The following is a 54,376-nucleotide window of genomic DNA, read 5'->3' as shown; positions in this document are numbered from 1 at the left end:
TCAGCTCCCGCCAACGCCGCCGCCAGATCGGGCCGCACGCTGGCCCCCGCCACGACGTAATCGTCATCCGGAATGGACGAGCCCAGACCTGTTCCCGCCTCGACCGTCACGGTCGCGCCGAGATCGGCCAGCTTCCTGACCGTTTCCGGGGTTACGGCGCAGCGCGTCTCGCCTTCATGGCGTTCACGGGTCACGGCGATGGCGACGGCCAAGCGAATCCTCCCAATCCCCAGGGTCCGAAAGCGACGTTAGGCCGAAGCTGGAAGCGGCGTCAAAGCCCCACAAGCAAAAGGCCCGCCGGACGAACCGGCGGGCCTTCAGGACACCTCTGTTTCCAGAGAGCCGAAACTCAGTGCGACGACTTGGAACGCAGCATGAAGAAACCCGCGACCGACAGCACGACACCGCTAATGAAGGCGGGAATGAAACCGGCGCCGACGGCGAACCACACCGTCAGGAAAAGAATCAGCACGGCCGTGGCCAACGACAACCACTTGGTCAGGCCCATGAACAGCGTCCAGGTGCCCGCTTGCTCCGTGATGTTCATTTCCCCGTGGACGTGGGGGGCGGTCGCTTCAGCGTGCTGGTCGGCCATGGGGCATCCAAAAAAGAGTCGAGATTTCGACGGCCCTTATAGCGAGGCCTGCGCACGGCTCAAGCCCGCGCCTCATCCCAGCGCCTCGAACCGATCGATCAGGCCTTCCAGCCGCTTGGTGCCGATGGTCCAGAAGGCCGGGTCGCGCGGGTTCAGGCCGAACGGCTTCAGCGCCTCGACATAGGTCCGCGCCCCGCCGCCCGACAGCAGGTCGCGATACAGGGGCGTAAAGGCCGCCGGATCCTTGGCCCGCGTCTCCATCAGCGCCGCGACCAGCAGATCGCCGAACGCATAGGCGTAAACATAGAAAGGCGCGTGGACGAAGTGGCTGACATAGGCCCACCAGTCCTCATAGCCGGTCAGGTCGACGGACGGGCCGAGGCTGGCGCCCAACTCCTCCATCCAGATTTCGCGGATGCGCTCGACCGGCACCTCGCCCGCCGCCCGCTCGTCATGGAAGCGCGTCTCGAAGCGGTGGAAGGCGATCTGGCGGACCACCGTGTTCAGCCCGTCCTCGATCCGGCCCGCCAGCAGGGCGCGCTGTTCGTCCGGCGTCGCCTCGGCCAGCAAGCGGTCGAAGGTCAGCCCCTCGGCGAAGATCGACGCCGTCTCGGCCAGCGTCAGCGGCGTGTCGGCCAGCAGCGATCCCTGCCCCGCCGCCAGCGTCTGGTGCACCCCGTGGCCCAGTTCATGCGCCAGGGTCAGCACGTCGCGCCGCTCGCCCATCCAGTTCAGGAAGACATAGGGGTGCCGATCCGCCGTCACCGGGTGCGCATAGGCGCCGGACTGCTTGCCCGCCCGCGCCCGCGCGTCGATCCACGGCCGGTCGAAGAACCAGCCCGCCCGCTCGGCGAAGTCTCCGCCCAGATCAGCGAAGCTGGACAGCACCACCGCGCGTCCGCCCGCCCAGTCATAGGCGCGCGACGCCGCCGCCTCGATCGGCGCGTTGCGGTCCCAGTGGGCCAGCCGATCCTTGCCCATCGCCTTGGCCTTCAGCGCGTAGTAGCGGTGCGCCAGACGCGGATAGGCTTCGGCTACCGCCTCGGCCATGGCGTCCACGCTCTCGCCGTCGACTTCATTGCCCAGGTGGCGGCTGTCGGCGGGGCGTTTGAAACCGCGCTTGCGATCCTCCAGCGCCTTTTCGGCGGCCACGGTGTTCAGCACCATGGCCATGGTCCGGGCGATACCGGAAAAGGCCGTCGACAGGCCCTCGCCCGCCGCCTGACGTTTGGCGCCGTCCGCGTCGCTGAGACGGTTCAGCCCCTCGGCCAGGGTCAGCTCCTCATCCCCCACGGGTGCGCGCAGCACGGCCAGGGTCTCGTCGAACAGGCGCGGCCACTGGGCTTGAATCGGGCCGCGCTCGGCGATGAAGGTTTCAAGCTCGGCCGACAGTTCATGCGGCTTCATCGCCCGCACCCGGCGCAGCCACGGCGCCCAGCGCGCGGCGGGCGCATGGGCCGCCAGCGCCGCCTCCACCGCCGCCTCGTCCAGCGCATTGATCTCCAGCGTCAGCCAGACGGTCGGGGTGGCGATGACGGTCAGCTTCTCGCGCACATCGGCCTCGAACCCCTGCGCCGCCGCGTCCTCGCGGTTGGTCGAGGCGGCGAGGAAGGCGTAGGCGCCCAGCGCCCCCATCACGTCCGCCGCCTGCTCATAAAGCCCGATCGCCTCATCCAGCGCCCGGCCCAGTTCGGCGCCCGACAGCGCGGCCAACCGCCCCTGAAACCCGTTCATCCGCTCCACCAGCCCCCTGGCCCGCTCCAGATCGGCGGCGATGCGCGCATCCTCGCGCGAGGCGTAGAGGTCGGACAGATCCCACAGCGGGGCGTCGGCGAATTCGGTCGTTTTGACGGGCGCGTTCATGCCCTTGGTTGTGGGGAGGCAAACGGCGCGATGCAAGCCGCCCTTCTTTCAGCAGGTCAGCCTCAAGCCAGGACGATGAAAAGCGCCTTCCCTTCGCCCGCAAAATCGAGCACTGTTCAAATATGACCCATACCGCCCTCGACCCCACCGGCCGCGCCTCGCTGGAAGGCGCGCGCGGGCTCGCCGCCATCCGCATCGGGATCGGCCTGATCCAGGGGCTGGTTCTCTATCTGCTGTATCGGTCGGCGTCGGACGCCACGGCCCTGGCCTGGCCCGCGACCCAGCCTTCGCTGTTCGCCGCCCTGGTGCTGGCGGCGACGTTCGCGCCGATCATGCTGCTGGCGGGCGTCGGGCGGATGGGATGGAAGACGCTGGCGCTGTGGGGCGCGGTGGCGGCGGCGGTTCTGGCGCTGCTGGGTTGGCACGACGCGGCCCAGCAGGCGAGCGACTACTTCCGCCCGCCCTATCTGCGCTTCCCGGTCGTGGCCTTCGCGGCGGCGGCTCTGTTCATCGCCCATCACCTGATTGTCCCTGCGGTCGAAGGGCGACGCTGGATCGCCGACTACGACGACTATTTCGACACCGCGTGGAAGGCGGGCGTGCAGTTGGTGCTGTCGCTGGGCTTCACCGGCGCCTTCTGGCTGCTGCTGTTCCTGGGCGCGGCCCTGTTCCGCGTCATCGGCCTCAACTTCCTGAGCGAGCTGCTGGGCAAGGAGTGGTTCTCCATCCCCGTCACCTGCCTGGTCTTCGCCGTGGCGGTGCAGCTGACCGACGTGCGCGGCGGCCTGATCCGGGGCGTGCGGACGGTGGCGCTGATGCTGCTGTCGTGGCTGCTGCTGGTCATCACCGTCCTGGTGGCGGGCTTCCTGGCCGCCCTGCCCTTCACCGGACTGGACGGGCTGTGGAAGACGGGCAGCGCCACGGCCCTGGTGCTGTCGGCCACCGCCGCCCTGATCGTGCTGATCAACACGGCCTACCAGGACGGGCGCGAGGACAATTTGCCGCCCGCCGCCCTGCGCGCGGCGGTGCGGATCGCCTCGGTGCTGCTGACGCCGCTGATCCTGATCGCGCTCTGGGGTCTGTCCTTGCGCATCGGCCAGCACGGCCTGACGCCCGACCGCATCATCGCCGCGGCCTGCGCCCTGGTCGGCGTTCTGTACGCCGCCGGATACGGCTGGGCCGCCCTGTCGCCCCTGTGGCGCAAGACCGCCTGGATGAAGCCGCTGGAGCGCACCAACGTCCTGGCCGCAGTCCTGACGGTGCTGGTCATCCTCGCCCTGTTCAGCCCCCTAGCCGATCCAGCCCGCCTGTCCGTCAACGACCAGATGGCCCGGCTGAAGCGCGGCGCCGTCAGCGCGGCCCAGTTCGACTACGCCTTCCTGCGCTTCGGCGCGGGCAAGACGGGACGCGCGGCCCTGGCCGAGCTGGCGAAATCCTCCGACGCCGAGATCGCCCGTCGCGCCAAGGCGGCCCAGGCCGTGACCTCGCGCTATGACATAGAGGAAGCCGTCCTGCCCCCGCGTGCGCCGAACATCGCCCCATGGCCGGCGGACAAGCCCCTGCCCGCCGCCTTCCTGGCCCCGGCGCCGTCCGGCGATCCGCGCTACGCCTGCAACAGCGATTACAACTGCCTCGCCGCACAGCGCGACCTGAACGGCGACGGCCGCGACGAAATCCTGTTGGCGACCACTTACAGGATCGCCCTGTTCGCTCAGGGCGCCGACGGCCGCTGGGTCCATCAGGGCGACTATCAGGTTCCGCATTGTCCCGGTCCCGGCGGCCGCGATCTGCGCGAGGCGCTCAAGCATCCCGATCTCAAGGCCGTCGCTTCGCCCTGGCCGAACTTGAGCATGGGCGCCGTGACCGGGCAGTTGCAACCGGAAGCCGTCTGCCCACCACCCGTCGCCGTTAACCCCTGACTCAGGTCTCCGAAACCCGATCTTCATTCCCTCCGTTCTAGGGTTGTGTCGAAACGAGCCAGTCCCGAACCAATGAGGACGGCCGTTCGATGGTGATGTTGAAGGGTGTGCTCCAATGGCCAAGACCGTTCTGGTCGTCGACGATGATCCCACGCAGCGCCGCCTGATTCAGGCGGTTCTGGACCGTGAAGGCTATGCGGTCGTCCACGCCGGAAGCGGGGGCGAGGCCATCGACCGTCTGACCAAGGGCGGCGGCGCCGACGTGGTTCTGCTGGACCTCGTCATGCCGGGTCTGTCGGGCATGGAGGCCCTGGCCGAGATACGCACGGCGGGCGTGGCCACGCCGGTCATCGTGCTGACGGCCAACGGCGGCATAGAGACGGTGGTCAAGGCCATGCAGGCCGGAGCCCAGGACTTCTTCGTCAAGCCTGTCGGGCCCGACCGCCTTCTGGTCGGCGTCCGCAACGCCCTGCAGATGACCCAGCTGACCGCCGAGATCGGCCGCCTGAAGAAACGCGCTGCGGGCCGCTCCTCGTTCGACGACATGGTCGGCGACAGCGAGCCCATGCGCATGGTCAAGGCCCTGGGCCAGCGCGCGGCCAAGTCCTCCATCCCCGTGCTGATCACCGGCGAAAGCGGCGTCGGCAAGGAAGTGATCGCCCGCGCCCTGCACGGCGCCTCGGACCGGGCGGGCAAGCCCTTCGTCGCCGTCAACTGCGGCGCCCTGCCCGCCAATCTGGTCGAATCCATCCTGTTCGGCCACGAGAAGGGCGCCTTCACCGGCGCGCACGAAAAACACGCAGGCAAGTTCGTCGAGGCGAACGGCGGCACCCTGTTCCTGGACGAGATCGGCGAACTGCCGCTGGACATGCAGGTCAAGCTGCTGCGCGCCCTTCAGGAAGGCGAGGTCGATCCGGTCGGCGGCAAACGCCCGGTCAAGGTCGACGTCCGCATCGTCTCGGCCACCAACCGCGACCCGGCCCAGCAGGTCAAGGAAGGCGCCTTCCGCGAAGACCTCTTCTACCGCCTGAACGTCTTCCCGATCGAGGCCCCGGCCCTGCGCGAACGGCGCGAGGACATCCCGGCCCTGGTCGAGCACTTCATCGCCCGCTTCAACCTTGAGGAAGGCAAGCGCGTCATCGGCTGCTCGCCCGAGACCTTGGCCCTGCTGCAGGGCCACGACTGGCCCGGCAACGTCCGCCAGCTGGAGAACGCCGTCTATCGCGCCCTGGTCCTGGCCGACTCGCCCCTGTTGCAGCCGCACGACTTCCCGGCCATCTCGGGCGTCGCCGTGCCGCTGGACGCCGTGGCCGCCGCGCCGAGCGGCCCGGACGCCCCCGCCTCGGCTTCCGCGTCCGTCTCGACCGACGACGACGGCCAGCACGACAGCCCCGTCCGCATCACCGATGACCGCGGCCACGTCCGCACGCTGGAACAGATCGAACGCGACCTGATCCAGCACGCGATCGAGGTCTATTCCGGCCATATGTCGGAAATCGCCCGCCGCCTGGGCATCGGCCGCTCCACCCTCTACCGCAAGGTTCGCGAACAGGGCCTGGAGGAACAGCTCAAGGAAGCCGGCTGAAGAAGGCCCGGACGCGGCCCGAAACAGGGCCCGTCGTTTCCGTTCGGGGTTTCAAAGGCGAACTTTACGGGCCACACCCTCCCTGCGTTCTGTTCACGAAAGGGAGCCGTCCCTCTTGTTTCGCTACCTCGCCGTCGCCTTGACCCTGGCGTCCGTCGCCGCCCTGACCGCCGCCTGCTCCAACCCTGAGGCCCCGACCAAGGCCGAAGCCGCCGCGTTCAAGGTCGCCCTGCCGCCCGAGTGCGAGAACCATCCCCTGCTGGCCGCCATGCCGACGGCCCAGACCATCGCCGGCAAGCCGCTGACCGAGATCGACTGCCAGGCCTTCTCGGTCTCCATGACCTATGGGGAGCCGGGGACCAGCACAGAAATCCTGCTGATCGATTCCAAGGCGTCGGTTCCCGAGGAAAGCGGTCCCCTGTCCGGCCTCATCGCCGGCGCTCAGGAGACCGCCTACAAGAGCGCCGTCGCCGCCGTCGAGATAACCAGGGGCGGACGCGAGCTGGCCCTGTCCTCCCCGACAGCCCTCGCCTCGATCGGCGGCGAGAACTACCTGTCCGTCGTCATGGACGGCCCGACCGGCGAAGTCGCCGTCATCGGCATCGAGTCCATGGATTCAGGCGGCGACGTCGATTCTCTGATCAGCGTGTTGAAGGACCGCTACGGCCTGACCATCCACATCGAACAGGACCACCTGTCCGGCGCGGCGGCCGCTCGCGCGGCCTATCAGCCCTATCTGTCGGCCATGCGCCTGAACGCCCTGCCCTAGCCAGCGAAAAGAGCGGCGGAGTTCGCCTCCGCCGCCCTTCATCTTCATGCCCTGGCTCAGTTCCGGCTGACCGTCAGGCTGTAGCCGCCTTCCGATCCCCGACGCGCGGTGGCGCGAGGCTGGAACGGGGTGATGACGTAGGTCGTGTCCTTGGAGGCCTTCAGCTCAGCCGTCTGACCGTCGACCTCGCCCCGGAATACGGCCGCGCCGCCCTGGTCGGCTGCGTCGCTGATGTTGAAATACAGGTTGGCGTTCGACGGCTTGAAGGCGACCTTCAGCGTCTGGCCCGACGCCACGGGCACGGCGTACACCGGCGCCGCATAGCCCTTCACCGTCCCCTCCTTCGTCACCGAGCCGACCCGGTCGAATGTCAGCACCTCCAGCGCCGAGCCTTCCTCGCGGACGAAGGCGCGCGCCGCCGCTTCATCAACGGCGGGCAGCGCCTGGGCGGCGTCCGGCGCCGGGCTGACCGCCTGGGGCGCCGCCGCGGGGCCGCCGCTGAGATCCGGCGTCGCGTCCGAAGCCGCCTCGGGCGCCGCGCCCGGCCGGTCTCCGCACGCAGCCAGCGCCAGGCTCAAGCTCAGAAGGCCGCCGGTCAGGGCGGCGGAGACGAAGCGTTTCATCAGTCTTCCCTCTCAAAGGGTTTGGAAATCCGCAGGCGCAACGCTCGGCCAAGCTGGACGGTTGCAGGCCTCATTCGCCCTCATCGGGCGCGGCCTCTCCACGACGCCGTCCGAATCGACGCAGCTCGCCCTTGGCCTTGGCCGTGATCTCTTTCAGCTTGCGGCCCTGCATGGCCGACAGGGCCTGACCCGGCGCGCCCTTTTCCGGGTCGGCGAAGGCGCGGCCGTGTTCGCGAATCCGCTCCCCGACCGAATCGAGAAACTCCCCTTCCCATTCGGACAGGGAAACGCCCGCCTTCTCTGCCGAGCGGCGGGCGCGTTTCAGAGCGTTGAGCGCGGATCGTTTCGCCGCCTCCTTCTGCTGCTCCCAGGGGCTCAGAGAAGGTTTGGTTTTAAGGGCGCCGCCCCCCTTCAGCCTGTTGGAGCGTGAAGGGCCGTCGCCGGAGGGCTTGAAGGGCGTGCGCTTCAGGCCCGCCTCCCTCAGATCTCGCCGAGAGCAGAGAGGTAGAGGTCCAGAATCGCTTCTTCTTCCTGACGCTTGGCCTTGTCCTGCTTGCGCAGGCGCAAAACCTTGCGCAGCACCTTGACGTCATAGCCTTCGCCCTTGGCCTCGGCGAAGACCTCCTTCATGTCGACCATGACGGCCTGCTTGTCCTCTTCGAGGCGCTCCAGGCGCTCGATGATCGAGCGAAGGCGGCCCTGGGCCGTGGCGGTCAGGACGTCGGGGCTGGCGTCGAAGGAAGCGTCGTCCATGACTGAACTCCAGAACTCAAAATCAGGCTGCGCCCTCAAACAGGCCGAAGGCCGTCAGGGCAAGAGAAAACCACGCCTTCAAGCAGGCCGAAGGCCGTTAGGGCGAAGAAGTAGAATCACTAATCACGCACAGGCGCCCGGCTCAACGCCGGACGCGAAAAAGCCGCGGACAACGCCCGCGGCCCTGTGGATAGTCATCCCATCCACCGACGCTCGGCGCGCGCCTGACCTATCGACAGGCCGGGCGCGCCGATCGCGCGTGATCAGCCTTGCTTGGCTTTGAAGCGCGGGTCGGTCTTGTTGATGACATACAGAACGCCCTTGCGACGAACGATCTTGCAGTCGCGGTGGCGACCCTTCAGCGACTTCAGCGAGCTACGGACCTTCATGGTCGGATGTCCCGGTTGGAGGCCCGTGAGGGCGAGTAAAACAAAAGAGCCGCGGGCGAACCTGCGGCGGAGGCGGTCGTATAGAGAGGCCTTCGCCTTTCGTCAACATTCCGCGCGGGGAATCCGCTGGAGGCCTGGCCTCCGAGTCGAACGGAGGATCTCCGGACTTGCACGTCCGGCGCGTCGCCCCTCCGCCACCAGGCCCTACTCAGGGAACGCTGCAATGTAAATTCGGCGGATTAACCGCCTGCTTTCAAGAATGGTTAACGCCGTTTTCACCCTTATCACGGAAACTGATCCAGCCTTCGCGCGCTTGTGATTGGTCGTGGAATTCGGGGGCGTTAGCCTGTGACTATGCGTATCGCTTATCGTCTTCTGTTGTTGGGTTCGGTCGCCGCCTGCACCCCCATGGTTCCCACGCCGCCGCAGCCCCAGCCTGCGCCACCGCCCGTGGTCGAGCCTGCCCCCGCCACGCCGGCCCCCACGCCCCCGCCCGCCCAGACGGACCTCAGCGAGGCCTATGACCACGCCAGCTTCGACGCCTGGAAGCAGAGCTTCCTGGAGCGCCACGGCGGCGCCCGCAAATGGGAGTACGCCCGCGAGCTGGAGAGCGTGACGCCGAACCCCAGCATCATCCGCCTGGACCGCAACCAGCCGGAATTCTCGCGCCCCGCCGGGGTCTATATCCAGAACGCCACCACGCCCGCGCGAATCGCCATGGCGCGCCAGCGCGTCGACCGCGTGCCGTGGGACGTGACCCAGAAGTACGGCGTGCCGACCGAAATCCTGCTGGGCGTCTGGGCGCAGGAAAGCGCTTTCGGTCAGGTTCAGGGCGACTTCGACGTCATCCGCTCGCTGGCGACCCTGGCCTATGACGGCCGCCGCCGCGACTGGGCCGAGGAACAGCTGAAGCACGCCCTCGACATCGTCGTGACGGGCAAGCGCGACCGCGCGGGGCTGAAAGGCAGTTGGGCCGGGGCCATGGGCCAGACCCAGTTCATGCCGGATAACTATCTGCGGTTGGGCGTCGATCAGAACGGCGACGGCAAGGTCGACATCTGGGGCTCGGACGCCGACGCCCTGGCTTCGGCGGCGAATCTGCTGGCCCAGGCGGGCTGGAAGCGCGGCCAGGGCTGGGCCTATGAAGTCACCCTGCCCTCCAACTTCGACTACAGCCAGGCCGAGGGGCCGAAGCACCCCTGGTCCTACTGGGCCTCGCGCGGCGTGCGCCTGGCCGACGGCTCGTCCCCCAACAGCGCCGAGGCGGCCGAGGGCGCGGCCATCCTGTTGCCGCAGGGCGCCAAGGGCCCGGCCTTCCTGGCCCTGCCCAACCACTACGTCATCCGCCGCTACAACAACTCGGTCAGCTATGCGCTGGCCATCGGCATGATCGCCGACGGCGTATCGGGCAAGCCCCCGCTGAAGGCCTCCTGGCCCAACGACGGCCCCCTGACGCGGGACCAGCGCGTCGGCGCCCAGCAGGCCCTGACGCGCATGGGCTTCGACACCCAGGGCGTCGACGGCGTCATCGGCTCCAACACCCGCGCCGCCCTGCGCCGCTGGCAGCAGGCCAACGGGCGGACGGCGGACGGCTATCTGACGGACGTGCTGGCGGAAGAGCTGATCCGTCGGGCGCGCTGAGCTTTTCCCTCTCCTGTTGGGAGAGGGCTTGAGCCTCCAAGAGCGTAGCGATTGGTGAAGGCGACCCGTAGGGCGGCGCGAAGCAGCCAAAGGGTGAGGGTTCGCGGGTGAAGTCGGCCGCAAGGCCGTTGTGCGACGGCTTACGCCGACGGACAGGACAAACCCCTCACCCTTTCGCGCCAGAACGACGGCTGCGCCGCCGTGCGCTCAAGCCCTCTCCCGCCGGGAGAGGGTTTCCTACCCCTTCATCCGCCAGGTCGCGCCCTGCGGGCCGTCCATGACGACGACGTTCAGTTCATTCAGCCGGTCGCGGATGCGGTCGGCCTCGGCCCAGTTCTTGGCCGTGCGGGCGGCGGCGCGCTGTTCCAGCAGGCCCTCGACCTCGGCCTTCAGGCCTTCATCGACGCCCGAGAACCATTCCGCCGGATCGGCCTGAAGCACGCCCAGGATCGAGGCCGCCGCGATCAGCCGCCCCTTGGCCTCGGCCACCGCCGCCTCATCGCCCGCCGTCATGCCGCGCTCGATGTCGCTGGACAGGGCGAACAGGACCGCCATGGCGCCCGGCGTGTTCAGGTCGTCCTCGATGGACTTCATGAACTCCACCGGCGGCTCCACGTCCGCCGCCTCGACCCCGGCCGCGCGATGCAGGGCGCCGTAGAGGCGGTCCAGGTTCTTGCGGCTCTGCTCCAGCAGGGTCTGGTTCCAGTCAAGCGGCTGACGATAGTGGGCGCTCAGCAGGGCCCACCGCACCACCTCGCCCGGCATGGCCTGCACCAGATCGTGCAGCAGTAGGACGTTGCCGATCGACTTGGACATCTTCTCGGCGTCCACGGTCAGGAAGCCGTTGTGCATCCAGTAGCGGGCGTACTCGTCATGCGCGTCATCGCCATGGGCGTGGCCGTGGGCGCAGACGCCCTGCGCGATTTCATTCTCATGGTGCGGGAAGACCAGATCGATGCCGCCGCCGTGGATGTCGATGGGCAGACCCAGCGTCTCCTCGATCATGGCCGAGCATTCGATGTGCCAGCCGGGACGCCCTTCGCCCCATGGCGACGGCCATGACGGCTCGTCCGCCTTGGACGGCTTCCACAGGACGAAGTCGTGCGGGTTCTTCTTGTAGGGGGCCACCTCGACGCGGGCGCCGGCGATCATGTCGTCCAGATTGCGCCCCGACAGCGCGCCGTAGGACGGATAGGACGACACGTCGAACAGCACATGACCCTCGGCGGCATAGGCGCAGCCAGCGTCGATGATGGCCTGAATCTGCTTGGTGATCGCCTCGATATAGTCGGTGACGTGCGGCGCGATGTCGGGCGGCGAGACGTTCAACAGGCCCATGTCGGCCAGATAGGCGGCCTCATAGCGCGCGGTGATCTCGCCGATGGCGACGCCTTCTTTGGCCGCCTTGGCGTTGATCTTGTCGTCCACGTCGGTGACGTTGCGGGCGTAGACCACCTTGTCCGCGCCATAGGTGCGGCGCAGCAGGCGCACCAGCACGTCGAACACCACCGGCGGACGGGCGTTGCCGATATGGGCGTAGTCATAGACCGTCGGGCCGCAGACATAGAGGCTCACCCGGTTCGGATCGCGCGGCTCGAACAGGCGCTTTTCACGGCGCAGGGTGTCATGGATATGCAGGGCCATAGATCAGGTCTTTTGCGAGTTTTCTTGCGGGACGGACGACGTGTCCCATATAGCGGCCTGATAGACAGTCAGGGCCGCGCGCCCAAGTCCATATAAATTAGTATTCTGAACAGGCGCTCTCGCCGCCGCCGGATCGTTTCATGAGCACCACCCCCGCCAAGCCCGTCCTCGTCGCCAATGAGGCGCCGCAGCGTCCCAGCCGCGAACAGGCTCTGGAGGCCGTGCGCACCCTGATCGCCTGGGCCGGCGACAACCCCGACCGCCCAGGCCTGCTGGACACGCCCAAGCGCGTGGTCGACGCCTATGGCGAATGGTTCGACGGCTATGACGCCGATGCGGGCAAGGAGCTGTCGCGCACCTTCGAGGACGTGACCGGCTACGACGACATGGTCATCCTGCGCGACATCGAGGTCGAGAGCCACTGCGAGCACCACCTGGCGCCCTTCCTGGGCAAGGCCTACGTCGCCTATCTGCCGGGCGAGAAGGTGGTGGGCATCTCCAAGCTGGCGCGCGTGGTCGAAATCTTCGCCCGCCGTCTCCAGAACCAGGAGACGCTGACCAACGACATCATCGACGCCATCGAATCGCACCTGCAGCCCAGGGGCGTGGCCGTGCTGGTCGATGCGGCGCACCAGTGCATGACGACGCGCGGCGTGCATCACCGCCACGTCTCGACCATCACCACCCGCTTCACCGGCGCCTTCAAGGACGACCCGGCCCTGGCCGAACGATTCCTCAAGCTGGCCAAGGGTTGAGCCGAAGAACGCTGGCGTTGGTCGTCAGGGATTGAATTGATCGCGGAGAAGGCGGCCTCTGACCGAATTCGCAATCTTATTCCCCTGCATGGTCATTTCCTCGCATTCGACGGCTTTACAAGGCCGCCCTGGGACGCCAAGAGACGAGTCTGAATTTCAGTGCGGTCCGCCGGAGGGTGCGGGCCTTGATGGAGACGACTGCGTATGGGCGCGAAACTTTCCTCGAGCGGCGGCGGCGGCGGCGGCAGACTTGCCCAACAGAACGCGGACATCAACGTCACGCCGTTCGTGGACATCATGCTGGTTCTGCTGATCATCTTCATGGTCGCGGCGCCGATGGCCACCGTCTCGATCAAGCTGGACCTGCCGCCGGCCACGCCGCCGGCGCCGGACGCCGAGAAGCCGAAGGAGCCGGTGTACATCACCATCCAGGAATCCGGCTCGCTCTACATCGCCGAGAAGGAAACCTCGATCGCCACCCTGCCGGCTGACGTCTGCTCCGCCCAGGGCGCCGTGGCCAACTGCCGCGACGAGCGCGTTTTCGTCCGCGCCCAGCCGGAAGTGAAATACAATCAGTTCATGGAAGTCATGAACAAGCTTCAGGAGAACGGCTTCTTCAAGGTCGGCCTGCTGAACGAAGACATCGAATAGGATCGTTTCGATCCCATCGGATCAAGGGTCGCCTCGGCGGCCCTTTTTCTTTGCCCGGCAGTCATTCGACCGCTTGCATCGCCCTCCCGTTCTCGCCTCAATGCGGACCTCGAAAGAGGGGGAGTTTATCGCCATGCGTCGCCGCACGTTCCTGTCCGCCTTGCCCGCGGGCGCTCTGATGGCGGGAACCGCCAGCGCACAACAAGCGACCGGAGCCCCGGCCCCACACGCGGCGCCTCCCGCCCGCTCCACGCCCCGGCCGGATCCTTACGCCGGCGTCGGCATCGGCGACCGCATCACCGGGCCGAAGTTCGTGGGCCGTTCAACCGTCTGGGGCGCGAACGGCGCCGCCGCCACGGCCCACCCCGCCGCCACGATGATCGGTCTGGACACCCTGCGGCGCGGCGGCTCGGCTATCGACGCCGCCATCGCCATCAACGCCGCCCTGGGCTTCCTGGAGCCGACCGCCAACGGCATAGGCGGCGACGCCTTCGGCCTGATGTGGGATCCGGCGCAGAAGAAGGTCGTCGGCTTCAACGGCTCGGGGAACAGCCCGCGCGGCCTGTCGCTGGCCACCGCCCGTTCAAAGGCCGGGGCTGACGGCTATCTGCCCCGCTACGGCGCGGTGACGGTCAACGTTCCCGGCGCGGTCGACGCCTGGTGGAGCGCACACCAGCGCTACGGCAAACTGCCGTGGAAGGATGTCCTGCTGCCCGTCGCCGAACTGTGCGAACAGGGCGTGCCCGTGCCGCAGGTCGTGGCCTACTACCTCGAACGCAACATGGCCGGCTTCGACCGCAGCGCCGCAACGATCGAGGAAAACGACAACCGAAAGAAGGTCTGGCTGACCCGCGGCCGGACGCCGAAGACGGGCGAAATCTTCGCCAATCCGGACCTAGGCCGCACCTACCGCCTGATCGCCGAGGGCGGCCGCGACGCCTTCTATGACGGGATGATCGCCGATCATATCGAACGCTACTTCAAGCGCATCGGCGGCTGGATGACCCGCGCCGATCTGGCCGCCCACCGCACCGAATGGGTCGAGCCGCTGATGACCACCTATCGCGGGGTCGAGGTCTATTCGCTGGGGCCGAACACGCAAGGCCTGTCGACCAACCAGATCCTCAACATCTGCGAACAGTTCGATCTGAAGGCCATGGGCTTCCAGTCCGCCGCCTCGATCCACGTCCAGGCCGAGGCCAAGCGGCTGGCGTTCGAGGACCGCGCCCGCTACTTCGCCGACGAGCGCTTCGCCAAGGCCCCGACCGCCTGGCTGAACTCCAAGGAATACGCCGCCAAACGGGCCAAGCTGATCAACCCGAGCCGCGTCATGGACCGCGTCTTCCCCGGCGATGCGCCGACGCAGGGCGACACCACCTACTTCAGCGTCGCCGACAGCGACGGCATGATGGTCAGCTGGATCCAGTCCAACTATCGCGGCATGGGCGGGGGTCTGGTGGCCGACGGCCCGGACGGCCGGACGCTGGGCTTCATGTTCCAGAACCGCGGCGAGCTGTTCGCCCTGAGCGACGGCCACCCCAACGTCTATGCGCCGGGCAAGCGCCCCTTCCACACCATCATCCCCGGCTTCGCCTGCAAGGACGGCGAGCCGTGGCTGGCCTATGGCGTCATGGGCGGCGGGATGCAGCCGCAGGGACAGGCCCAGATCATCATCAACATGGTCGACTACGGCCTCGACCCGCAGGAAGCCGGCGACAGCCCGCGCTGGCAGCACTACGGCTCGTCCGAACCGACCGGCCAACCGGCCGAGGGCGTGGGCAAGCTGCACCTCGAATCCGGCGTGCCCGAAGCGACCAAGCAGCAACTGACGGCCATGGGCTGGGATCTGGGGCCGCCCGACGGCGGCTTCGGCGGCTATCAGAACGTGATGAAGCAGATCAACGAACAGGGCCGCTGGACCTACGGCGCCGCCACCGAAATGCGCAAGGACGGCAACGCCCTCGCCTATTGATCCGGCGCACATCGTTACCCCCGCTCATCCCGGCGTCCGCCGGGATGAACGGGGTGAGGGAAGCGACCAACCTCTGATGTGAATTCACCCCCTCTGACCGCCCCCGCAAAGCCTTGACCTGACGCGGCGTCAACCGGCTAGAGTTCGTTTCCAAACAGGACGGACCTATGACCGATTTCGTGACTCGCGACTTCACCGCCCCGGCCGCCGACGGCTATCCGCTGTCGATGCGGCTGGTGTCGGCCGCCCAGCCTCGGATCGCCGTGCTGGTTTCGTCCGGCACGGGCTTTCCCAAGGGTTTTTACGAGCGGTTCGCCCGCCATCTGGCGGGCCGAGGCGCGGCGGTGCTGACCTATGACTTCCGGGGCATCGCCGGGTCGCGGCCGGATGAGCTGAAGGGCTCGACCATCGACTATCCCGACTGGGGACGGCTGGACATGCCCGCCGCCCTGGACGCCCTGATCGAAGCGGCGCCGGGCCTGCGCGTCGTCCATGTCGGCCACAGCGTCGGCGGCCATTTCCTCGGCTTCATGCCCAATCACCACCGGATCGAGCGGCACGCCTTCGTCTCGGTCGGGACCGGCTGGTGGGGCGGGCACCACCGCAGCTACAATCCGATGGAGCTGTTTTTCTGGCTGGGCTTCGGGCCGTTCAGCCTGATGCGCCACGGCTATATCAAGGGCGGCGGCCTGTGGGCCGGGACCGACCTGCCGCGCGGCGTCTTCACCACCTGGCGGCGCTGGTGCATGAAGCGCGCGTACTTCTCCAAGGAGTTGGAGACCAGCCTGCGGCCGCATCATTATGAGGCCGTGACCGCGCCGATTCTGTCCTGGATTTTCACTGACGATCCCATCGCCACGCCCAGCACGGCGCGCGATCTGTTGAGCGTCTATCCCAACGCCCGCTCGAACATGAGCGTCCATGCGCCCGGCGACTTTGGGGCGCGGCGCATCGGCCACGAAGGCGCCTTCCGCAAGGGGATGGAGCCGTTGTGGGATCGGATTTTCCACTGGTTGGACAATGGCGACGCCTGAGCGGGCGCCTATATCCCAGGCTCATCGTCCCTCCGGAGCCTCCCCCATGCCCTATTCCGATCAGCCGACCGTGACCGCCTCGGGCGTTGAGATTCCCCGGCTCGGTTTCGGCACCTGGCAACTGGAGGCCGACGACGCCCGCCGCATGGTGCGCGAAGCCCTGCGCATCGGCTATCGCCACATCGACACCGCCTGGATCTACAAGAACGAAAAGGCGGTCGGCGACGGCATCGCCGACGCCGTGGCCGAGGGGATCGTCACGCGCGACGACATCTTCGTCACCACCAAGATCTGGGTCGATCACTTCCATCACGACGCCCTGCTGCGTCAGGCCGAAGAGTCCGCGCTCAGCCTGGGCCTGACGCCGGACCTGCTGCTGCTGCACTGGCCCAAGCCGACGCCGGCGCTGGCGGAAACCATCGGCGCCCTGAACGAGGCGCGCGATCAGGGCTTCACCAAGAACATCGGCCTGTCCAACTTCCCCTCGGCCCTGTTCCGCGAGGCCGCCGCCCTGTCGCGCGCGCCCCTGATCACCAATCAGGTCGAATACCACCCCTATCTGTCGCAAAAGACGCTGATCGAGACGGCGCGCGAACTGGGCTCGTCCATCACCGCCTGGTCGCCGCTGGCCCAGGGCAAGATCGCCGACGACGCCGTGATCGGCGAGATCGCCAAGGCCCACGGCAAGACCAACGGCCAGATCACCCTGCGCTGGATCATCCAGCAGGGCGTCATCGCCATTCCGCGCACGGCCAAAGAAAGCCGCGCGGCCGAGAACTTCGACATCTTCGACTTTGAGCTGTCGGCCGACGAAATGGCGCGGATCAGCGCCCTGGCCCGCCCCGACGGCCGCATCGGCGACTGGCTGGACGAGGCCTTCCAATGGGATCAGGATGCCTGATCCGACACGGTTCTAGGGCGCATGCGCCGAGGAGGACGCCATGGGTTCGGTTCTGGGCTTTCCGGGGATTGATCCGATGGACGCCGTCGTCGGCGCGCGCATCCGCCGCTGGCGCGACCAGCGCGGCGTGGCCTTCGACGACCTGGCCGCCGCCATCGACCTGACGCCCGAGGCTCTGCGCCGGGTCGAGGCGGGACGCGAGCACTTGGACGCCGCCCAGTTGGACGCCGCCACCCGCGCCCTGCGCCTGCCGGTGTGGGCGCTGGTGTCCGACGCTCCGGCCTATTGATGACGGCGCGGCTCTATCGCGGACTGTTCGCCGTGGTCGGCTGGGGCGCCCTGGCCCTGCAATACGGCCTGCTGCTGCGGAACAATCCCGGCTCCGGCGCAGGCGAGCTGACGCTGAACTTCTTCAGCTTCTTCACCATCCTGACCAATCTGCTGGCGGCGCTGGCCCTGACGGGGCCGGCGCTGGCGCCCGACAGTCCTCTGGGCCGATGGAGCCGCAGCGAGGGCGTGCGGGCCGCCGTCGCTATGTACATCGTCGTGGTCGGCGTCGTTTATCATCTGCTGCTGGCCCAGACCTGGAACCCTCAGGGCTGGCAGAAGGTCGCAGACACTCTGCTGCACACCGTCATGCCCCTGGCCTTCGTCGGCGACTGGCTGCTGTTCACGGCCAAGGGGCGGCTGCGCTGGATCGACGCGGTCAAATGGCTGGCCTTTCCGCTGCTCTACGGCGGCTGGACCCTGGCGCACGGGGCGATGACGGGCTGGTGGCCCTATTGGTTCGTCAATGTCAGCGAACTGGGCCTGGCGCGGGCGGCGGCGAACTTCGCGGGCCTGCTGGTCTTCTTCCTGCTGCTGGGGCTGGTCGTCGTGGCGATCGATCGCGCGTTCGGACGGCGTGACAGACGGCTCGCGTCCGCCTAAGCGTCAGCGCATGGCCTACAAGTCCCTGCGCGATTTCATTGCGACCCTCGAAGCCGACGGCGAACTGGTTCGCGTGTCCGAGCCCGTCTCCACCCATCTGGAGATGACCGAGATCCAGACCCGGCTGCTGAGGAACGGCGGCCCGGCGGTCCTGTTCGAAAAGCCGGTCATGCCGGACGGCTCGATCAGCCCCATCCCTTGCCTCGCCAACCTGTTCGGCACGGTGAAGCGGGTCGCCATGGGCGTGACGCTGGAGGGCAAGCAACGCACCACGGCGGGCGAGCTGCGCGAGGTCGGCGAACTGTTGGCCTTCCTGCGCAATCCGACGCCGCCGCGCGGGCTCGGCGACGCCATGGAGATGCTGCCTCTGGCCCAGACCGTCATGTCCATGCGGCCCAAGACGGTGAAGAAGGCCCCGGTGCAGGAGGTGGTGCTGAAGGGCGATCAGATCGACCTGACCGCCCTGCCCATTCAGGGCTGCTGGCCCGGCGAGCCCGCGCCCCTGATCACCTGGGGTCTGGTCGTGACCAAGGGGCCGTCGGACGACCGCGAGGACGACTTCAACCTCGGCATCTACCGGATGCAGGTGCTGGGCAAGGACAAGGCCATCATGCGCTGGCTGGCCCATCGCGGCGGCGCCCAGCACTACGCCCGGCACAAGAAGGCGGGCAAGCGCGAGCCCCTGCCCTGCGCCGTCGTTCTGGGCGCCGATCCGGGGACCATCCTCGCCGCCGTGACCCCGGTGCCGGAAACCCTGTCGGAATATCAGTTCGCCGGCCTGATGCGCGGCTCCAAGGCCGAACTGGTCCCGTGCAAGACCGTGCCGCTGATGGCGCCGGCCAACGCCGAGATCGTGCTGGAAGGCCACGTCCTGCTGGACGAGTTCGAGGACGAAGGCCCCTACGGCGACCACACCGGCTACTACAACTCGGTCGAGAAGTTCCCGGTCTTTCAGGTCAGCGCCATCACCATGCGCAAAGACCCCATCTATCTGACCACCTTCACCGGCCGTCCGCCGGATGAGCCGTCGGTTCTGGGCGAGGCCCTGAACGAGGTCTTCATCCCCCTGATCCGCCAGCAGTTTCCCGAGATCACCGACTTCTGGCTGCCGCCCGAGGGGTGCAGCTACCGCATCGCCGTGGTGTCGATGAAGAAGGCCTATCCCGGCCACGCCAAGCGCGTGATGATGGGCTGCTGGAGCTATCTGCGCCAGTTCATGTACACCAAGTGGATCATCGTCGTGGACGACGACATCAACGCCCGCGACTGGAAGGACGTCATGTGGGCCGTCTCGACCAAGATGGACCCGGCGCGCGACATCACCGTCATCGAGAACACCCCTATCGACTATCTGGACTTCGCCTCGCCCGAAAGCGGCCTGGGCTCCAAGATCGGTCTGGACGCCACCGACAAGTGGGAGCCCGAGACCAAGCGCGAATGGGGTGAGGAAATCCGCATGGAGCAGGACGTCATCGACCGTGTTTCCGAGAAGTGGGCCTCGCTGGGCCTGCCGGGCGACGGGGCGCCGATCTGGAAGGCCTGACGCGGTTCCTGTGAGCAGTTTGCAAAAACTCGTCTCGCGAGAGAACCCAAATGGCTGATCGGCGTTCAGTTTCCCGGCCGAAGGAACGGCGACGCTTGAGGCGCGCTGATCGGCTTAGGGGAATCCATATGATTTCACGCACCAGCGCCGGCGTCGCCACGCTCGCACTCGCCGCCGCGCTCAGCCTTTCGGCGTGCGGCGACAGCAAGGGCAACGCCGAGAATCCGGCGCCTAAATCGGTCGCCCAGGCGGCGGGCAACGAGGCCACCCAGGAGAAGATGAACCTCTACATCGACGCCTTCAACGCGCTGATCGACGACCACTGGGGCGTGTCGAAATACTTCGGCGACTATCAGAAGCTGGACATCCCGAACGCCTCGGCCACGGCGAATCTCTACTTCCCCGAGAACATCTCCCACCTGGAGCGAGCGATCGCGAAGCTGAAGGAAGGCCGGGCGCTGAACGGCGGCAATCAGGGCAAGAAGGCCGATGAGGCGGCCGACAAGCTGATCCCGCAACTGGAGGCCCTGCTGGCCCAGTGGCAGGCGCTCGACCCCTATTTCGAATCCCGCGCCTATCGCGACGACGGCCTGGCCAAGGCCAAGGCGGCCCACGCCGCCCAGACCCAGGCCTATCAGGGCAGCGTCGCCAGCATCGAACAACTGGACGTCGCCCTGACCGAATACCAGCGCGCCAGCAACGCCGCCAAGATGGAGGCCATGCGCAAGGGAGGCCACGCCGCCGAGGCCAGCCTGCTGGACGCCATGCAGAAGGCGGACCTGTTCACCAATGCGGTGATGGAGGACAACAAGGCCGAAGCGGACGCCCAGCTGCCGGCGATGGAAGCGGCCATCGCCAAGCTGCGCGAGGAACAGGCCAAGATGCCGGCGGACAACAGCAACAAGTCCTACCTGTCCAGCATCGCCGACAATCTCAGCGGCATGGTCGGCGCCTATCGCGACTTCAAGCAGTCCAACTCGGACAGCTACCGCGAGTCCGTCGTGGATCGCTACAACAGCGCCATCGGCAACATGAACCGCGTGGAACTGCCCGCGTGATCCTGGCCCCGGCGCTTCGGCGCCGGGGTCTCTCCGCGCCGGCTGGCTCTGGCGATCAGCGCCTGATCCGTCTAGCTTCGCCGTTCGATGCGAAGCTAGGGGGCGACGTTGAGCGCATTCGAATTCTTCTTCAGCTTTTACGGCCTCTTGCTCGGCCTATCGGTGGCGGAGCTGGTCGGCGGCTTCGCGCGGGTGCTGCATGAACGCGAGCGCATCCGTTTCGGCTGGCTGACGCCGGCGCTTGCCCTGTTCGTGGCCATCGACATCGCCACCTTCTGGAACCAGGCCTGGGTTATCTTTCGTGGGGCGCCGTTCAACACCTTCCTGCTGCTGGTCAGTCTGAGCATCGCCGCGACCTTCTATGTGGCCGCCAGCGTCACCTTCCCCCGCATCTCGGCCGAAGGGGCGCATGAGCGGGTCGATCTGGACGACCACTTCTGGGCGCATCGCAAGCTGGTGTTCGGCTGCATCCTGGGCGCCAACCTGATCGTGGCGGTCATGGTCGTCATCCTGAGTCAGGCGGATGCCGGTTTCGCCAAGATCGCCAGTTCGGCCTCCCTGTGGACTGGGGTCGCCGTCTTCGTGGTCGGGACGGCGACCGCGGCCTTTGCGCCCTGGCGTCGCGTGGCGGTGGGCGCCCTGATCGTGGTCCTGCTCTACAGCCTGTGGCAGATGTTCCGGTCGGCGGCGGCCCTGGCGGCGGCGGGCGGCTGGTCGCTCGTGACCGGCGCGGGCTAAGGCTTGCCAGACGATGACGATGCGCCCACGAAGAGCCATGCGCCCTGATTATCTTGTTGCGGCGGCCGTAGCCGCCCTTGTCGCCTGCGTGAGCCCCGCCATGTCCCAGACCCCGACCTCAGTCTCCAATGTCGCCCCCTGGGATCAGGCCTTCCTGCCGCCCGCGCCCACGTGGAACGGCGCGTCCAGGGCCCTGCTACGAGGCGCCGCCGATCCCTGGGTCACGGCGTTCGAGGCCGATGCGGCGCATGACTTCTCGCCCAACTACGCCGACACGCGCGCCTGGTTCGACCGGCTGGACGCCGCCAGCGACCTGATCCGCATCGAACAGTTCGGCACCTCGCCGGAAGGCCGCCCGATCTACGCCGTGATCGCGTCAAAGGACGGCGCGACCTTCGATCCGTCCAAGCCCGTCCTGCTGGCCCAAGCCGGCATCCACCCGGGCGAGATCGACGGCAAGGACGCGGGCATGATGCTGCTGCGCGACATGGCCTTCTACGGCAAGGACGGCCTGCTGGACCGCGCCAACCTGATCCTGATCCCGATCCTCAGCGTCGACGGACACGAGCGCGCGGGCGCCTATTCGCGCCCCAACCAGCGCGGGCCGCGCATCCAGGGCTGGCGCCACACGGCGACCAACCAGAACCTGAACCGCGATTTCATGAAGCTGGATCAGGCCGAAATGCAGGCCGTCATGGGCCTGATCCACAAATACCAGCCGGACCTCTACGTCGACATCCACGTCACCGACGGCATCGATTATCAATACGACGTCACCTTCGGCTACAACGGCGAGGACGGCGTCTGGAGCCGCAGCCCGGCCATCGCCTCATGGCTGGACGCCGCCTTCAAGCCCGCCATGTATGAGGCGCTGGAGGCTCAAGGCCACATCCCCGGAGAACTGGTCTTCGCCATCGACGACCGCGATCCGAAGAAGGGGCTGAACGACGGCGGTCTGGGCGAGCGCTTCTCCAACGGCTGGGGCTCGGCGGCCCACGTCCCGACCATACTGATCGAGAACCACAGCCTGAAGCCGCACGAACAGCGGGTGCTGGGAACCTATGTCTTCCTCGAACAGGCGCTAAAGCTGCTGGCCGAAAAGTCCGGCGACCTGCGCGCCGCCATCGCCGCCGACCGCGCCCTGCGTCCCGCCGAACTGCCCGCCAATTTCGACAGCGACGAGACGCCCTCGCACACCCGCCCCTTCAAGGGCATCCGCTATGAGACGTTCGACAGCATCGCGTCGGGCCGCCCTGAAATTCGCTGGCTGGGTCAGCCGGACGCCGAACTGTGGCCCATGCCCTTCTACGGCTCGCACCCGACGCTGACGCTGAAGCGGCCGACCGCCTATTGGGTGCCGTCCTATCGTCATGACGTGATCGAGCGCCTGCGCATCCACGGCGTGCGGATGGAGACGCTGGACGCCCCGCGCACCGTCGCCGTCGACATGCTGCGCCTCCTTGATCCCAAGGTGTCGGGCCGCACCAACGAAGGCCATGTGCCGATCTCGGTCAGCGACGTCCGGCCCGAAGCCCACGACTGGACCTTCCCCATCGGCTCCGTCCGCGTGCCGACCGATCAGCCGATGGGCGACGTCGCCATCCTGCTGCTGGAACCGCAGTCGAACGAGAGCTTCTTCGCCTGGGGGATGTTCCCCGAGGTGCTGAACCGCGTCGAATACATCGAGGCCTACGCCATCGCCCCGCTGGCCGAAAAGATGCTGGCCGCCGATCCGGCCCTGAAGGCCGCGTTCGAAGCCAAGCTGGCCGCCGACCCCGCCTTCGCCGCCGACGGCGACGCGCGTCTGGCCTGGTTCTATGAGCGCACGCCCTTCTACGACCAGCGCTATCGCCTCTATCCCGTGGGGCGCGAGAATTGAGCCTGATCCCGACCATTCAGGCCGCCGCCCTGTGGGGCGGTCTGCTGATCCTGCTGCTGTTCGTCCTGTCGGGCGTGGTGGTGCGGCGGCGGCGTCAGCATCTGGTCGAGTTCGGCGACGGCGGCGTGCGCGAGCTGGTCTGCGCCACCCGCGCCTTCTCCAATGCCGCCGAATACATCCCGGCCGGAATGTGCGGCCTGATCCTGCTGGCCTTCCTCGGCGCCCCGGCCCTGCTGATCCATGCCGTCGGCGGGATGCTGTTCGCCGGACGGGTGATCCATGCGCTGGGCCTGCTGTTCCAGGAGGGGCCGTCGCTGGGCCGCTCGGTCGGCATGATCCTGACCTGGCTGGCGCTGCTGGTGGCGGCGCTGAGCCTAATCGCCTGGTCCATCCTATAGGCAAAAACCCAACCCTCTCCCGGCGGGAGAGGGCTTGAGCTTCGGAGAGCCGAGGGCGATCCACCAAGCGAAAGGGTGAGGGGCTTGTCCCGTCAGTCGGCGTAAGCCGCCGCGCCACGGCCTTGCGGCCGACCTCACCCGCGAACCCTCACCCTTTGGCTGCTACGCGCCGCCCTTCGGGTCGCCTTAGCCAATCGCTACGCTCTTGGAGGCTCAAGCCCTCTCCCATCAGGAGAGGGTGACAACGGTTGCGCGCCCTGTTTCCCTCCGCCATATCGGGGCATGTCCGATAAGACGCCCTCCCCCGACATCCTGAACGATCTGATCTCCGCCGCGCTGAAGGCCGGCGCCGATGCGGCCGAGGCCGTGTCCGCCCATCGCGCTTCCCTGTCCGTCGGCGTGCGCAACGGCGCGCTGGAAGACGTCGAGCGCGAAGAGGCTCGCGATCTGGGCCTGCGCGTCTTCATCGGGCGGCGTCAGGCGACGGTGTCCGCCTCCGACCTGTCCGACGCCACCCGCGCCCGTCTGGTCGAGCGCGCCGTGGCGATGGCGAAGCTGGCGCCGGAAGACCCCTATGCCTCGCTTGCGCCGCAGGACCGTCTGGCCGCCGCGCCGCACGCGGACCTCGATCTGTACGATCCCGCCGAACGCTCGGCCGAGGCGCTTGAAGCCGCCGCCGCCGAGGCCGAGGCCGCCGCCCTCGCCGTATCGGGCGTGTCCAAATCCGAGGGCGGCCACGCCTCCTGGTCGGCCAGCGAATGGCGCCTCGTCACCTCGCACGGCTTCGACGGGCGCCATCGCGGCAGCGCCTTCTCGCTGGGCGTCGGCGTCATCGCCGAGAAGGACGGCGCCATGGAGCGCGGCGGCGAAAGCCGCGCCGTGCGCCACCTGTCCGACCTGCCGGACGCCGCCTCCATCGGCCTGAAGGCGGGCGAGCGCGCCGTCGCCCGCGTCGGCCCGCGCAAGATCGCCTCGACCACCGCCCCCGTCATCTTCGAGAACCGCGTGGCGACACAGGTGCTGTCGCCGCTGCTAGGCGCCATTTCCGGCCCGTCGATCGCGCGCGGCAGCTCCTTCCTAAAGGACAAGCTGAACCAGGCCGTCCTGCCGACCGGCGTCGACCTGATCGACGACCCGTTCCGCCCGCGCAGCCTCGGCTCCACCCCCTTCGATGACGAGGGCGTGGCCGTCGAACGGCGCGAGATCGTCAGCAACGGCGTCCTGACCAACTGGCTGCTGAACACGGCCTCGGCGGCCCAGTTGGGCCTGCAGACCACCGGCCATGCCTCACGCGGGCTGGCGGGACCGTCCGGCGTCTCGACCCACAACCTGCACCTGACGCCGGGCGAAGGCGATCTGGAGGCCCTGATGGCCCAGGCCGGGACGGGCCTTTTGATCACCTCCATGTTCGGCCCCTCGCTGAACGGCAACACCGGCGACTGGTCGGCCGGGGTGTCGGGCTTCTGGTTCGAGAACGGCCAGCGCGCCTATCCGGTCAGCGAAGTCACCGTGGCGGGCAATCTGATCGACCTCTACGCCCGCCTGCAGCGCGCCGGGGATCTGGAGTTCCGCGGCGCGTTCAACAGCCCCTCCCTGCTGTTCGACAAGGTGGCGATCGCGGGCAAATGAGCGACTACCGCGCCGACCTCGCCCTGATCCGCGACGCGGCGCTGGCCGCCGGTCGGCTGGCGCTCGAACACCGCGAGGCCGGGCTGAAGGTCTGGTCCAAGGACGGCGGCTCGCCCGTCACCAGCGCCGATCTGGCGGTGGACCAGCTGCTGCGCGATGCGCTGCTGACCGCCCGGCCCGACTACGGCTGGCTGTCCGAGGAGACGGCCGACAGCACGGAACGCCTGTCGAAGAAACGCATCTTCGTCGTCGATCCGATCGACGGCACCGTCGCCTTCATGAAGAACAAGCCGTGGTGGTGCGTGCCCATCGCCGTGGTCGAGGACGGCCGCCCCGTCGCCGCCGTCATCCACGCCCCGATGATGGACGAGATGTTCGAGGCCACGCTGGGCGGCGGCGCCCGCCTGCAGGGACGGCCCATCAGCGCCTCCGACACCGACGACCTGGAAGACGCCGAGCTTCTGGCCGACGCCCGGCTGATGGAGGCGCGCGAATGGGACGAGCCCTGGCCGCCGATGCGCTTTTCCAAGCGCAACGCCCTGGCCTATCGCATGGCGCTTGTGGCGGCGGGGGCCTTCGATGCGGCCATCGCCATCAGCCCCAAATGGGACTGGGACGTCTGCGCCGGCGCCCTGATCGCCGAAGAGGCCGGGGCCAGGGTCAGCGACCATATGGGCCGCGCTTGGCGCTTTAATCGCCCCGATCCGCGCCAAACCAGCCTGATATGCGCCGCGCCGGCCCTTCACCCGTTGATCGTGAGGCGCACAGCGCCTATCCCGCTGGCCATCTGACATTCCTCCCGCAATGGACCCCCTCTCCATGGCCGACTCTCACGACCCCCAACTGCTTCACCTCGTCATCGGCGGCGAAATGCGCCACCCGGCCGAGCCCGTCTTTCGCGACCTGTCCCAGGTCGAGTTCGTCGGCGCCTTCGGCAACTACGAAGAAGCCAAGAAGGCCTGGAAGGCCCGCGCCCAGGCGACCGTCGACAACGCCCACATGCGCTACTTCATCCTGCACGCGCACAAGCTGATCGATCCGCGCACCGACGCCTGACCCACCGTTCACGGCGCAGTTACGCCGCTGTTCAGGAACCGCAGGGGCGGCTGATGCGCTTTCTCATCAGTCGCCTTTGTCATGAACAGGATTCGCCATGCTGCCGACCCTCATCGTCCTGCTTCTGGTGGTCGTCGCCGTGGCGGCGATCGTGTGGGTCGTGCGCAAGGGGCCGCCGCACGTCGCCCGCCCCGGCGAGGATCAGGACACCGCCTGGAACGACCCCTTCACCCCTTCTGATCGGGACCGCAGACCTTGACGCTATTCGGCCAGACGCTGGACGGCCAGCAGATCTTCGGCGTGGTCTCCCTGATCGCCGTCCTGGCGCTATGGCTGATCGTCCTGGCCCGCCAACGCGATCACGTGCGTCAGATCAAGCGATGGAAGAAGGAACAGGCGGCGCGCAACGCCCCGCCGCCCGCCGCCGGACGCGGCCCCTGGGGCTGACCCCTATTCGCGCTTCAACAGGCGGTCGACGACCAGCTTGCCCCACCATCCGGCCTTGAACTCGGCGCGGATCGCCTTGGGGTCATAGGCGTCGCTTTCGACCCAGTCCTCGAAGCTGACGCCCGTGGGTTCGACCTCGGCGACGTATTTCTCCAGCGTATAGTCCAGCACGCCGGTCAGCCCCTCGCGGCTGTGCAGGGTGCGCTTGCCCAGTTCCTCCATCGCCGCCGAGATCGGCTCGCCCAGGTGGAAGTGGCGATAGAAGACCGCCATCATCCCCGCCCGGTCCGCGCCCGACTTGCAGTGGATCAGGGCCGGATACTCCATCGTCTGGAACAGCGCCTTGGCCCGGCGCACACGGTCCTTGCCCGGCGGATCGCGCGAATCCAGCGGCGCGTCGATCAGCGTCAGGCCCAGCCGTTCGCAGGCGTCCTTCTCCAGCCAGTAATAGGCTTCGTCCCTCTGGCCGCGCAGATTGACGACGGTGCGGACGCCCTGCCGCTTCCACCAGGCCAGCTGGCGCGGCGACGGCTGATTGGTCCGCACCAGGTCCGGTCCCAGCCAGTGGGCGTTGGTGAACGCCGTGCGCAGAAAGGCGTGATCCTTCCAGAAATAGGACCAGCGCGCCTTGAAACGGCCGAACGGCGTAGTCAGATCGTAGCGCCCCATGACGGCGAGATAGCGCCGTTTGCATCCGGCGTCACCCGTCCCAAGGCCGTCTCTCTCGCGCGCGGCCGCTTGACTTGACGCCTCAGCCGTTCGACCGAAGGCCGATGACCGTTCCCGCCCCTCATGACGACGCCCGCGAGCCGCTGCGGCCCCTGCTCGCCCGCATCTGGCGCGAGTATCTGTCGCGGCACAAGCCGGCCTTCTTCGCCTCCATGCTGCTGGCGGGCGTGTCAGGCGGCCTGACGGCCCTGCTGCTGAAGTTCCTGGAACCGGCCATCGACCTGCTGTTCGGCCAGCATCAGGGGCCCGTGACCATCTGGAAGACCGTCACCATCCCGGCGGACAAGGTGCTGATCGCCATTCCCCTGTTCATCATCGTCGTGGCGGTGATCCGTTCGCTGAGCATGGCGGGCCAGGCGGCGCTGGTGAACCGGCTGGGCCACGGCATCGTCGGCGACATCCAGAAGCAGCTGTTCTCGGGCATGATCCGGGCCGACCTGTCGCGCCTGCGCAGCCAGCATTCGGGGACGTTCGTCTCCTCCGTCCTGTTCGACGCCAACCTGGTGCGCGAGGCCTTCACCTCGGGCGTGGTCAACTACACCCAGAACGCCCTGATGCTGCTGGGCGTCATCGTCGCCATGGGCTTCATCGACCTGCCGCTGACGCTGATCGTCCTGCTGGGCGTGCCGGTCGTCAGCTGGATCATCCGCCGCTTCGGCAAGAAGTCGCGCAAAGCCGCGCGCGGCGCCATGGTCGAGACCGAGGCCCTGTCCAGCGCCCTGATGGAGAATCTGGACGGCGTCCGCGTCATCAAGATCGAAAACCGCGAGGCGGCCGAAGAGGCCCGCGTCTCCACCGTCATCGACCGCCGCCAGCGCCACGTCATCAAGGGCGCCGACAGCCGCGCCTTCTCCGGCCCGGCCAGCGACATCGTCGCCTACGGCGTCGTCGCCGCCGTCATGGCCTATGCCGGATGGAGCGCCAGCCAGGGCGAGATGACGGTCGGTGCCTTCGCCTCTTTCATCGGCATGTTGCTGCTGGCCGGTCAGGCCCTGCGCCAGGTGACGAACCTGACGACGGTGTTGAGCGAGGGCTTCACCGCCGCCCGCCGCCTGTTCGCCGCCCTGGACATCGAGCCCGAGATCCGCGAGGCCAGCGACGCCGCCCAGGTCGCGCCCGGCCCCGTCACCGTCGCCCTGGAGCAGGTCTCCTTCGCCTATCGCGCCGACGAGGACGGGTCCGCCCCGACCCTGTCGGACGTCAGCCTGCACGTCGCGCCGGGCGAGACCATCGCCCTGGTCGGCCCCTCGGGCGGCGGCAAGTCGACCATCCTCAGCCTGTTGCCGCGCTTCTACGACGTGACGGCGGGCCAGGTGACGCTGAACGGCCGCGACATCCGCGAGCTGAGCCTGTCGTCCTTGCGCGACCACATCGCCCTGGTGACGCAGGAGCCCTTCCTGTTCGACGACACCATCGCCGCCAACATCGCCTATGGCCGCCCCGGCGCGACCGCCAAGGACATCGTCGAGGCCGCCCGCGCCGCCGCCGCCCACGACTTCGTCGCCGCCCTGCCCGACGGCTACGCCACCCGCGTGGGCGAGGCCGGCGCCCGCCTGTCCGGCGGCCAGCGCCAGCGCCTCGCCATCGCCCGCGCCTTCCTGAAGGACGCGCCCATCCTGCTGCTGGACGAAGCGACCAGCGCGCTGGACACCGAGAGCGAGGCCCTGGTTCAGGCCGCGCTGGAGCGGCTGATGGACGGCCGCGCCACCCTGATGATCGCCCACCGCCTGTCGACGGTGAAGAACGCCGACCGCATCTACGTCATCGACGGCGGCCGCGTCGTCGAGGAAGGAACCCACGACGCCCTGGTGGCGCGCGGCGGCCTCTATGCCCGCCTGGCCCGTCAGCAGTCGCTGGACAGCGATCCGATCGCCTTGTCCCCGCTGGCTGAACTGCCCGACGAGACCGGCGCATGAGACCCCTACGCAATCCGATCATCCAGAACACCGCCGCCTGGCTTTTGTCCGAGTGGATGCGGTTCTGTTACGCCACCACCCGCTGGACGCATGAGAACGAACAGGCGGCCGAAGAGGTCTGGGCCGACGGCGGCGGCGTCCTGTGCGCTTTCTGGCACTCGCGCCTCGCCCTGGCGCCGGTCTGCTGGCCGATGACGCGGGCACAGCCGGTCAAGGGTCTGGTCTCCCTCAGCCCTGACGGTGAATTTTTCACCAAGGCCGTCGGCCGCCTGGGCATTCCCGCCGTGCGCGGCTCCTCGGCCAACAAGGACAAGGCCAAACAGTCCAAGGGCGGCGCACAGGCCCTGCGCGACGGCCTGAAGCAGCTGAAGGTCGGCGGTCTGGCCATCACGCCGGACGGCCCGCGCGGCCCGGCGCGCCAGATGGCCGAGGGCCTGCCGCTGATGGCCAAGATGTCCGGCGCGCCGGTTCTGTTCATCGGCCTGTCGTGCAAACCCGCGATCCGGTTGAACAGCTGGGACAGAGCGATCCTGCCCCTGCCGTTCGGGAAAGGCGCCATCGTCTGGGACAAGGCCTGGTATCCTGAAGACGTCGACCTGGCCGAGGTCGCCGCCGACTGGACCGCGCGCCTGACCGCCGTCGAGGCGCGGGCCGACGCCCTCACCGGGCTGGAGCGCGTCTGACCGTGGCCTTCAGCCCCGCCCTGATCGCCTATCAGTTGCTGACCCGCCTGCTGGAGCCGCTGGCCCCGCGCCTGCTGGACGCCCGCGTCAACAAGGGCAAGGAAGACCCCGCCCGCGTCGACGAACGGCTGGGCCTGCCCGGCATGGCGCGCCCCGACGGGCCTCTGGTCTGGATCCACGGCGTCAGCGTCGGCGAGGCCCTGTCCATCCTTCCGCTGGCCGAGCGCATCCGCAAGGACCGCCCCGACGTGACGGTGCTGGTCACTACCGGCACCCTGACCTCGGCCCAGGTGCTGGCGACGCGCCTGCCGCGCGGCGTGATCCATCAATTCGCCCCTGTGGACGCCCCCTCGGCGGTCGCGGCCTTCCTCGACCACTGGCGGCCCAATGTCGGCGTCTTCGTCGAGAGCGAGCTGTGGCCCAACCTCCTGACCACCGCCCGCAAACGCGGCGTGCCGCTGGCTCTGGTCAGCGCCCGCATCACCGACAAGACGGCGCAAGGGTGGAAGAAGGCCCCCGGCATGGCCCGCGCCCTGATGAACGGCTTCCAGCACGTCTGGCCTCAGGATCAGGACAGCGCCGACCGGCTGAGCGCGCTGGGCGCCCGCGTCGACGGTCAGGTGAATCTGAAGCTGTCCGGCGAGCCCCTGCCCTATGACAAGGGCGAGTTCGCCCGCCTGTCGGCCCTGATCGACGACCGCCCCGTCGTCGTCGCCGCCAGCACCCATGAGCATGAGGAAATGGCCATCGTCGGCGCGCTGGATCATCTGGCCGACCGCCTGTTCCTGATCGTCGTGCCGCGCCATCCGGAACGGGCCGACGCCATCGCCGAAGCCCTGAGCCACGACGGCTACGGCTTCGCGCGCCGCAGCCAGGGCCAGCCGATCTGCGACCAGACCGACATCTACCTGGCCGACACCCTGGGCGAGCTGGGCCTGTTCCTGCGGCTGGCCGATGTGGTGGTCATGGGCGGCTCCTTCGCCCCGGCGCTGGGCGGCGGCGCCGTCGGCGGCCACAACCCGCTGGAGCCCGCGCGCCTGGCCAAGCCCATCGTCACCGGCCCGGACGCCAGCAACTGGCAGGCCGTGACCCGGATGCTGAAACAGGCGGGCGGCCTCGTCTCCGTCCTGTCGCCCGCCGAACTGCCCTCGGTCGTCGGCCCCATGCTGGCCGATCCCGAGGCCGCCCGCGACATGGGCGAACGCGCCCGCCGCTCTGCAGAGGCCGCCGCCGCCGGGCTGGACCGCCTGTGGCTGGCGCTTCAGACCCACCTGCCCGCCGCCCCTTCGCGCAGGCGCCCATGAAACTGAACACCCCCCGCTGGTGGTATAGCCGCGACCGCCGCCACGCCCCGATGACGCGGATGATGCTGAAGCCCGCCTCATGGCTGTGGGCGGGCGTCACGGCGCGCAAGATCGCCCGCGCCACGCCGGTCGATCCGGGCGCGGCGGTCATCTCCATCGGCAATCTGACCGTCGGCGGCTCGGGCAAGACCCCTGTCGCGCGCGAGACGCTGCGCCTGCTGCGCGCCCAAGGCGTAGAGGCCGCCGCCCTGTCGCGCGGCTATGGCGGCAGGCTGGAAGGCCCCGTCCGCGTCGACCTGAACCAACACGCCGCCGCCGACGTCGGCGACGAACCCTTGATGCTGGCGCAGGACGCCCCCGCCTGGATCGCCCGCGACCGCGTGGCGGGGGCCCGCGCCGCCGCAGCTGACGGCGTCTCCGCCCTCGTTCTGGACGACGGCCACCAGAACCCGGCGCTGAAGAAGACCCTCAGCCTGATCGTGGTCGACGGCGAGACACGCGGCGACGAATGGCCCTTCGGCGACAGCTCGGTCTTCCCCTCCGGCCCGATGCGCGAGCCGCTGGAGGCCGGGCTGGCGCGCGCTGACGCCGTGGTCGTCATGCTGCCGACCGATCTGGACGCCGCCGATCCCGAACTGCTGGCGGTCTTCGGCGACCTGCCCGTCTTCATCGCCCGGCTGGAAGCCGCCACCCCGCCGCCGCCGGGGCCGCAGGTCGGCTTCGCGGGCATCGCCAAGCCGTGGAAGGTGGAGCGGTCGCTGATCGCCGCCGGGTGCGACCTGAAGGATTTCGTCCCCTTCCCCGACCACGCCGAACTGTCGGATCGCGACTTCGCCTTCCTGACCGACCGCGCCGCCATTTACGACGCAGGACTGGTGACGACGGAAAAGGACTGGGTGCGCCTCACCCCGGAAAGAAGGGCCAGGGTATCGCCCTGGCCCGTGGTCGCGCGTTTCGAGGATGAGGCGGCTTTCGCCGCCTTCCTGCTGGATCCACTGAAACCTCAGTCCTGACGGAAGACCTGGCCGCTCTTCATAACGAAGCGGACGCGCTCAAGCTCAGTCACATCGGTCAAAGGATCGCCCGTGACCGCGATCAGGTCGGCGGGCATGCCCGGCGCGATGCGGCCCGCCTCTCCCGAGATCTTCAGGTGCTCGGCCGCGCCGACGGTGGCCGACTGAATGGCCTCCAGCGGGGTCAGACCCGCCCGAACCAGCAGGGCGAACTCCTGGGCGTTGTCGCCATGGGCCGAGACGCCGGAATCGGTGCCGAAGGCGATCCGGACCCCGCCGCGATGCGCGCGCGCGGCCATGTCCAGCATCTTGGGTCCGGCTTCCAACGCCTTGGCCGTCTGGGCCGGGGTGAAGAAGTTGTCGGGGCTCGACGCGACCCGCGCCACGAAATCTCCCGCCAGCAGCGTCGGCACCAGCCAGGCCCCGTTCGCCTTGAACAGACGCATGGATTCGTCGTCCAGATAGGTGCCGTGCTCAATGGAGTCGCCGCCAGCCTGCAGGAAGGCGTTGATGCCGTCGACGCCGTGGGCGTGGGCCGTCACCTGCCGCCCCATGCGGTGCGCGACCTCGACGATGGAGGCCAGCTCGTCCTGGGTGAACTGCTGGTTCAGACCAGCGGCGGTGTTCGACAGCACCCCGCCCGTAGCAGTGATCTTGATAATGTCGGCGCCGGCGCGCACCTGGGTCCGCACCGCGCGACGGCAGTCCTCGGCCCCCGAGCAGACGCTCTCGTTCGACATCACGTGCAGGATGTCCTCGCGATAGCCGTTGGCGTCGCCGTGACCACCGTGCACCGAGACGGACGAACCGGCCGCGATGATGCGCGGCCCCGGCACGTCGCCGCGCCGCACGGCGTCGCGCAGGGCGAAGATCGACTCATTGGCGCCGCCCAGGTCGGCCACCGTGGTGAAGCCCGCGTTCAGGGTACGCCGGGCATGACGCGCGCCGACCATGGCCTGGTCGGCGTTCGACATCGTCACCCGGTCCAGGCGGCTGTTCGGGCTCTGCTCGCTGCCCAGATGGACATGGCTGTCGATCAGGCCGGGCAAGACGAAAGCCGAACGCAGGTCGACGATATTCCCCTCGCCTACGAAGCCGTCGCGGATCTCGACGACTTGGTTCCCTCTGATCACGAGAGTTTTATCACGCAGCACCCGGCCGCTGGCCGGATCGGCCAAAAGCCGCCCCACTTGAACGAACTTCGTCGGCTGTTCAGCGGAAACCGACGCAGGCGTCGGGCTTTGACGCGCTTCAGCTCCGGTAGCGGCCAAAACGGCCGCGGTCACAATCAGGGCAAGCTTTTTCATGAATCCCTCCCGTTACTAGAGCGGGCAACATAACCGTTCCAATCTTTGCGCCAAGGCCAAGGTTGCCTTGCACAGACGGTTCATGAAACAAGCCGATACAGTTGTTTAACGTGCGAGGGGCGTCGCATGCGGCTTTCCAGACGTGGCTTGATCCTGGGCGGTTCGGCCCTGTTGGCGGGATGTTCCTCCGCCGCCTCCACCACCAGCCTTCAGCTCGCCGGAGCCGTCGCGCCTACGCTTCCGACCCTGCCTGAGCGGGCGGCGGCGGCTCATGTTCAGGTCGCAGAGGCCGGAACGACGATCGATCCCCACGGCGTCGTCCGCAAGGATCTGCTCGAACGCGCCCGCGCCGCCATGGACGTGCACGGCCATAAGATCAGCCGGCGAGACCGCATGTATCTGGTCGATTTCCAGAAATTCTCGGGCGAGGACCGCTTCTACGAGGTCGATCTGGAAGGCGGCTGGGTCACGGCCTATCGCACCAGCCACGGGCGCGGCTCGGACCCGGCGCATTCAGGCTATGCGCAGCAGTTCTCGAACCGCCCGGACAGCCATATGTCGTCCATCGGCGCCTACGCCACGGCGGGCGCCAGCTGGGGCAGCCAGCAGGGGCCGAACGTCCTGCTGGACGGGCTGGAGTATTCCAACAATCTGGCGCGCGAACGGGCCATCATCATCCACGGCGCCGACTACGCCGACCCGGCCTTCCTGGCGCGCCAGGGCAAGCTGGGCCGATCCTACGGCTGCTTCTCGGTGTCCCACGCCGACCTGATCCCCTTGCGCGAACGCATGGGCGAAGGCCGGCTGTTGTTCGCCATGACCTAAAGCACGGCGGAGCCGCCTAGCGCGGCTCCAGCGCCCGCCAGCCGATGTCGGTGCGGTGGAAACCGCCCGGCCAGTCGATCTTGGCGATGGCCTCATAGGCGCGCTCGCGCGCCTGGGCCACGTCGTCGCCATAGGCGCAGACGTTCAGCACCCGACCGCCCGCCGCCGCCAGGGCGCCGTCGTCGCGCAGCTTGGTCCCCGCATGGAAGACCTGGACGTGCGGTCCGAAGTCCTGATCCGCGCCGCGAATGACCGAGCCTTCCAGCGGACTGTCGGGATAGCCCTTGGCCGCCAGCACCACGCAGATCACCACGCCCGGCTTGAAGGCCGGCGCCGGCGCCTGGGTCAGGTCGCCGCGCGCGCAGGCCAGCAGCAGCGGCACGACGTCGCCGTCGAACCGCATCATCAGCACCTGGCATTCCGGGTCGCCGAAACGGGCGTTGAACTCGACCACCTTGGGGCCTTCGGCCGTCGCCATCAGCCCGACATAGAGGACGCCGCGATAGGGGGCGCCTTCCTCGGCCATCTTCTGAATGGTCGGAACGACCACGCGGTCGTTGGCCGCCTGGGTGAAAGCCGCCGTGAAGACGGGCGCGGGCGAATAGGCGCCCATGCCGCCGGTGTTCGGGCCCAGATCGCCGTCGAAGGCGCGCTTGTGGTCCTGGGCGCCGCCGAACAGCACGGCCCGCGTTCCGTCCGACAGGGCGAAGAGGGAGCCCTCCTCCCCGTCCATGAATTCCTCGATCACCACGCGCGACCCGGCCGAGCCGAAGCGGCCGCCCAGCATCCGCTCGATCTCGGCCTCGGCGTCGGCGCGATCGGGGCTGATGGCCACGCCCTTGCCCGCCGCCAGGCCGTCGGCCTTGATGACATAGGGAGCCGAATACTGATCCAGCGCCGCCTTGGCCGAGGCGACGTCCTCATAGACGCCATAGCCCGCCGTCGGGATGCCGTGGCGTTGCAGGAAGGCCTTGGAGAAGGCCTTCGACGTCTCCAACTGCGCCGCCGCCTGCGTCGGGCCGAAGCAGGGAATGCCCGCCGCGTTCAGCCGGTCGGCCAGACCCTCGGCCAGGGCCGATTCCGGACCGACCACGACCAGGTCCGCCTTCATCTCGCGCGCCAGGGCCGCCAGGCCTTCGGCGTCGGTCGCCTTCAGGTCCGGGCGCATCTCGCCCAGCCTGGCCATGCCCGGACTACCGGGCGCGACGACGAGCCGCGTCACCAGCGGCGACTGGGCGATCTTCCAGGCCAGGGCGTGTTCGCGCCCCCCTGATCCGACGAGCAGAATGTTCATGGGGGCGGAATGGCCGCACGCGCCGTCCCGGTCAAGCGCCGGAAAGGGTTAGCGGCCCCTTGGGTCACGCAAATCAAGGAACCCAGGCGGGCAAGGCCTTCAACTGCGCCAGCGTCATGGTCGACACCAGGTCGTAGTCGTCGCCTTCCTTGCGGGTGGTCAGACCATCCAGCGGAATACGAACCCAGCGCGGCCCGCCCTCGCCTGCCGGCTCGATGATCAGACCGGAGACGGCGCCCGAGGCGTCCACATCGACCCGCTGGACATCGCCCAGATCGACGCCCGCCGGCGTGATGATGTCGGCGTCCTCCAACTGAGCCACGGTCAGGCCCAGCGCCATGGCCCCGGCCCCAGCGGCGGGCGCGCCAGCCATGATCGGCGCCGAGGCGGCGTCGGGCGAGGCCTCGGGCGTCCTATCCGGCTTGGCCGGCGGCTGCGAACAAGCCGCCAGCAGAGCCGCGGCCGAGGCGGCCGCGAACACGGTCTTCATCATCGAACCCTCCTGTCTCTAGATCAGGGCCGAGACCACATAGACGCCGGCGCCGGCCAGAAGAATCAGCCCCAGAACCAGCCACGGGCTCAGCGTCGGATTATGACTGCGACGCGCCAGTTCGCGCTCGCGCGCCTGGTCGGGCGGCAGGTCGTCGGCCGTCGGCTCTTCCGGAAACGGGTCTGGAGACTGCACCATGACCGGCGAACGCGCGCGGGGACGCGCCCGTTCCGCCACGCTTGCCGACCATGTCTTTGCGGGCGCGGCGGCGACGGCTAGGGTGCGCGCCATGACCTCCGACGACGACTACGCCTTCGAGGGCGCGGCACCGCAGCCCGCGCGCGACAACAATCCGCCGCTATCCATCTCGGAGCTGAGCTTCGCGCTGAAGCGAACCCTGGAGGAACGCTTCGGCCATGTGCGGCTGCGCGGCGAAATCTCCAAGGTGAACCGCCACGCCTCGGGCCACGTCTATCTGACGCTGAAGGACGACAAATCGGCCATCGACGGCGTGATCTGGAAGGGCGTGGTGCGCGGCCTGGGCGTCCAGCCCGAGACGGGGCTGGAGGTCATCGTCACCGGCAAGATCACCTCCTATCCGGCGCGCTCCTCCTATCAGATCGTGATCGAGAGCATGGAGGCGGCGGGCGCGGGCGCCCTGCTGGCCCAGCTGGAGCGGCTGAAGGTCAAACTGCGCGACGAGGGCCTGTTCGACCCGGCGAAGAAGAAGGCCCTGCCGACCTTCCCCGCCACCATCGGCGTCATCACCAGCCCCACCGGCGCCGTCATCCGCGACATCCTGCACCGCATTGCCGAGCGCTGGCCCTGCCGTGTCATAGTCTGGCCCGTTGTGGTTCAGGGCGACGCCGCCAGCGGCCAGGTCGCCAACGCCATCCGCGGCTTCGACGCCATGACGCCGGACGGGCCGATCCCCCGCCCCGACCTGTTGATCGTCGCGCGCGGCGGCGGCTCGGTCGAGGATCTGTGGTGCTTCAACGACGAGGCTTTGGCGCGCACGGTCGCGGCCGCCCGCATCCCCATCATCTCGGCCGTGGGGCACGAGACCGACACCACCCTGATCGACTTCGTGTCGGACCGCCGCGCCCCGACCCCGACCGGGGCGGCCGAGATTGCGACGCCGGTGCTGGCCGATCTACGCTGGGCGCTCAGCGATCTGGAGGGTCGCCTGTCGCGCGCCGGGGCGCGGATGCTGGAGGATCGCCGCACCCGCCTGCGCGCCGCCGCGCGCGGCCTGCCCGCCCGGCCCGAAGACCTGCTGGCCCTGCCGCAGCAGCGGCTGGACCTCGCCGCCAGCCGCCTCGGCTCAGGGCTTCACCGCAACGTCGCCGTGCATGAGCGCCAGCTGGCGGTCGCGGCCGGTCGGCTGACGCCCGGTCTGCTGCGCGCCCGCGTCGAGCGCGGTCAGGACCGCCTGCGCGGCGCCGCCGACCGTCTGGGCTCTGCGGTTCAGGCGGGCGTCGCCCGCAACGAGCGCCGCCTGCTGCAGACGGTGGGACGCCTCAGCCCCGCGCCCCTGCATCGCCGCCTCGATCAGCGGCAGGCGCGGCTGGAAGCGCTGAGCGTGCGTCTGGACAGCGTCATGCCGCGTCGGCTGGAGCGCGCCGAGGACCGCCTCGCCGCCCTGTCCCGCGCCCTGACCACGCTGAACCCCAAGACGCCCAAACCCGGCTTCGCCCGCATCGAAGACGCCGACGGCGCCATGATCGCCTCAGCCGCCGCCCTATCGCCGGGGCAGGCGGTGCAGATCGTCTTCGGCGACGGCGCCAGAGGCGCGACCATCGACGGCGAGGGCGCGACGCCGCGTCCGACGCTTGCGCCCAAGCCTGCCCCTCGTTCGAAGCCATCGCCTGCGGGACAGGGCGACCTGTTCTGAGCCAACACCCGCTCATCCCGGCGGACGCCGGGATCCAACGCTTTGGCTTCAACCTCAGCACCTGGAAACTCGGCGCCAGTCTTCAGAAGAACCGAGCGCGTTGCTCACACTGGATCCCGGCGTCCGCCGGGATGAGCGGATTAGAAGGGGCGGCGCCCTAACGGCTGGCGGTCTCAGCCAGCACCGCCTTCACCGCCTCAATACCCAGCGCCTCGATCATCACCGGCTTGCCGTCGATCACCGAGGTCGTCGTCTGCGCCTTCAGCAGGGAATTGAGGATGGCCTCCTCCGTGGCCTCGGCGACCGCGACGAACAGGGGCGACATGCGGTCGTTCGGCCAGTCCGCGACCATCGCCTGTCCCGCCCGCCGCTCTGGCGTCCGCCGCACGTCCTCCGCCGTCGAAAACGCGATCGCATAGTCCCCCGAGCCGTTCGAAAAGGCCGCCCCCGTCCGCGCCAGACCGGCGAAGGCGCGGTTCGCCAGTCGCTCCAGATTGCGGTCCGACAGCGGCGCGTTCGTCGCCACCACGATCATGATCGAACCGTCGGCGCGCTCATTCTCCACCTCCTCGCGCAGGTAGTAGCGGCCCAGCCGCATCCCGACCGGCGCCCCGTCGATGCTCAGCACGCCGCCATAGTTCGACTGCACCAGCACCCCCACGGTGAAGCCGCCCAGACTGTCGGGCAGCTTGCGCGAGCTGGTGCCGATGCCGCCCTTGAAGCCGAAAGCGATGGTCCCTGTCCCGGCGCCGACCGCGCCCTGCTCGACCGGCCCCGGCGTCGCCGTCTCGATGGCCCGCACCACATCGGCGGCCGTGACGACGCGCGCGCGGATGTCGTTCAGCCCGCCGTCGTTCGTCTCGCCCACCACGGCGTTGACCGATCGGACGTCCTCATGCCCCGGCTGTTTCAGCGTCCAGTCCAGAACGCCGTCGATCCCCCGCGCCACGGACAGGGTGTTGGTCAGGACGATGGGCGTCTCGACCTCGCCCAGTTCCATGATCTGCGTCGCGCCCGCCAGCTTGCCGAAGCCGTTGGCCACCGACAGTCCGGCCGGAACCTTGTCGCGGAACAGGGAACCGCCGTGCGGCACGATGGCGGTGACGCCGGTGCGGATGCTGTCGCCAGAATGCAGCGTCACCTGCCCCACCTTCACCCCGGCCACGTCGGTGATGGCGTTCAACGGCCCCGGCGACAGTATGCCCGGCGCCCGGCCCAGATCGCGGATCGTCGGGCGCTCGGCCGCATCGTCGTGAGCGATCGCGCCGGGCGCGGCGGCCAGGACAGCGGCGGAAACGGCGGCGGCCAGGATGTCGGCGGGCGAGCGGGACATGGAACATCCGAAATTGTGAACGACAGGCGGCCAGATGACGGCGATTCGGCTCTCGTCCCGCACAAGCTTCACGCTATGATGGCGGCATGAGCACCCAGCCCCCCTCTTCCGTCTCCAGCGAGGCCTGCCTTCATTACGGCGACGGCGAGTTCGCGGTCCTGTCCGCTGGGGCCTATGTGCGGTGCGCTGTCAGCGGCGCGGCCATTCCCCTGACCGCCCTGCGCTACTGGTCGGTCGAAAAGCAGGAAGCCTACGCCGGACCGCACGAGTATCTGGCGGCCGCCGGGCGCTGAGCCCTTTCTGAATGTCATGGCCGGATCGCCTCCGGCGCCCCTGTTCGTCGGTGTCCCGCAGATGTCCGCCCTGAGTTCGATCCACGTCCTGCTGGTCGACGACAATCCCAATATGCGCGCCATCGTCGCCGCCATGCTGAAGTCCGTCGGCGTGGGCCGCCTGACCGAGGCGGAGGACGGGGCGGCGGCGCTGAACCTGTTGCGTCAGGAGGCGGTCGATATCGCCATCGTCGACTTCCGCATGAAGCCGATGGACGGCGCCGCCTTCACCCGCGCAGTCCGCAACGAGGGCGACAGCCCGAACCCCTATCTGCCGGTCATCATGATGACGGGCCATTCCGAGAAGAGCCGTGTCACCGAGGCCCGTGACGCGGGCGTGACCGAGTTCGTGGCCAAGCCGGTGAAGGCCCAGACCCTGCTGACGCGGATCGAGGCGGTGATCCTGCGCCCCCGCCCCTTCGTGCGCTCGCCCAGCTATTTCGGACCGGATCGCCGCCGCACAGGGACGACAGGCTTCACCGGTCCCTTCCGCCGGGCCGACGACGGCGTGGTGGATTAGGCGTCGACTTTCTCCCTACCGCCGTCATCACGGCGTTATGCTGAGGAGCACTATGATCGCTCCGACGCCCGCAGCGCCTCATAGACCTGGGGCGGCCAGCGCTTGTGGACCCAGAACCAGTCGACCGGATGCTCGCGCACCCGATCCTCGACGAAGCGGTTGGCCGCCTGCACGCCCCCCAGCACATCAGCCGCCTTGTCGTCGGTATCGGGCACGGCGATCGGCTCATGCGCGGTGACGCGGAAGCGTACGCCGGGCAGGCGCACCACCGACAGCGGCTGCATCACCGTGCCGAACTTCAGCGCCATGCGCGCCGCGCCGGGCGAGGCGTTGACCGGCTGGCCGAAGAACTCGACCTCCGGCCCCTGGCTGTATTTCTGATCGACCAGCAGGGCGATGGATTCGCCGCGCTTCATCCCCGCCATCAGTTCGCGCGTGCCATCGCCCTTGGGCGCGAACAGCTTGATGCCGTAACGCTCGCGACTCTGGCGGATCAGGGCGTCGACATAGGGGTTGTTGGCCGCGCGATAGGTCACCTGACACGGTACGCCCGCCGACATAATGACCGCCGCCATGACCTCGAAATTGGCCAGATGGCCCGAGATCAGAACCACCGGCTTGCCGCTGTCGCGCACCGCATGCAGCCGCTCCAGCCCGACGATGTCGATCCGCCCGCTTTCCGGCGTCAACCGGTCCATGACGGCCAGTTCGGCGAAGGTGCGGCCCGTCTGCTCCCACTGCTCCACGGCCAGGCGGTCGCGCTCGGCGGCGTCCATGTCGGGGAAGGCGATGCGCAGGTTTCGCGTCACCGTCTTGTGCGTGCCGGTCAGCGGACCCAGCGTCCGCAGCAGCTTACCCCCGAAGCCCGAGGCCCGCTCGACGCCCAGCAGGCGCAGGAAGCCGAACAGCCCCTGGAACGCCGCAGCCTCCAACCGCCAGACTAATTCCTGGCCCAGTTTAGCGGCGCCATCGCCCTTCGGGCTGCTTGGGCGCGGTTTGTTGTTCTCACCAGGCAATCGTCAGTCCGCCGTCCACCACCAGGGTCTGGCCGGTCACATAGGCCGACGCAGGGCTGCACAGATAGACCGCCGTGCCCGCGATTTCATCCGGCTGGCCTATCCTTTTCAGCGGCGCGGGGTCGGTGACGGTCTTCAGCAGCTCCGGGTTCTCCCACAGGTATTTGGCGAAATCGGTCTGGACCAGGCCCGGCGCGATGCAATTCACCCGCACGTTCGACGGCCCGAATTCCACCGCCAGATTGCGCGCCAGCTGCATGTCCGCCGCCTTGGAGATGTTGTAGGCGCCGATCAGGGCGTTGCCGCGAAGACCCCCGATGGAGGAGATCAGCAGGATCGCCCCGTCCTTCCGCTCCACCATCTCGGGCGCGACCATCTGGATCAGCCAGTGGTTGGAGATGACGTTGTTCTGAAGGATCTTTTCGAACTGCTCGTCGGCGATGCCGGCCATCGGCCCGGCGTAGGGATTGCTCGCCGCATTGCAGACCAGAATGTCGATCTGACCGAAAGCCGTGCGGGTATCGTCCACCAGCCGCTGCAGGTCTTCCTTGGAGGCGATGTTGGCGGGAATGGCGATGGCGCGGCCCTCGCCGTGCTTCTCATTGATGGCGACGGCGACCTCTTCGCACGGCCCGGCCTTGCGCGAGGAGATGACGACGCGGGCCCCGTGTTCGGCCAGACGCTCGGCGATGGCCTTGCCGATGCCCTTGGAGGAGCCGGTGATGACGGCCACCTTGCCGCTCAGATCGAACAATTCCATGCGTTAACCTCCTTTTACCGCCCGTTTGTCCGCGCGGACCCTAGCCGTTAGGCTTCGTTAACGTGATACTTGATCGATTCTATAGGGAAAGGCGGTTCTGACCGGCCCCATGCGAAAGATCACCGGCGGCTTCCTGTTCTTCGGCTACCTTTTCCTCGCCCTGACCATCGGGGCGGCGATCTGGCGCGCCGGTCTGGGCGGCGGCGCGGGCGCGGCCGGGGTGCTGGGCGCGCTGGGGATCATGGCCGGCCTCCACGCCCTCGTCACGGGCATGGCCGACCGTCGCGCCCTGCGTCTGGAGATCGCCAAGGTGCGCGAGGCCCATCGCCTGCTGGCCGATGCGATGGAGTCGACCCAAGGCGCCCTGACCGAACTGGCGCAGGCCATCGAGACCGGCGCCCTGTCGCGCACCGACGCCCTGACCGGCGAGGTGCGGATGCTGGAAGGCCTGGTCCAGCAGATGAGCGAATCCATCGAGGAGCGGCTGGCCGCCTCCACCCTGACCGCCGACACCTTCGAGGGCCGCCGTCAGGTTCAGTCGAACACCCTGCTGAAGACCGTCCACGACGCCCTCAGCGAGAACCGCATCGACCTGTATCTTCAGCCCGTCGTGACCCTGCCCCAGCGGCGGACGGTCTATTATGAGAGCTTCACCCGCCTGCGCGACCCGTCCAACCGGGTGATGATGCCCGCCGAATACCTGTCGGTGGCCGAGGGCGAGGGCCTGCTGCCCGCCATCGACAACCTGCTGCTGTTTCGCTGCGCCCAGATCGTGCGCCGTCTGGCCGGACAGGACCGCAAGGTCGGGGTCTTCTGCAACATCTCGCTGGCGTCTCTGGGCGACGAGACCTTCTTCCCCCAATTCCTCGACTTCCTGAGCCAGAACCGCGACCTGAAGGACGCCCTGATCTTCGAACTGGGCCAGGCGACCTTCGACGCGCGCGGCGCCATCGAGGCGCGCAACATGGCCAAGCTGGCCGACCTGGGCTTCCGCTTCTCCATCGACAAGGTGCAGACGCTGGATCTGGACTTCGCCGATCTGCAACGCTCGGACGTGCGCTTCATCAAGGTGGCCGCCGACCTGCTGATCGAGCAACTGCTGGATCTGGACGGCGCCGCCCCCCTTCCCAGCCAGCCGGACATCCGCGCCGGAGACTTCGCCCCCCTGACCCGCCGTCACGGCCTCGAACTGATCGCCGAAAAGGTCGAGAGCGAGAAACAGGTCGTCGACATCCTCGAACTGGATATCGCCATGGGTCAGGGCCACCTCTTCGGCGAGCCGCGCGCCATCAAGGAAGCCGTCCTGGCCGAAACCGACCCGCCCGCCGACTTCGTCCGCTCGACGCTGAAATCGGCCGAGCAGAGGGTGCGCTTCTAAGCCCACGGCCGAAAGCCGCCAGACAAAACGGGCCGCCGCGCGCTCTGATAGCGGCATGACCGACGCCGCCCTCGACTGGCCCCGCATCGCCGCCGACCTGAACGCCCAGGGCTGGGCTCTGACCGGCCCCCTGCTGACTCCCGCGACCTGCGAGGCCCTGCAGACCCTCTATGACCAGCCCGAGCGGTTCCGCAGCCGCATCGTCATGCAGCGCCACGGCTTCGGTCAGGGCGAGTATCAGTATTTCGTCGATCCCCTGCCCGATCCCCTGCCCCGGCTGCGGGCGCATCTCTACGAAGGTCTGGCGCCGATCGCCGACGACTGGGCGAGGCGGATGGGGCGACCGGGCTTTCCGGCCCAACTGGATGAACTGACCGCCCGCTGCCGCGCAGCGGGGCAGACGCGGCCGACGTCGCTGATGCTGCGCTACGGCCCCGGCGACTACAACCGATTGCATCAGGATCTGTACGGCGATCTGGTCTTCCCGCTGCAGGCCGCCATCCTGTTGAGCGATCCAGCCGAGTTCGAGGGCGGCGAATTCGTCCTGGTCGAGCAGAAGCCCCGTTCGCAGTCGCAGGCCCATGTCGTGCCGCTGAAACAGGGGCAGGCGGTCATTTTCGCCGTGCGCGAACGTCCCGTCGCCGGCACGCGCGGCGACTACCGCGTCCAGATGCGCCACGGCGTCAGCACGGTGCGCGCGGGCAAGCGGATGACGCTGGGCCTGATCTTCCACGACGCCGTCTGATCTCTTCTCTCCTTGTGGGAGAAGGAAGAAAAAGGCCCCTGCGCCGGAGCGGAGGGGCCTGATCCTTTAGGCTTTCTGCGCGTCCAGCCAGCGCACTGCGTCAGCGTCGCGGGCCGACAGGTCGGGATAGTCGGCGTCGGAGCCGACGTCCGGCACACGGCGCCAGGAGCGGGCGCATTTGGGATAGTCCGCCGTGTTCACTTCGACAGTCACGGCCTCGCCGCCCGCAATCAGTTCAGCCCCCGAGGTGCGGAACACCTCGGCGGCGTCCAGTCCCTCGAACGGGGCCAGCAGTTCAGCCGGGGCCGTCACTACCGGCCAGGCGTCCAGCGCCCCGCCGATGACCTTGTCGCGACGCGCGGCTTCCAGCGCCTCGTTGACCACTTCCAGCACCGTCTCGACATTGGTCCAGCGCTGGGCCTCGGCCGTGTTGCGCCACTGGCCCGGCGTCTCCGGGATCACCCGCGCGCAGTTGGTGCCGGCTTCGGGGAAGCGCGTCGTCCACGCCTCATCCATCGTGAAGGGCGTCAGCGGGGCCAGCCAGGCGGTCAGGCGGCTGAACACCTCGTCCATCACCGTGCGGACGGCGCGGCGCTTGATGCTGTCGGGACGGTCGCAATAGAGGCTGTCCTTGCGCACGTCGAAATACAGCGCCGACAGGTCGCCCGAGCAGAACTCCAGCACCGGCCGCACCACGTCCTGGAAGCGGTATTCCTCGTAGGCCTGACGCACCTGGCCATCCAGCTCCCACAGGCGGTGCAGGATGAACTTCTCCAGCGGCGGGAACTGATCATAGTCCGTCAGGCGCTCGACCTCGTCGAAGCCGTTCAGCGCGCCCAGCAGATAGCGGACGGTGTTCCTCAGCTTGCGATAGGCGTCGACCGTGGTTTGCAGGATCTGCTTGCCGATGCGCTGGTCGTCCGAATAGTCGACCAGGGCCACCCACAGACGCAGGATGTCGGCGCCCGACTCCTTGATGATGGTCAGGGGGTCGGTGGTGTTGCCCCGCGACTTCGACATCTTCTCCCCGTTCTCGTCCAGGGTGAAGCCGTGGGTCAGGACGGCGTTGAACGGCGCCCGGCCGCGTGTGCCGCAGCCCTCCAGCAGCGACGACTGGAACCAGCCGCGATGCTGGTCCGAGCCTTCCAGGTAGAGATCGGCGGGCCAGTGCGACGGGCGGTCGCCCGTATAGCCGCTCTCGGCCGTGCGCGGGTCCAGCGTAAAGGCGTGGGTCGAGCCGGAGTCGAACCAGACGTCGAGGATGTCGGTGACCTTCTCGAACCGCTCCGGGTCGTGCGCGCCCAGGAAGTCGGCGTCGGGCGCCGAGAACCAGACATCGGCGCCGCCCTCGGCCACGGCCTTGACGATGCGGGCGTCGACCTCGGGGTCGTGCAGGGGCTGGCCCGTCTGCTTGTCCACAAACATGGCCAGGGGCGTGCCCCAGGCGCGCTGACGGCTGATCAGCCAGTCGGGGCGGCCCTCGACCATCGAACGGATGCGGTTCTTGCCCGCCGCCGGGTGGAAGGCGGTGGCGTCGATGGCGTTCAGAGCGCTGTCGCGCAGGGTCGCGCCGTCTTCCAGTTCCTCATCCATGCGGATGAACCACTGGGGCGTGTTGCGGAAGATGATCGGCGCCTTGGAGCGCCAGCTGTGCGGATAGGAGTGCTCCATCCGGCCGCGCGCCAGCAGGTTGCCCGCCTCGATCAGCTTTTCCATCACCGCGCCGTTGGCGGGGCCGAACTTGCCGGTCTTCTTGCCCTCGGTCTCCAGCACCTTGAGGCCCGCGAACAGGGGCACGTGGTCGTAGTAGGCGCCGTCGGGATCGACCGTGTCCGGCACCTCGCGATGGCCGTGGGCCAGCCAGACATTGTAGTCGTCCGCGCCGTGGCCCGGCGCCGTGTGGACGAAGCCGGTGCCAGCGTCGTCGGTGACGTGATCGCCCGCCAGCAGCGGCACGGAGAAGCCATAGCCGCTGTCCAGGGCGGCCAGCGGGTGGGCGCACTCCAGGCCCGACGGGTCGATGTCGTAGACGCGCGTCCAGGCGGCGATCTTGGCGGCCTTGAACACCTCTTCGGCCAGCTTGTCGGCGAGGATGAAGCGGTCGCCCGGCTTGGCCCAGGGCTCATAGTCCAGCCCTTCCTCAAGGGCCGTGACCTCATACAGGCCGTAGTTGATCTCGGGGCCGTAGCTGATGGCGCGGTTGGCCGGGATGGTCCACGGCGTGGTCGTCCAGATCACGATCGAGGGCGTCGCCGCGCGGAAGGTCAGCAGGTCGTCCGGGTGGCTGTCGGTCGCGCCGACCACCGGGAACTTGACCCAGATCGTGGGCGAGACGTGGTCGTGATACTCGACCTCGGCGTCGGCCAGGGCCGTGCGCTCGACCGGCGACCACATCACCGGCTTGGAGCCGCGATACAGCTGGCCCGAGTTCTTGAACTTGTGGAACTCCGCGACGATGGCCGCTTCGGACGTGAAGTCCATGGTGGCGTAGCGGTTGGCGAAGTCGCCGGTGATGCCCAGACGCAGGAACTGGTCGCGCTGCAGGTCGATGTATTTGCCGGCGTATTCGCGACAGGCGGTGCGGAACTCTTCCTTCGACACCTCGTCCTTGCGGCGGCCCTTGGCGCGGAACTGCTCCTCGATCTTCCACTCGATCGGCAGGCCGTGGCAGTCCCAGCCGGGAACGTAGTCGACGTCATAGCCCAGCAGGAAGCGCGAGCGGACCACGAAGTCCTTCAGCGTCTTGTTCAGGGCATGGCCGATGTGGATGTCGCCGTTGGCGTAGGGCGGGCCGTCGTGCAGCACATACAGCGGCGCCTTCTGCGACTGACGCAGGGCGCGCAAGGTTCCGTACAGGTCGCCCCACTGGGCCAGGATTTCCGGCTCCTTCTTGGGCAGGCCGCCGCGCATCGGGAACGGCGTCTCGGGCAGGAAGACGGTGTCGCGATAGTCGCGGCCGGAAGGGGTCTGGGTGTCGGCGTCGGCCATGGAATGTCTTTTCGTCTTTGCGCGCGCGGCCGTTTGGAAACGGCGTCGGGCGTCAGTCTAGCGTGAAGGCGCCGGACGGCCCATGCCCTGATGGCTCAAGGCGGCGTCGTCTCGGCGGAATGTTTCGAGAAATCCCGACGTGCGCGGGGCTGTCAGCCCTGCGGCGCTACGCCGGGCGGCTAATCGAAATCGGACGGATCACGCGAACGGTCATGATGGGAAAGCTCTAGCAGACCGCACGCCCCCTGCGCCATAGTCCAGGCGAACAGACGGGAGACGGATCGGATGCGTATTCAGGCCTTGGCGACGGCGGCGGTGCTGGCCCTGACGGCGGCCGCCTGCTCGGCGGAAAAGGAGGCGCCCGCTCCGGCTGAGGCCGCCGCGTCGGCCCTGACCGGCCGCGCCGCCGTCTATGCGGCAGGCGAAAAAGACGCCGAAGCCTTCGTGCGCGCCCTCTACGCCCGCGCGGCGGAGCCTCGTGATGCGCCCGACCCGGCCGAGGCGGCGATCACCCCCGGCCGCGACCCCCTCTATTCACGCACCCTGAACGCCCTGATCGGCGTCGACTTCCGCGAGGCTCAGTCCCGCGACGAAGTCCCCTATCTGAACTACGACCCCATCTGCGCCTGCCAGGACATCGACGGCTTCGCCCTGAAGGCGGTGACGATGACGCCCGACGGCCCCCAAGCCGCGACCGCCGAGGTCGTCTTCACCAACCACGGCCGCGAGCGTCGCCAGACGCTGAAGCTGGTGAAGGAAGGCCCGATGTGGCGCATCGCCGACATCATCGACGACAAGGGCAAGTCGCTGCACGACGACCTGATGGCCATCGCCGAGAAGGCGGAGAGCTAAAGCCTCAAGCGAAGGCCCAGACGCCCTCCGTTCCGTCGGCGTCGCTGGAAGACGGCGGCGTCTTCGGCCGGATACGGCGCGCCCGACTTCTGAGTTTCAAGCGGCGCAGCGGCTGCATGAGCGCCGTCACGCGCCGCGTCATCGCCGCCCTGACCGGCGCCAACCGCGCCTGTGCGGTCATCAGGCTGACCGCCGTCAGGACTTCGAGATAGGCCAGCACGTCACCGGCGGCGAACAGAGCCAGTTCCAGGCCGACGGTCTGCCACAGCATCATCACGCCGATCATCACCAGAACGAGCCGCAACGCCGAGCCGGACAAGGCCCACGACAGCTTGCCTGTCGTCCAGCGCCGGGCGTCGGCGTTGACGCCGCAAATCAGCGCCAAGGCTCCGATCAGCAGCGGCGCCGACACGCCCGCCCCGCTGAACGCCGACGCGACGGCCCACAGGGCGCAGACGCCCGCGATCGCTCGCCAGGCCATTGGGTTATCACTCTGCATTCGCCCCTCCCCTGAACGCCGTTCTGCACCTGGCCGCGCAGGGCGCGGCGCGCAAGCGGCCCGCTATGGCTTTGATCCATACCCGTGCGCGACCAGGAAGGCGTCCAGCCGCGCTTCGCCGTCGGCGCGGGCGACGGGATCGGGGTCGAAGTCGCTTTCCTGATTGTCGAGGTTGCGGGTCAGCAGATGCCCCAGGCTCGGATAGAGATGCAGGTCGCAAGCGCCATTCGCCTGGACTAGCGCAGCGCAGAAGGCCTGAGCGCCGCGCGCGGGGGTCAGAGTGTCGGCCGCGCCTTGCACGATGACGGCGGGCGGACCGCCTCGCGCCGCCAAGCTCAACGGCGAGATCGTCGCCGGGTCAGCTCCGCCCAGCAGCCGCCGCACCCAGCCGTCCTGGGCCAGATCCAGCGCCGGCGACCAGAGCAGCAGCAGGTCCGGCCCCTTGATCCCTTCCGCACAGCCGCCCAGTCCGGCGGCGGCGACCAGATGCCCGCCCGCGCTGACGCCGTAGCCCGCCACTCGCTGCGGATCGACGCCCAGCTCCGCCGCATGGGCGCGCAGCCAGGCGAAGGCGTCGCAGGCGTCGGACAAGGCGTCGGCGGGCGTCGCCGTCTCGCCTGACAGGCGATACTCGATGGGGATGGCGACCAGGCCCTGCGCCTGCATCCGCCGCGCCGCCGGATAGGTCCAGGCGGGTTCGCCCGCCACCCAGCCGCCGCCGTGGAACATCAGGATCGCCGGTCGCGGCCTCGCAGCGACATCGCTCGGCGCGAACAGATGGGCGGACAGGGCCTGCTCGCCCGCCGTCTTATAGGTGACGACCTGCGGCGCCTGGGCCGCCGCCGATCCGGCCGCGACGGCCAGAACCACCGCCAGAACTACACGCGAAAACCCCTGCCCCATGGCGAGCCTCTTCCGCTTTTAAACGCAGAGACTAACTCAGGCCGAACGCCGTTCCGACTTACAAATGAGTCACGCCGCAGGGGCGCCCAGGCCTCAGCCCAGAAGCGCGCGGGCGGCGGCGGCGTCGGCGTCGATCTGGACCTTGAGCGCATCGAGGCCGTCGAACTTCATCTCGCCGCGCAGGAAGGCGATCAGCTCGGTCTCCAGCACCTGACCGTAGAGGCTCTCGTCGAAGTCCAGCAGCCAGACTTCGAGCAGGGGCTCTTCGACCTCGAACATCGGACGGACGCCCAGGTTGGCGACGCCCTTGACCACCCGCCCATCGGGCAGGCGGGTGCGGGTCGCATAGACCCCATAGGCCGGGCGCATATAGTCGCCCATGGCGATGTTGGCGGTCGGCACGCCGATGGTGCGGCCGCGCTTGTCGCCGTGGATCACCTCGCCCTGGATGGCGAAGGGGCGGCCCAGGATGGCGGCGGCGCGGTCCATGTCGCCGGCTTTCAACGCCTCGCGCACGGCGCTGGACGACAGCTTCAGGCCCGAGGCGTCGTCGATGCGGTCGGTGACGGAGACGCTGAAGCCCAGCGTCTCGCCATAGGCTTGCAGCAGAGCCGGCGAGCCGGAGCGGCCCTTGCCGAAGGTGAAGTCGAAGCCGACGGCGGCGTGTCTGATCCCCAGGCCCTCGGACAGGACGCGGCGGGCGAATTCCTCGTCCGACATGCCCGCCATCTCGCGATCGAACGGCAACAGATACAGGCGGTCGACGCCCAGCGGCGCCAGGGCGCGCGCCATCTGGTCCGGCGTCATCAGGCGGAAGGGCGCGGCCTCGGGCTGGAACAGGCGGCGCGGATGAGGATCGAAGCTGACCACGGCCAGGGGGACGCCCAGGTGATCCGCCGCCTCGCGCGCCGAGGCGATGACCGCCTGATGGCCGCGATGCACGCCGTCGAAGGCGCCGACGGCCACGGCCGCCCCCTGCTGCGCGGCGGTCAGACCGCGCCAGTCGCGAATGACCTCGACCATGCGGACGGCTCTCAGCGCGCCGAAGGCTTGCGGCGGCGCGGCACGCGCACGACGGCCACGCCGTCCATGATCAGCTTGTCCTCGACGAAGCCCTCGCAGCGCAGCTCGCCGCGCGCGCTGTCGTGGTCCAGGGCGATGACGGTGATGACGATCCGCACCGTGTCGCCGATCCGCACCGGGAAATGGAAGGCCAGCGTCTGGGAGATGTAGATCGAGCCCGCGCCCGGCAGGATGGTCCCCACCACCGCCGAGCCGAAAGCCGCCGACAGCAGGCCGTGGGCGATGCGGCCGCGATAGGCCGTCTTGGCGGCGAAGGCCTCATCCAGGTGCACCGGATTGAAGTCGTCGGACGCCTCGGCGAACAGACGAATCCGCTCTTCGGTGACGTGAACCGTCTTCTCTGCGGCCATGCCGACATGGAGTTCGTCGAGGATGTAACCGCCCGACGGGTGCGCTTGGACCAGATCAACCATGAGCGGCCCTTTAAGGCAGGTGCGACGAAATGGCGAGACTCACCACGTGAGTTCCAGAGCGGCGTAGCGGGCGAAGGTCGTCTCGGCACGGAGCAATTCGGCCGCGCGGGCGGGATCGAGCGTTCCGTCCGGCCCCTTGGCGGCGTCGCCGTGAATACCCTGGGCGATGAACAGGCAGTCCAGCGCCTGCTCGGCGGCGCCCAGAACGTCCGTGACCACGCCGTCGCCGATGCACAGGACGCGCGAACGATCGACCGGCCGCCCCATCAGCCCCTCGGCCTCCTTCAGCGCCAGGGCGTAGATGGGCGCGAACGGCTTGCCCGCCATGACCACGCGGCCGCCCATGGACTCATACAGATCGGCGATGGCGCCGCCGCAGTAGATGATGGAATCGCCGCGCTGGACGATGCGGTCGGGGTTGGCGCAGATCAGCTCCAGCCCACGCTCGACGGCGGGCGTCAGGCGCTCGCGATAGTCCTCGGGCGTCTCGGTCGTGTCGTCATAGGGGCCGGTGACGGAGATGAATGCGGCGTCGCCCGCGTCGTGAGCGCTGGTCAGGTCCAGACCTTCATAGAGGACGAAGTCGCGGTCCGGCCCGATGATCCAGGCCGGTCCGGGCGCGCGGCGCGCCAGTTCCATGCGGGTGGCGTCGCCCGAGGTGACGAAGGCCTTCCAGGCGCTGCGCGGCACGCCCAGGGCGTCCAGCTGCGCCACCACGTCCGGCGAGGGGCGCGGCGAGTTGGAGATCAGGACGACATGGCCGCCCTTCTCATTGAACTTGGTCAGGGCCTCGCAGGCCGCGGGCCAGCTTTCGCGGCCGTTGTGGATCACACCCCAGACGTCGCAGAGCAGGATGTCGTAGTCGTCGGCGACGGCGGACAGGCGGGGCAGCGGATGAGGCAGGGTCATGCCCTGCTTATAGCGAGGGAAAACCGGGGGGAAAGGCCGTGCGGACGATCCGCGCCTCTTCGATTTCCCTCTTCGCCGCCGAACGTCTTCCTGCTAACCCGCTCGGCATGAAGATTTCCCGTCTCGCCCTGGGCGCCTATTTGATCGCCCTCGCCGTCATCGTGCTGGACCAGCTGACCAAGGCCTGGGTGCTGAGCGCCATCGGCGCTGAACACATCACCCACATTCCCGACGGCTTCCGCATCGCCGAGGTGGCGCCGCCGGTGTTCAACCTGACCTATGTGCTGAACACCGGGGTCAGCTTCGGCCTGTTCGGCGGCGGCGCAGGGCGTTGGATCCTGAGCGTCTTCTCCGTCGTGGTGGCGGGCCTGCTGGCCTGGTGGGCGACGCGGGCGGACCGCCGTCTGCTGGTCGCGGCCATCGGCCTGGTCATGGGCGGCGCCATCGGCAACGTCATCGACCGCATTCGCTTCGGCGGCGTGGTCGACTTCCTCGACTTTTCCGGCACGGGCCTGTTCCCCTGGATCTTCAACATCGCCGACAGCGGCATCACCGTCGGCGTCGTCCTGCTGATCCTGGACAGCTTCCTGTCCGAGCGCCGTTCGACAGTTGGCGCGGCCCACGAAAAGTCGTAATCACACCCTCTTAACTTATCGACCCGAGCCTGCGCCCGTGCGGCGCGCCTCCCGGAGCCGAACGACCCATGCGTAACCGTCCTGTCCTGATCGTGACCCTGGCCGCCGGCGCGGCCCTCAGCCTGAGCGCCTGCGGATCGATGAAGCAGAGCGTCGGCCTGTCCAAGGTCGTGCCGGACGAATTCGTCACCGTGGCCAGCGCCCCGCTGGTGGTGCCGCCGGAATACGGCCTGACCCCGCCTTCGCCCGGCGCCCCGCGCCCGCAGGAGCTGGCCCCGGAAAGCGCCGCGCGCCAGATTCTGCTGGGCCAGCGCCAAGCCGTGACCCGCACCGCCGGCGAGCAGGCGTTGACCGCCCAGGCCGGCGCCGATCGCGCCGACCCCCTAGCCCGCTATGTTGTCGATGACGAGTTCGGCAACATCGCCCACAAGGAAGAAAGCTGGGCCAATCGAATCATGTTCTGGCGCAAGGACGACGCCGCCAGCCAGGTTGCGACCGTGGCCCAGACCGGCGAAGGCGCCCGGACCATCGACGCCTCGACCGAATATGAGCGTCTGCAGGCTCTGACAGGCGGCCGCGAAGGCATCACCATCGCGCCGCGCCGCGACACCCGCTTCAAGCTGCCAGGCCTGTAAGGCTACCGAACATTCCGCATGTTCAAGGGCGCGTTCGTTTCGACGGACGCGCCCTTTTTCTGTGCCCGGATCAGGTCGTCAAGACGCGAGGCAGCTTGAAGGTCACGGTCTCGCGGGCGCCGTCGTCTTCCGTCACGGTCACGTCGAATCGCTGTTCAAGCGCGGCGATAACGCCTTGCACCAGCGGTTCGGGCGCCGAGGCTCCCGCCGTCAGTCCCACGTCCGCGACTCCTTCGAACCAGGCCCAGTCCAGATCGCCGGCGTCATCCACCAGACGCGCGTCCCTGGCGCCGGCGCGCAGAGCCACATCAACCAGCCGCGCCGAGTTGGACGAGTTCTTGGACCCCACCACCAGCACCAGATCGCATCCCTCGCCCAGGCGCTTCACCGCTTCCTGCCGATTGGTGGTGGCGTAGCAGATATCTTCCTTGTGCGGGTCGGGCAGTTCGGGGAAGCGCCGCTTCAGCGCCGCCAGGATCTCGGCCGTGTCGTCCACCGACAGAGTGGTCTGGGTGGCGTAGGCCAGCGGCTGGTCGCCAGGACGCTGGAAGCTTTCGGCGTCCTCGACCGTCTCGACCAGACTGATGGCGCCGGCGGGCAACTGGCCCATGGTGCCGACGACCTCGGGATGGCCCGCGTGGCCGATCAGGATGACGTGGCGACCCGCTGCGAAATTGCGCTCGGCTTCGACGTGAACCTTGGAAACCAGCGGGCAGGTGGCGTCCAGATAGAGCATCTCGCGGGCTCGTGCGGTGGCGGGCACCGACTTGGGCACGCCGTGGGCCGAAAAGACGACCGGTCGGTCGTCCGGGCACTCGTCCAGATCCTTGACGAAGACAGCCCCCAGCCCCTTCAATCGGTCGACGACGTGGCGGTTGTGGACGATCTCGTGGCGCACATAGACGGGCGCGCCGTATTTCTCGATCGCGCGTTCGACGATCTGGATGGCCCGGTCCACCCCGGCGCAGAAGCCGCGCGGCGTCGCCATGCGAATGGACAGGGGGCGGCGTTGAAAATCGGAAGTCGGCACGGGCGCGTTCATGAGCCGGAACCTAGTCCTTCGCAGGCGTCGTCGCCACCTTCATCACCCAAGGATGCGCAGGCCGTTTGCCGCGCCTCGCTTTAGCCGCTATCACCACCCAGCGTGG

Annotated in this window: 57 protein-coding genes and 1 tRNA gene (1 of these 58 cut by a window edge); 34 read left to right on the top strand and 24 right to left on the bottom strand. The window is 68.4% G+C overall.

The features are described from left to right. The 3 genes from EGK63_RS03880 to EGK63_RS03870 form a co-directional block, all read right to left on the bottom strand. On the bottom strand, positions 1 to 212 hold the beginning of the coding sequence (locus EGK63_RS03880; RefSeq protein WP_125900013.1) for a Re/Si-specific NAD(P)(+) transhydrogenase subunit alpha. Its footprint begins 922 nt before the window's first position; the window shows 212 of its 1,134 coding nt (coding positions 1–212); the start codon lies at positions 210 to 212; its stop codon lies off the left edge, out of view. Between the two features lie 137 nt (positions 213 to 349). Further along, the gene (locus EGK63_RS03875) at positions 350 to 595 is read right to left on the bottom strand and encodes an aa3-type cytochrome c oxidase subunit IV (protein WP_165906523.1); all 246 of its coding nucleotides are present in this window, start codon (positions 593 to 595) and stop codon (positions 350 to 352) included. A 72-nt stretch (positions 596 to 667) separates the two neighbouring features. Then, positions 668 to 2,458 (bottom strand): M3 family oligoendopeptidase, encoded by a 1,791-nt coding sequence (locus EGK63_RS03870; protein ID WP_125900012.1) that lies wholly within the window; start codon positions 2,456 to 2,458, stop codon positions 668 to 670. Positions 2,459 to 2,580: 122 nt separating this feature from the next. On the opposite strand from EGK63_RS03870, the gene EGK63_RS03865 reads away from it, so the two are divergent. The 3 genes from EGK63_RS03865 to EGK63_RS03855 all read left to right on the top strand — a co-directional run bounded on the left by EGK63_RS03865 (position 2,581) and on the right by EGK63_RS03855 (position 6,731). Beyond that, positions 2,581 to 4,377 carry a DUF4153 domain-containing protein gene (locus EGK63_RS03865; protein WP_125900011.1) on the top strand — a complete coding sequence of 599 codons (1,797 nt, stop codon included), beginning with the start codon at positions 2,581 to 2,583 and terminating at the stop codon, positions 4,375 to 4,377. 115 nt (positions 4,378 to 4,492) lie between these two features. Then, a complete protein-coding gene (locus tag EGK63_RS03860; RefSeq protein ID WP_125900010.1) occupies positions 4,493 to 5,962 on the top strand; it encodes a sigma-54 dependent transcriptional regulator in 1,470 nt (489 codons plus the stop codon). Between the two features lie 115 nt (positions 5,963 to 6,077). After that, on the top strand, positions 6,078 to 6,731 hold the full coding sequence (locus tag EGK63_RS03855; RefSeq protein WP_243637556.1) for a hypothetical protein: 654 nt from the start codon (positions 6,078 to 6,080) through the stop codon (positions 6,729 to 6,731). 56 nt (positions 6,732 to 6,787) lie between these two features. Here the strand turns inward: EGK63_RS03855 and EGK63_RS16440 are convergent, their stop codons facing one another. From EGK63_RS16440 to EGK63_RS16435, 5 genes are all read right to left on the bottom strand, one after another. Then, the gene (locus EGK63_RS16440) at positions 6,788 to 7,354 is read right to left on the bottom strand and encodes a hypothetical protein (RefSeq protein ID WP_165906522.1); all 567 of its coding nucleotides are present in this window, start codon (positions 7,352 to 7,354) and stop codon (positions 6,788 to 6,790) included. A 70-nt stretch (positions 7,355 to 7,424) separates the two neighbouring features. Beyond that, on the bottom strand, positions 7,425 to 7,733 hold the full coding sequence (locus tag EGK63_RS03845) for a hypothetical protein (RefSeq protein ID WP_125900009.1): 309 nt from the start codon (positions 7,731 to 7,733) through the stop codon (positions 7,425 to 7,427). Between the two features lie 101 nt (positions 7,734 to 7,834). After that, entirely contained in the window at positions 7,835 to 8,107 is a 273-nt protein-coding gene (locus tag EGK63_RS03840; protein ID WP_003165749.1) for a DUF2312 domain-containing protein, read from the bottom strand. Between the two features lie 263 nt (positions 8,108 to 8,370). Next, positions 8,371 to 8,496, bottom strand: a complete 126-nt coding sequence (ykgO, locus tag EGK63_RS03835; protein WP_003165750.1) for a type B 50S ribosomal protein L36 — start codon at positions 8,494 to 8,496, stop codon at positions 8,371 to 8,373. A gap of 127 nt (positions 8,497 to 8,623) precedes the next feature. Next, a tRNA-Ala gene (locus EGK63_RS16435) sits at positions 8,624 to 8,700 on the bottom strand. A gap of 150 nt (positions 8,701 to 8,850) precedes the next feature. On the opposite strand from EGK63_RS16435, the gene EGK63_RS03830 reads away from it, so the two are divergent. Beyond that, the gene (locus EGK63_RS03830) at positions 8,851 to 10,137 is read left to right on the top strand and encodes a lytic murein transglycosylase (protein WP_125900008.1); all 1,287 of its coding nucleotides are present in this window, start codon (positions 8,851 to 8,853) and stop codon (positions 10,135 to 10,137) included. Between the two features lie 237 nt (positions 10,138 to 10,374). Here the strand turns inward: EGK63_RS03830 and cysS are convergent, their stop codons facing one another. Continuing rightward, a complete protein-coding gene (gene cysS, locus EGK63_RS03825) occupies positions 10,375 to 11,781 on the bottom strand; it encodes a cysteine--tRNA ligase (protein WP_125900007.1) in 1,407 nt (468 codons plus the stop codon). Between the two features lie 140 nt (positions 11,782 to 11,921). Between cysS and folE the strand changes: the two genes are divergently transcribed. From folE to EGK63_RS03745, 17 genes are all read left to right on the top strand, one after another. Next, positions 11,922 to 12,536 carry a GTP cyclohydrolase I FolE gene (gene folE, locus EGK63_RS03820; RefSeq protein ID WP_125900006.1) on the top strand — a complete coding sequence of 205 codons (615 nt, stop codon included), beginning with the start codon at positions 11,922 to 11,924 and terminating at the stop codon, positions 12,534 to 12,536. A gap of 204 nt (positions 12,537 to 12,740) precedes the next feature. Next, positions 12,741 to 13,187 carry a biopolymer transporter ExbD gene (locus EGK63_RS03815; RefSeq protein ID WP_125900005.1) on the top strand — a complete coding sequence of 149 codons (447 nt, stop codon included), beginning with the start codon at positions 12,741 to 12,743 and terminating at the stop codon, positions 13,185 to 13,187. A 133-nt stretch (positions 13,188 to 13,320) separates the two neighbouring features. After that, positions 13,321 to 15,159 carry a gamma-glutamyltransferase family protein gene (locus EGK63_RS03810; protein WP_125900004.1) on the top strand — a complete coding sequence of 613 codons (1,839 nt, stop codon included), beginning with the start codon at positions 13,321 to 13,323 and terminating at the stop codon, positions 15,157 to 15,159. 167 nt (positions 15,160 to 15,326) lie between these two features. Next, positions 15,327 to 16,193, top strand: coding sequence for an alpha/beta fold hydrolase (locus EGK63_RS03805; RefSeq protein WP_125900003.1), 867 nt, complete (start codon positions 15,327 to 15,329; stop codon positions 16,191 to 16,193). Positions 16,194 to 16,239: 46 nt separating this feature from the next. After that, the gene (locus EGK63_RS03800) at positions 16,240 to 17,094 is read left to right on the top strand and encodes an aldo/keto reductase (protein WP_125900002.1); all 855 of its coding nucleotides are present in this window, start codon (positions 16,240 to 16,242) and stop codon (positions 17,092 to 17,094) included. A gap of 40 nt (positions 17,095 to 17,134) precedes the next feature. Further along, the gene (locus EGK63_RS03795) at positions 17,135 to 17,383 is read left to right on the top strand and encodes a helix-turn-helix domain-containing protein (RefSeq protein WP_125900001.1); all 249 of its coding nucleotides are present in this window, start codon (positions 17,135 to 17,137) and stop codon (positions 17,381 to 17,383) included. Continuing rightward, positions 17,383 to 18,024: a Pr6Pr family membrane protein gene (locus EGK63_RS03790; protein WP_125900000.1), complete on the top strand. Its 642-nt coding sequence runs from the start codon at positions 17,383 to 17,385 to the stop codon at positions 18,022 to 18,024. The genes EGK63_RS03795 and EGK63_RS03790 overlap by 1 nt, the downstream gene beginning before the upstream one ends. Positions 18,025 to 18,034: 10 nt before the next feature. Next, positions 18,035 to 19,567 (top strand): UbiD family decarboxylase, encoded by a 1,533-nt coding sequence (locus tag EGK63_RS03785; protein WP_125899999.1) that lies wholly within the window; start codon positions 18,035 to 18,037, stop codon positions 19,565 to 19,567. A 128-nt stretch (positions 19,568 to 19,695) separates the two neighbouring features. Then, the gene (locus tag EGK63_RS03780) at positions 19,696 to 20,625 is read left to right on the top strand and encodes a DUF3829 domain-containing protein (protein WP_165906521.1); all 930 of its coding nucleotides are present in this window, start codon (positions 19,696 to 19,698) and stop codon (positions 20,623 to 20,625) included. A 108-nt stretch (positions 20,626 to 20,733) separates the two neighbouring features. Continuing rightward, positions 20,734 to 21,363 (top strand): hypothetical protein, encoded by a 630-nt coding sequence (locus EGK63_RS03775; protein ID WP_125899997.1) that lies wholly within the window; start codon positions 20,734 to 20,736, stop codon positions 21,361 to 21,363. 37 nt (positions 21,364 to 21,400) lie between these two features. Then, entirely contained in the window at positions 21,401 to 23,242 is a 1,842-nt protein-coding gene (locus EGK63_RS03770; RefSeq protein ID WP_125899996.1) for a M14 family metallopeptidase, read from the top strand. Beyond that, a complete protein-coding gene (locus EGK63_RS03765; RefSeq protein ID WP_125899995.1) occupies positions 23,239 to 23,640 on the top strand; it encodes an MAPEG family protein in 402 nt (133 codons plus the stop codon). The genes EGK63_RS03770 and EGK63_RS03765 overlap by 4 nt, the downstream gene beginning before the upstream one ends. Before the next feature lie 282 nt (positions 23,641 to 23,922). Next, the gene (locus EGK63_RS03760; RefSeq protein ID WP_125899994.1) at positions 23,923 to 25,269 is read left to right on the top strand and encodes a TldD/PmbA family protein; all 1,347 of its coding nucleotides are present in this window, start codon (positions 23,923 to 23,925) and stop codon (positions 25,267 to 25,269) included. Further along, entirely contained in the window at positions 25,266 to 26,060 is a 795-nt protein-coding gene (locus EGK63_RS03755; RefSeq protein ID WP_125899993.1) for a 3'(2'),5'-bisphosphate nucleotidase CysQ, read from the top strand. The genes EGK63_RS03760 and EGK63_RS03755 overlap by 4 nt, the downstream gene beginning before the upstream one ends. A gap of 13 nt (positions 26,061 to 26,073) precedes the next feature. After that, positions 26,074 to 26,325, top strand: a complete 252-nt coding sequence (locus EGK63_RS03750) for a DUF4170 domain-containing protein (protein ID WP_003165766.1) — start codon at positions 26,074 to 26,076, stop codon at positions 26,323 to 26,325. A gap of 97 nt (positions 26,326 to 26,422) precedes the next feature. Continuing rightward, positions 26,423 to 26,584 (top strand): hypothetical protein, encoded by a 162-nt coding sequence (locus EGK63_RS16430; protein WP_003165767.1) that lies wholly within the window; start codon positions 26,423 to 26,425, stop codon positions 26,582 to 26,584. Then, positions 26,581 to 26,772 carry a hypothetical protein gene (locus tag EGK63_RS03745; protein ID WP_003165768.1) on the top strand — a complete coding sequence of 64 codons (192 nt, stop codon included), beginning with the start codon at positions 26,581 to 26,583 and terminating at the stop codon, positions 26,770 to 26,772. The genes EGK63_RS16430 and EGK63_RS03745 overlap by 4 nt, the downstream gene beginning before the upstream one ends. Positions 26,773 to 26,775: 3 nt before the next feature. On the opposite strand, the gene EGK63_RS03740 is transcribed toward EGK63_RS03745, so the two are convergent. Next, complete coding sequence (locus tag EGK63_RS03740) at positions 26,776 to 27,441, bottom strand: beta-lactamase hydrolase domain-containing protein (protein WP_125899992.1); 666 nt, start codon at positions 27,439 to 27,441, stop codon at positions 26,776 to 26,778. 104 nt (positions 27,442 to 27,545) lie between these two features. Here EGK63_RS03740 and EGK63_RS03735 point away from each other — a divergent pair, with 104 nt between their 5' ends. Genes EGK63_RS03735 through lpxK form a run of 4 tightly spaced genes read left to right on the top strand, consistent with a single transcriptional unit; the run spans position 27,546 to position 32,417 of the window. Next, complete coding sequence (locus tag EGK63_RS03735; RefSeq protein ID WP_125899991.1) at positions 27,546 to 29,417, top strand: ABC transporter ATP-binding protein; 1,872 nt, start codon at positions 27,546 to 27,548, stop codon at positions 29,415 to 29,417. Continuing rightward, the gene (locus EGK63_RS03730; RefSeq protein ID WP_125899990.1) at positions 29,414 to 30,100 is read left to right on the top strand and encodes a lysophospholipid acyltransferase family protein; all 687 of its coding nucleotides are present in this window, start codon (positions 29,414 to 29,416) and stop codon (positions 30,098 to 30,100) included. Before EGK63_RS03735 ends, EGK63_RS03730 begins: the two co-directional genes overlap by 4 nt. Before the next feature lie 2 nt (positions 30,101 to 30,102). After that, positions 30,103 to 31,404 carry a 3-deoxy-D-manno-octulosonic acid transferase gene (locus EGK63_RS03725; protein ID WP_125899989.1) on the top strand — a complete coding sequence of 434 codons (1,302 nt, stop codon included), beginning with the start codon at positions 30,103 to 30,105 and terminating at the stop codon, positions 31,402 to 31,404. Beyond that, on the top strand, positions 31,401 to 32,417 hold the full coding sequence (gene lpxK / locus EGK63_RS03720) for a tetraacyldisaccharide 4'-kinase (protein ID WP_125899988.1): 1,017 nt from the start codon (positions 31,401 to 31,403) through the stop codon (positions 32,415 to 32,417). The genes EGK63_RS03725 and lpxK overlap by 4 nt, the downstream gene beginning before the upstream one ends. Here the strand turns inward: lpxK and EGK63_RS03715 are convergent. Next, a complete protein-coding gene (locus EGK63_RS03715) occupies positions 32,408 to 33,724 on the bottom strand; it encodes an amidohydrolase family protein (RefSeq protein ID WP_125899987.1) in 1,317 nt (438 codons plus the stop codon). The two genes, lpxK and EGK63_RS03715, sit on opposite strands and share 10 nt — an antisense overlap. Before the next feature lie 126 nt (positions 33,725 to 33,850). Between EGK63_RS03715 and EGK63_RS03710 the strand changes: the two genes are divergently transcribed. After that, positions 33,851 to 34,549 (top strand): murein L,D-transpeptidase catalytic domain-containing protein, encoded by a 699-nt coding sequence (locus tag EGK63_RS03710; RefSeq protein ID WP_125899986.1) that lies wholly within the window; start codon positions 33,851 to 33,853, stop codon positions 34,547 to 34,549. Positions 34,550 to 34,565: 16 nt separating this feature from the next. Here the strand turns inward: EGK63_RS03710 and purD are convergent, their stop codons facing one another. The 3 genes from purD to EGK63_RS03695 form a co-directional block, all read right to left on the bottom strand. Then, positions 34,566 to 35,843 (bottom strand): phosphoribosylamine--glycine ligase, encoded by a 1,278-nt coding sequence (gene purD, locus EGK63_RS03705; protein WP_125899985.1) that lies wholly within the window; start codon positions 35,841 to 35,843, stop codon positions 34,566 to 34,568. A 73-nt stretch (positions 35,844 to 35,916) separates the two neighbouring features. Continuing rightward, positions 35,917 to 36,336, bottom strand: coding sequence for a PRC-barrel domain-containing protein (locus tag EGK63_RS03700; protein ID WP_125899984.1), 420 nt, complete (start codon positions 36,334 to 36,336; stop codon positions 35,917 to 35,919). Positions 36,337 to 36,351: 15 nt separating this feature from the next. Then, complete coding sequence (locus EGK63_RS03695; RefSeq protein ID WP_125899983.1) at positions 36,352 to 36,531, bottom strand: hypothetical protein; 180 nt, start codon at positions 36,529 to 36,531, stop codon at positions 36,352 to 36,354. 91 nt (positions 36,532 to 36,622) lie between these two features. Between EGK63_RS03695 and xseA the strand changes: the two genes are divergently transcribed. Further along, positions 36,623 to 38,227: an exodeoxyribonuclease VII large subunit gene (gene xseA, locus EGK63_RS03690; RefSeq protein ID WP_125900115.1), complete on the top strand. Its 1,605-nt coding sequence runs from the start codon at positions 36,623 to 36,625 to the stop codon at positions 38,225 to 38,227. A gap of 157 nt (positions 38,228 to 38,384) precedes the next feature. Here xseA and EGK63_RS03685 read toward each other — a convergent pair whose 3' ends face one another. Further along, positions 38,385 to 39,560 carry a P1 family peptidase gene (locus EGK63_RS03685; RefSeq protein ID WP_125899982.1) on the bottom strand — a complete coding sequence of 392 codons (1,176 nt, stop codon included), beginning with the start codon at positions 39,558 to 39,560 and terminating at the stop codon, positions 38,385 to 38,387. An 86-nt stretch (positions 39,561 to 39,646) separates the two neighbouring features. On the opposite strand from EGK63_RS03685, the gene EGK63_RS03680 reads away from it, so the two are divergent. Further along, complete coding sequence (locus EGK63_RS03680) at positions 39,647 to 39,853, top strand: DUF2093 domain-containing protein (protein WP_125899981.1); 207 nt, start codon at positions 39,647 to 39,649, stop codon at positions 39,851 to 39,853. A gap of 61 nt (positions 39,854 to 39,914) precedes the next feature. Next, on the top strand, positions 39,915 to 40,412 hold the full coding sequence (locus EGK63_RS03675; protein WP_125900114.1) for a response regulator: 498 nt from the start codon (positions 39,915 to 39,917) through the stop codon (positions 40,410 to 40,412). 50 nt (positions 40,413 to 40,462) lie between these two features. On the opposite strand, the gene EGK63_RS03670 is transcribed toward EGK63_RS03675, so the two are convergent. Together EGK63_RS03670 and EGK63_RS03665 are read right to left on the bottom strand one after the other, a co-directional pair. Continuing rightward, positions 40,463 to 41,368 (bottom strand): lysophospholipid acyltransferase family protein, encoded by a 906-nt coding sequence (locus EGK63_RS03670; protein ID WP_125900113.1) that lies wholly within the window; start codon positions 41,366 to 41,368, stop codon positions 40,463 to 40,465. 49 nt (positions 41,369 to 41,417) lie between these two features. Beyond that, positions 41,418 to 42,188, bottom strand: coding sequence for an SDR family NAD(P)-dependent oxidoreductase (locus EGK63_RS03665; protein WP_125899980.1), 771 nt, complete (start codon positions 42,186 to 42,188; stop codon positions 41,418 to 41,420). A 109-nt stretch (positions 42,189 to 42,297) separates the two neighbouring features. Between EGK63_RS03665 and EGK63_RS03660 the strand changes: the two genes are divergently transcribed. Further along, positions 42,298 to 43,566: an EAL domain-containing protein gene (locus tag EGK63_RS03660; RefSeq protein WP_125899979.1), complete on the top strand. Its 1,269-nt coding sequence runs from the start codon at positions 42,298 to 42,300 to the stop codon at positions 43,564 to 43,566. A 55-nt stretch (positions 43,567 to 43,621) separates the two neighbouring features. After that, entirely contained in the window at positions 43,622 to 44,311 is a 690-nt protein-coding gene (locus EGK63_RS03655; RefSeq protein ID WP_125899978.1) for a 2OG-Fe(II) oxygenase, read from the top strand. Positions 44,312 to 44,377: 66 nt separating this feature from the next. On the opposite strand, the gene ileS is transcribed toward EGK63_RS03655, so the two are convergent. After that, entirely contained in the window at positions 44,378 to 47,299 is a 2,922-nt protein-coding gene (gene ileS, locus EGK63_RS03650; RefSeq protein WP_125899977.1) for an isoleucine--tRNA ligase, read from the bottom strand. A gap of 285 nt (positions 47,300 to 47,584) precedes the next feature. Between ileS and EGK63_RS03645 the strand changes: the two genes are divergently transcribed. Further along, a complete protein-coding gene (locus EGK63_RS03645; protein ID WP_125899976.1) occupies positions 47,585 to 48,151 on the top strand; it encodes a DUF3828 domain-containing protein in 567 nt (188 codons plus the stop codon). Positions 48,152 to 48,155: 4 nt separating this feature from the next. Here EGK63_RS03645 and EGK63_RS03640 read toward each other — a convergent pair whose 3' ends face one another. From EGK63_RS03640 to EGK63_RS03620, 5 genes are all read right to left on the bottom strand, one after another. Further along, positions 48,156 to 48,650, bottom strand: coding sequence for a hypothetical protein (locus EGK63_RS03640; protein ID WP_125899975.1), 495 nt, complete (start codon positions 48,648 to 48,650; stop codon positions 48,156 to 48,158). A 63-nt stretch (positions 48,651 to 48,713) separates the two neighbouring features. Next, the gene (locus EGK63_RS03635; RefSeq protein WP_125899974.1) at positions 48,714 to 49,553 is read right to left on the bottom strand and encodes an alpha/beta hydrolase; all 840 of its coding nucleotides are present in this window, start codon (positions 49,551 to 49,553) and stop codon (positions 48,714 to 48,716) included. Positions 49,554 to 49,646: 93 nt separating this feature from the next. After that, positions 49,647 to 50,576, bottom strand: a complete 930-nt coding sequence (locus tag EGK63_RS03630; RefSeq protein ID WP_125899973.1) for a bifunctional riboflavin kinase/FAD synthetase — start codon at positions 50,574 to 50,576, stop codon at positions 49,647 to 49,649. A gap of 11 nt (positions 50,577 to 50,587) precedes the next feature. Next, complete coding sequence (locus EGK63_RS03625; protein WP_046652125.1) at positions 50,588 to 51,049, bottom strand: MaoC family dehydratase; 462 nt, start codon at positions 51,047 to 51,049, stop codon at positions 50,588 to 50,590. Between the two features lie 39 nt (positions 51,050 to 51,088). Beyond that, on the bottom strand, positions 51,089 to 51,958 hold the full coding sequence (locus EGK63_RS03620) for a TIGR01459 family HAD-type hydrolase (protein WP_125899972.1): 870 nt from the start codon (positions 51,956 to 51,958) through the stop codon (positions 51,089 to 51,091). Positions 51,959 to 52,065: 107 nt separating this feature from the next. On the opposite strand from EGK63_RS03620, the gene lspA reads away from it, so the two are divergent. Further along, positions 52,066 to 52,593, top strand: coding sequence for a signal peptidase II (gene lspA, locus EGK63_RS03615; protein WP_125899971.1), 528 nt, complete (start codon positions 52,066 to 52,068; stop codon positions 52,591 to 52,593). Positions 52,594 to 52,661: 68 nt separating this feature from the next. Further along, complete coding sequence (locus EGK63_RS03610) at positions 52,662 to 53,228, top strand: DUF3035 domain-containing protein (RefSeq protein WP_125899970.1); 567 nt, start codon at positions 52,662 to 52,664, stop codon at positions 53,226 to 53,228. A gap of 70 nt (positions 53,229 to 53,298) precedes the next feature. Here EGK63_RS03610 and ispH read toward each other — a convergent pair whose 3' ends face one another. Continuing rightward, positions 53,299 to 54,270, bottom strand: a complete 972-nt coding sequence (ispH, locus tag EGK63_RS03605; RefSeq protein WP_125899969.1) for a 4-hydroxy-3-methylbut-2-enyl diphosphate reductase — start codon at positions 54,268 to 54,270, stop codon at positions 53,299 to 53,301. Positions 54,271 to 54,376 lie beyond the last annotated feature (106 nt).

Source organism: Brevundimonas sp. 357 (assembly GCF_003938605.1).
Classification (GTDB): domain Bacteria; phylum Pseudomonadota; class Alphaproteobacteria; order Caulobacterales; family Caulobacteraceae; genus Brevundimonas.
Note: the sequence above shows the minus strand (reverse complement) of the source record. Positions and strands in the feature narration are given on the sequence as shown.

Excerpts from the sequence above, each read along its gene's own strand:
- EGK63_RS03875 (WP_165906523.1), bottom strand. The coding sequence starts at position 595 with ATGGCCGACCAGCACGCTGAAGCGACCGCCCCCCACGTCCACGGGGAA.
- EGK63_RS03870 (WP_125900012.1), bottom strand. The coding sequence starts at position 2,458 with ATGAACGCGCCCGTCAAAACGACCGAATTCGCCGACGCCCCGCTGTGG.
- EGK63_RS03865 (WP_125900011.1), top strand. The coding sequence starts at position 2,581 with ATGACCCATACCGCCCTCGACCCCACCGGCCGCGCCTCGCTGGAAGGC.
- EGK63_RS03860 (WP_125900010.1), top strand. The coding sequence starts at position 4,493 with ATGGCCAAGACCGTTCTGGTCGTCGACGATGATCCCACGCAGCGCCGC.
- EGK63_RS16440 (WP_165906522.1), bottom strand. The coding sequence starts at position 7,354 with ATGAAACGCTTCGTCTCCGCCGCCCTGACCGGCGGCCTTCTGAGCTTG.
- EGK63_RS03840 (WP_003165749.1), bottom strand. The coding sequence starts at position 8,107 with ATGGACGACGCTTCCTTCGACGCCAGCCCCGACGTCCTGACCGCCACG.
- ykgO (WP_003165750.1), bottom strand. The coding sequence starts at position 8,496 with ATGAAGGTCCGTAGCTCGCTGAAGTCGCTGAAGGGTCGCCACCGCGAC.
- EGK63_RS03830 (WP_125900008.1), top strand. The coding sequence starts at position 8,851 with ATGCGTATCGCTTATCGTCTTCTGTTGTTGGGTTCGGTCGCCGCCTGC.
- cysS (WP_125900007.1), bottom strand. The coding sequence starts at position 11,781 with ATGGCCCTGCATATCCATGACACCCTGCGCCGTGAAAAGCGCCTGTTC.
- folE (WP_125900006.1), top strand. The coding sequence starts at position 11,922 with ATGAGCACCACCCCCGCCAAGCCCGTCCTCGTCGCCAATGAGGCGCCG.
- EGK63_RS03815 (WP_125900005.1), top strand. The coding sequence starts at position 12,741 with ATGGGCGCGAAACTTTCCTCGAGCGGCGGCGGCGGCGGCGGCAGACTT.
- EGK63_RS03810 (WP_125900004.1), top strand. The coding sequence starts at position 13,321 with ATGCGTCGCCGCACGTTCCTGTCCGCCTTGCCCGCGGGCGCTCTGATG.
- EGK63_RS03805 (WP_125900003.1), top strand. The coding sequence starts at position 15,327 with ATGACCGATTTCGTGACTCGCGACTTCACCGCCCCGGCCGCCGACGGC.
- EGK63_RS03800 (WP_125900002.1), top strand. The coding sequence starts at position 16,240 with ATGCCCTATTCCGATCAGCCGACCGTGACCGCCTCGGGCGTTGAGATT.
- EGK63_RS03795 (WP_125900001.1), top strand. The coding sequence starts at position 17,135 with ATGGGTTCGGTTCTGGGCTTTCCGGGGATTGATCCGATGGACGCCGTC.
- EGK63_RS03790 (WP_125900000.1), top strand. The coding sequence starts at position 17,383 with ATGACGGCGCGGCTCTATCGCGGACTGTTCGCCGTGGTCGGCTGGGGC.
- EGK63_RS03785 (WP_125899999.1), top strand. The coding sequence starts at position 18,035 with ATGGCCTACAAGTCCCTGCGCGATTTCATTGCGACCCTCGAAGCCGAC.
- EGK63_RS03780 (WP_165906521.1), top strand. The coding sequence starts at position 19,696 with ATGATTTCACGCACCAGCGCCGGCGTCGCCACGCTCGCACTCGCCGCC.
- EGK63_RS03770 (WP_125899996.1), top strand. The coding sequence starts at position 21,401 with ATGCGCCCTGATTATCTTGTTGCGGCGGCCGTAGCCGCCCTTGTCGCC.
- EGK63_RS03760 (WP_125899994.1), top strand. The coding sequence starts at position 23,923 with ATGTCCGATAAGACGCCCTCCCCCGACATCCTGAACGATCTGATCTCC.
- EGK63_RS03755 (WP_125899993.1), top strand. The coding sequence starts at position 25,266 with ATGAGCGACTACCGCGCCGACCTCGCCCTGATCCGCGACGCGGCGCTG.
- EGK63_RS03750 (WP_003165766.1), top strand. The coding sequence starts at position 26,074 with ATGGACCCCCTCTCCATGGCCGACTCTCACGACCCCCAACTGCTTCAC.
- EGK63_RS16430 (WP_003165767.1), top strand. The coding sequence starts at position 26,423 with ATGCTGCCGACCCTCATCGTCCTGCTTCTGGTGGTCGTCGCCGTGGCG.
- EGK63_RS03740 (WP_125899992.1), bottom strand. The coding sequence starts at position 27,441 with ATGGGGCGCTACGATCTGACTACGCCGTTCGGCCGTTTCAAGGCGCGC.
- EGK63_RS03735 (WP_125899991.1), top strand. The coding sequence starts at position 27,546 with ATGACCGTTCCCGCCCCTCATGACGACGCCCGCGAGCCGCTGCGGCCC.
- EGK63_RS03730 (WP_125899990.1), top strand. The coding sequence starts at position 29,414 with ATGAGACCCCTACGCAATCCGATCATCCAGAACACCGCCGCCTGGCTT.
- lpxK (WP_125899988.1), top strand. The coding sequence starts at position 31,401 with ATGAAACTGAACACCCCCCGCTGGTGGTATAGCCGCGACCGCCGCCAC.
- EGK63_RS03715 (WP_125899987.1), bottom strand. The coding sequence starts at position 33,724 with ATGAAAAAGCTTGCCCTGATTGTGACCGCGGCCGTTTTGGCCGCTACC.
- EGK63_RS03710 (WP_125899986.1), top strand. The coding sequence starts at position 33,851 with ATGCGGCTTTCCAGACGTGGCTTGATCCTGGGCGGTTCGGCCCTGTTG.
- purD (WP_125899985.1), bottom strand. The coding sequence starts at position 35,843 with ATGAACATTCTGCTCGTCGGATCAGGGGGGCGCGAACACGCCCTGGCC.
- EGK63_RS03700 (WP_125899984.1), bottom strand. The coding sequence starts at position 36,336 with ATGATGAAGACCGTGTTCGCGGCCGCCTCGGCCGCGGCTCTGCTGGCG.
- EGK63_RS03695 (WP_125899983.1), bottom strand. The coding sequence starts at position 36,531 with ATGGTGCAGTCTCCAGACCCGTTTCCGGAAGAGCCGACGGCCGACGAC.
- xseA (WP_125900115.1), top strand. The coding sequence starts at position 36,623 with ATGACCTCCGACGACGACTACGCCTTCGAGGGCGCGGCACCGCAGCCC.
- EGK63_RS03685 (WP_125899982.1), bottom strand. The coding sequence starts at position 39,560 with ATGTCCCGCTCGCCCGCCGACATCCTGGCCGCCGCCGTTTCCGCCGCT.
- EGK63_RS03680 (WP_125899981.1), top strand. The coding sequence starts at position 39,647 with ATGAGCACCCAGCCCCCCTCTTCCGTCTCCAGCGAGGCCTGCCTTCAT.
- EGK63_RS03675 (WP_125900114.1), top strand. The coding sequence starts at position 39,915 with ATGTCCGCCCTGAGTTCGATCCACGTCCTGCTGGTCGACGACAATCCC.
- EGK63_RS03665 (WP_125899980.1), bottom strand. The coding sequence starts at position 42,188 with ATGGAATTGTTCGATCTGAGCGGCAAGGTGGCCGTCATCACCGGCTCC.
- EGK63_RS03660 (WP_125899979.1), top strand. The coding sequence starts at position 42,298 with ATGCGAAAGATCACCGGCGGCTTCCTGTTCTTCGGCTACCTTTTCCTC.
- EGK63_RS03655 (WP_125899978.1), top strand. The coding sequence starts at position 43,622 with ATGACCGACGCCGCCCTCGACTGGCCCCGCATCGCCGCCGACCTGAAC.
- ileS (WP_125899977.1), bottom strand. The coding sequence starts at position 47,299 with ATGGCCGACGCCGACACCCAGACCCCTTCCGGCCGCGACTATCGCGAC.
- EGK63_RS03645 (WP_125899976.1), top strand. The coding sequence starts at position 47,585 with ATGCGTATTCAGGCCTTGGCGACGGCGGCGGTGCTGGCCCTGACGGCG.
- EGK63_RS03640 (WP_125899975.1), bottom strand. The coding sequence starts at position 48,650 with ATGCAGAGTGATAACCCAATGGCCTGGCGAGCGATCGCGGGCGTCTGC.
- EGK63_RS03635 (WP_125899974.1), bottom strand. The coding sequence starts at position 49,553 with ATGGGGCAGGGGTTTTCGCGTGTAGTTCTGGCGGTGGTTCTGGCCGTC.
- EGK63_RS03630 (WP_125899973.1), bottom strand. The coding sequence starts at position 50,576 with ATGGTCGAGGTCATTCGCGACTGGCGCGGTCTGACCGCCGCGCAGCAG.
- EGK63_RS03625 (WP_046652125.1), bottom strand. The coding sequence starts at position 51,049 with ATGGTTGATCTGGTCCAAGCGCACCCGTCGGGCGGTTACATCCTCGAC.
- EGK63_RS03620 (WP_125899972.1), bottom strand. The coding sequence starts at position 51,958 with ATGACCCTGCCTCATCCGCTGCCCCGCCTGTCCGCCGTCGCCGACGAC.
- lspA (WP_125899971.1), top strand. The coding sequence starts at position 52,066 with ATGAAGATTTCCCGTCTCGCCCTGGGCGCCTATTTGATCGCCCTCGCC.
- EGK63_RS03610 (WP_125899970.1), top strand. The coding sequence starts at position 52,662 with ATGCGTAACCGTCCTGTCCTGATCGTGACCCTGGCCGCCGGCGCGGCC.
- ispH (WP_125899969.1), bottom strand. The coding sequence starts at position 54,270 with ATGAACGCGCCCGTGCCGACTTCCGATTTTCAACGCCGCCCCCTGTCC.